This is a genomic window from Enterobacter ludwigii (assembly GCA_023023105.1).
Classification (GTDB): Bacteria; Pseudomonadota; Gammaproteobacteria; order Enterobacterales; family Enterobacteriaceae; genus Enterobacter; species Enterobacter adelaidei.
In genome coordinates this window covers 346029-403699 of the sequence record CP083824.1, presented here as the reverse complement: position 1 = coordinate 403699, position 57671 = coordinate 346029, and the positions used below count along the sequence as shown (strand labels likewise).

The window sequence follows — 57671 nt, the reverse complement described above, 5'->3', positions numbered from 1 at the left end:
CAGCCAGACGCCAAGAACCCTGACCACCAGTGGCAATGCAAAAAGTCCCGTATTGCTGAGAATGCTCCACATGGCATTGTTCATTACCCAGCCAAAGAGAACGAGAAAATATTCCAGAAAACTGTTTGCTGTCATCGTCCTCTCCTTACACAGCGCTTGTCCAGGCCACATATTCTGTGGCTACCAGGAACAACACCCCCATCAGTTCCATACGCACAAGACGTGGACGTCCGTCCGGCCAACGGATTAATGCCTGTGGGCGTACCTTCAGTATCCAGGCGGTAATAAGGCAGCCATAAAGAACCAGTCGCCAGGCAAACAGTCCCCATCGGCTGTCATGCAACCAGCGCCGTGTGATGTGGCCATCAGGGTCGTAAGCCATAAATACCGCTGCGATAGCAAACATGCTGGCCGTCATCAACAGAATGAGCAGCACCATAAGGAGAATGCGGCCAATATGGCCGCTGAGCGGGTTAAGTCTCATATCAGTTTGCTCCGGAAGACTGAGACTGGCCCATCTGGCTGAAGCCCTGGTCCTCGTTTTCTCATGCACGTCGCTGAGGTGCACTGCAACGCAGCTGCGCCGGCCAACCCGGTGAGGATAGACCGACAGCAATACAGGCTGCTCCAGTCTCTTAACGATCTCCCCTTGCAGATGCTTAATCGACTCACTGTCAGCCACACCGACTGAGGCAGAACCCTGTGGCGGAACGGTAAAAATAACAGAGGCAATAAAAGCCTTGTCCGGTACAACGATCGGCGTCGCCATAATCAGTTTTTTCATATTGTCCCCTGAATAGTACCAATGCCACGTTTCTCATCGAGGCGGCGCGCAACGTGAAATGCGGCCTCAAGCTCCGGGCAATTTAATTCATTCATAATGGCCCGTCTTTCGGCTTTTTCCTCTTTTTCAGTCATTCCCAGCGCCAGGTACAAACTGGGGGGGACCGCACGAAACAACGCCTGTACCTTACGGGACAAAATAACTCCCTCTGTGTATTTTCTCGGAAGTTTTGTCGCGGACAACAGCATCGCCTTCTGCTCTTCTGTGAGCGTCTTAAATCGCGCTATTTGTTCAACTTCATCAGGTGGCATAACGAGGCAGATCCACCACTCCGCCATATTGAGCATTTTTTTCGCAGTGTCAGGGAAATCCTCCAGGTTCTGTGTGAACAACCACAGCCATGATCCGAGCTTACGCCACATTTTGACAATTTTGGTTGCATACGGGCCCAACAGCGGGTTAGCAGTTACAATATGCGCTTCGTCGATTGGCACAATGATATCCCGATCGCTGAACTGTTCCCTTTCTGCGATGTTGTTAATCGTATTAAGCAGCGAGATGACAGCAACGGCCATCTGAGCTTCATAGCCTTCACGCGCCAGCGTACCTAAATCAACAATAGTCACGTCTGCCTCTGGCCATTGCGCGCCCGGACGGTTAAACAACTCCCCTTCAAAACCTTCGGTAAACATGCGTAATGCTTCTGCCATCTCTTCAGCTCGCGCACGTCGCGCTGGCGTGCGTTTCTCGCGGCCGTCTTCTCCCATGCTGACATCGCGGGCAATGTTCTCAAGCGAGAACATTAAATCTTCCGGTAGCATCTGGCGGTTTTCGTCAAACGCTTTACGAGCCGCAATGAGTATCGCCTCACGAATCATACCGCGGTCGGCGCGTGTCATTCGCTCCTCTTCTGCTGCTTCACCACCGGTGATCATCAACCGCGCTGCAATCTCCATTTCACCCAGAATGTCACGTTCTTCGTCCTTGTCCTCATCATCTTCATCAATGTCAGGGAGGGCCTCTTCGCTTGTCACTAGCGTCTCAGGTTTCGCCTGCATGAGCAGATGTGAATCGCCAAACGGAGCAAGTGAAATAACCTTACCAGGCTTGATACTGACACGGTGCACTGAGAGCCCCAGCGAATTACAGTAATCTCCAAACAGACCGAAGCTGTTACCCGCTTCCAGCAAAAATATACGGGGGCGGTAGATTGCCACCATCTGAGCCAGTTTATCGAGCGCAGTGGCAGATTTACCGGCACCTGTCGGCCCGAAAAGCAGCAGGTGCGCATTCTGGGTACGGTCATTTTTATTAAGTGGATCTACGGACAGGGGGCCACCACCACGATTCCAGAACGTAAGCCCCGGGTGACCAGTACCGGTGTCACGACCATAAATAGGGGCGAGACATGCAAAATGCTGTACAAACATAAGGCGCGTGTACCAGTTGTGTTTATCCATTTGAGGGTTAAAGCACATGGGTAACGCACGCATATAACTGCTGAGAGGGCCAATATCGTGTTCTGGATTTATCGGTTCCATCCCACAGTTCAGTAATTTACTGCTGAGATCAAGATACCGTTTATCGAGTGTTTCCTTGTCCTGAGCCTTGATAAGCAGTGTGATGGCCGCACGGTAAAGTTTGTGTTTGTTTCCCAGGAAATTACGCGCTGTAGCAGCGTCTTCACGAGCACGCAGGGAATCAACATTCTCCCCCATTGAATTGCGGCTCAGGCTCGCAAAACTTTCTTCAAGTTTGTCCTGAGGCTGAACCACCAGGGTCATGGCCAGAACTGTCCCTTCCGGAAGCAGATCCATAATGGCATTCACATTATCACCACGTTTTACCTCCCCCGTCAGATGACCAGTGGAAGGTGCAGTACGCAGGCGGGCAACCGGAACAGCTTTATGTGCCACATCATCAAACCACCACACACCGCTTTCGGCATCACTTCGCGGGCGGGTAAACCAGAGGCTTTCGCTGAAATCATTCAGAAGAGGCAGATCGCCCGGTGCATGATCGGAGTGTTTTGCGCAACGATACAATGTTTTCTTATCGACCCACGCCGGCGCCGGGTTGAACCAGCGCAACAGCCAACTATGGATTTGCTCGCCGTTCTGCTTTTCGCACCGGATACCGGCACCGCTCAGAGCTGCTGTCAGGCGATCGCAGACCTGTTTCAGCAGCACCTCCGGTGGCATGGGGTCACGATACGGTGTCTCAACCCAACGGTAAACCACCATGCGCGTTCTGCGAATTTGCCCTCTCCAGGCGGCCCCTGTGACAGCCTCGTCTACAAAAAGCCCCTGTTCCACCGCCACATTTTCAAGGTGGCGCTCCTGTTCAGCCAGCCAGGCTTTAGTGAATGCGGTTCCCTGAGCTCTTGGCCTGACATAGCCTCTGATAGTATCCATATAAGTAGAGAGATCAGAGTCATCCTGGCAGAAAAACTGTACCACCCATTGATGATCATCCAGTTCAGGGAGACTGTCCTGTAGGGCGTTCTCAGCGATATTGCAGATCTCGTCCAGACGTGTTTCCGGGCGCCCTTCAGTGCCCACCGGGATAATCTCATATACGGCCCCAACGGATACACCATCGTCAAGCAGAATGCATTCATGCTCTGGCAAATACTCGCCCCATGGAACATGATCGATAATGGAAGGTGCAGTGGAATACAGACGCGCTTCATCTGAATGAGTCAGTTGCCCTTCCCGGGTAAGCGGTTCATACCCACTGACGGAAAACGGACCGTTACCGTACTGATGAGCATCCTGAGACGCTCGACGTCGGCCAAATAGGGGGAAAGCCATCAGAGATCCTCCGTTCGCTCACCAGGCAACGCATACTGTACCTGGCTGTAGAAAGGAAAGACGGTGCTGTAGCCTGGAACCGGCGTGTTCCCGCCAGCCAGATGCGGGAAAACATACATGACCATGTCAGGATTTGGCAGACGCGGGAACGTCTGCTGAATTTCATTTTCCTGGGTGCGGCTGTAGCTGTTACTGACCTGCTGATTGATCTCACGTTCGCTGTCTGTAACTGGCCGGCGAAGTGTTGTTCTGCTCTCGTTGGTAGCATGAGTTGCCGATGCACCATCGTTCCATAATTCAAGCATGGTGCTGTCGCCAGGCGGCAACATTTCCTCTTTTGACGTACTGCAACCCGAGAGGGCAAGCGGTACAACGACCAACATAATGGTGGCCAGATGATTAAAACTGAGCAACATGCACCTCCGCTTCATCCGAATCACTGATGACAGCTGACAGACGAAACACTCGCCCATCAGGCAGTTGCATCTGCATTCCATTACCCTCGCTCAGAAGCTTCTTTCCGACAGCGAGCAGGGCCTGTTCGGTGACTTCATGCCTGCTACCTTCCCATTTGCCATTATCACACCTGACAAAACCGGCAAAGAGACGGCCACCCAGTGGTATATAGTCCACCCGATATTCGAGGTTTTTATTGTTCTGCATCTTTATCCCCATCAGTCCATGCCCGTGCTGCTACCAGCGAGGCTGAAATTGTCATATTTCACCTTGCGGCCTTTTTCTTCATAATCAATCGCCAGCTGACGAGTGATATGTAAAGCCACTTTTTGTCCAGGCGGTACATAGATCGCGTCAAACGTCTGACCATATCGCGCTTTAACCCAGTCAACGGTCTCACGCATACCGCCGGATAACGCCTTACCCAACACTGCCTGACCGGCATCCCCCGTCAGCGTTGACGTCACACCACCATAGCCATTGGTCTGGCTGGTATTCTGGTTTTCGGCCACGGCATCACCAGCTGCGCTGGCAGCTGCAAGTACGGCAATGGTTGGCAGATAAGTAGAAGCGTTTGATTTTCGGGTAGCTGATGACCTTATCCTGCGACACACTGACGTCACGGTTACTTAGATCCGCCTCGCTCACACCCTGGTTAAGCCCACGGCCCTGACGTTCTGCCACTTCACGCCGCCGGTTCAGTTCGCTGAGTGTAACAAACTCAGTTTTTGCATCAGCCCATGTCCGGGTGACATCCATAACCCAGCGCTGTATGTCAGGGTCTTTTCGCCGGTTGCCGTCGATGAGTAGCGTAACCCCTCCAGACGGATGCTGCTCGGCAAAGACAAAATCCATGATTTCTTTATCAGGAGACATCATCACCTCAGAATGAAAGTTCAGAATTGTCGCTGAGGCGTACGATCGTGGACGTAACCTCCGTGACCCGCTTTGAGGTTCCGGGAAGCTGATCGCCTTTTGCTACTTCTGTGACTCCGCCATCAGGCAGAACAATGCGTGCACGCAACTGCGAGCCACGGCCGTAAATCTCCTGAAGGCGCACACCACCGGTCCGCTTTTCACCGACTGCACTGGCAGTCTGTTGTGAAGGAGCTGGCTGCGCCATAAGCGGCATGGCAGGCTGGGCGGCAGTAGACAGATAATTCCTGTCAGTACTCTGTCCGGACTGGCTTTCACGCAGCTGCTGCTCCAGACGCGCCGTCTGCACTTTCTGCTCCAGAATGAGGTTGCGCGCCTGAGCTGCTTCAAGTTCGCCAAGCGTAACGTTCGGCGGAAGCGCATCACTGGTTACGGTTGCCACTGCCTGCCCGCAGAACAGAGCGGACAGCAGCAGGCCCGTTCCCGCGGGATTAATTCTGCGCATAAATGCTCCCCTTCATGGTGTAGTCGAACTGCCCCTGCGGGCTCATGGTGATTGACACGCTGTTCAGGCGGAGCCCGGTCGCATCAAAATCCTGCAGCAGACGTTCAGGCTGCAAACGCGAGCTGACAGTAAAAGTGAATTCGCGCCAGTCCTGTACGGGCATGGTTTTCTCTTGTCCTGGCGCGACCGCTGGCGGTTTCACTTCACTGAACTTGACTTCCAGGTTGCGGCGCTGCAGGTGCGAAATGAAACGCATCAGTTGGGCATCCGCGCCAGGCAAGGCCTCGTCGGTATACTCACTTACGCTGTATTTCCGGAAGGGAATGAATACGTCGCCGTTTTTACCTCCCTCCTGAAGGTTGAAAACAGCAGAATGCCCAAGAAGCACCCTCGCGCGGTGGGAGAAATCCTCCACCGTAGCACCAGGTGTGGCGAGGTAACGCAAGCGCAGGCCTTCAGGGACACATTCACCGTCCGTAAAGCGCCAGCCAGCCACCGAGGCGAAAAGTGGTTCGCGTGTCAGCCAGCAATTACCAAGTAAAAGCGAAACTGGTGGCTGAGAGGCCCATGGATGTGGCGCTCGGGCTGGCGCAGCTGGCTTATCAGCAGACATCGCCATTCGGGCGCGAAACTCTGCCATTGCAGCAGCCTGTTCCGCTTTTTGCTGAACGTCGTCGTACCAGTAAATTCCTGCTGCTGCCACGAGTGTAATAAGCGCAGCAGGCATAATAAGCGACATCGTCGTCAGGCGCTTACCCAGGCGGCAACGCTTCAGTTGCGAACGGTTCAGCCTGTCAGTGAGCGAGGTTGCATCACAATTATCATCTGCGGTTATCGTGCAGCTGTTTAGGTTATATCGCCCTGCAGAAAAACCCCTCTATGCAGCACCAAATCGTCTTCAGTGCCTGGTATTCGTGGACGATAAGCCGATTCAGGACGGGAAATGATATGGGATATGCGCTGCCAGTTTTCGCGCTTTGTCTTGTCATCATCTTGATAGCCGGTGATGCACAGCACCACTCATCAGAGCATGTACGGCTTGCGCTGCAGCAGACTCAGCCTGAACAGCTTGCAGCAGACATGCTTCGGACTGCTGATGTCGTAAATAACTGGCGTCACGGGCGGTCCATAACAGATGGCCCCGTATCAACCGCACTGACTGGAATGGTGCCGTTACCAGACAGTCGTATCAAAAGCATTATTCAGAACGGTCGCCTGTGGATCTGGGTACCTGAAACAGACGGTGTTTATGCCGCGTTGCGCGCCCGCTCAGTGACTTCTGCGCTTGCCCTGACCGTCAGAGGCGGTCGTCTGCGGATGGCGGATGGCACTGATATGAACCTGTCTCTGCCGTCCGGTGTGACGGAAGGCAGCATTGTTTATCTTAACTAACAGAATCAGGGAGCTGCGGATGCCGCGTATACCTTTCTGCCTGACAGTACTTACCGCTGCGTTTGTGCTGTCATCATGTTCGCTGAATGAAATCAGCAAAATAGACAAGGAAGCCGTTGGGCAGGCCGATACGGCTCAGCGAGTGTTGCAGAGTCGTCAGTCCATATCACAACCAACTGTTGTCTGGATGGATAAGCCCTGGGTAAACCTGCAGCCAGTCACGCCGGTGGTCTCCACTCCGGACGAAAAGAATCTGCCTCCCTGTCAGATAACGATTAATCGTCCTGACGGCATTTCACTGCCTGAGCTGGGACAGCGCATCACTGCGCTATGTGGTATCCTGGGCGGTGGCCAGAACGGTACGCGCGGTCGTAACACGCTCGTGATTATGATCACCCCTGTTCTGCTGAGGTAATCCATGTCATCAAAGAAAAAATCTTCACTCCGTAGCGGCATTCGCGTCACCCACAACCGTCGCGACTGGATGGCAGGACTTCATTGGGAGCAGCAGCGGAGCGCACTGTTAACGCGATTCCGGGGAAAAGCCTCACCTGACACGCATGTAGTAGTTGCCGGCAGGCGTAACGCATCAATGATGGGGGTCGTTTCCCCCGGGCGTGTGCGACGTAGCCCTTACTCTCTTGCAGTAGCATTCCTGCTGTCTGAAGGGGGAAATACATGGGGGATATACCGCCTCAGCCGCAACGAAGATCTCTGGGTTTTCTTTGCAGCCAGCGGTGGGCAGCTTTCTGTCATGGGTGATGTGACCGGTTCACGCGCGAAGATAGAATCAGCAGCAGAAAACTTCCTGCGTTTTAACGATGCTGATACACCGGGTCTGCGCTGTGCTGCAAGACGCGTTTGAAACGCGCGCCCATTCCTCATCATCCATCTGGCCATTTTTTAAATGTGTTAGATCTACACTGCCAAGTGAAGCGACCATACGCATGAGGATCTGCTCGGTGGGCTGCTCAAGGCTGTAAAACTGCGCATGTGTATCGGCTTTTTTCAGAAGTGAATTCAAAATCAGGCTGATCAGAAAGGCAGTTTTCCCCATTGAAGGCCTTGCTGCTATAAGTATCAGGTCAGCTGCCTGCAGCCCGCTGGTCATGGCATCAAAATCTTCAAATCCCGTAGGCGTACCAGTAATACCATCAGGCACATTGCAACGACGTTCCAGCTCTGTAAGGAGTTTTTCCATGCCGTCAAGCAGCGTCACGGCCTGCTGTGGTTCTGAACGTTCTGCCAGCCGGGTAATTTTTTGCTCTGCGGTTTCCATCACCGCCCCGATATCAGCACCGGATGCCTTAACAGTTTCGGTTATCTCAGCACCAATGGCGACCAACGGTCGCCCCTGGCTGTACCTGGCAACAATGTCACAGTAAGCGACGATATTGGCCGCACTCGGAGTATTTTTTGAAAGTTCGGCCAGATAGGCGAATCCGCCAAGTTGCTCAAGCGCATCCTTACCACGGTTTTCAATGCTCTCAGCAAGTGTGATCAGGTCAATCGGACGCCCTGCTGCAACCAGACGCGTCATTTCATGAAAGATGACCTGGTGAACCTTGAAATAAAAATCATCGGAATCGAGACGGAGCGCCACTTCATCCCAGCAGTCGTTATCCAGCATCAGGCCACCAATGACGCTCTGCTCAGCATCCTGAGAAAACAGCCCCGAAACATTTCTGCGGTTATTAGAGGTCATTCCTCGCCCCCCGCATTAGCTAACGCATCAAAATTCGTTTTCCACTCTGGGAAAAGTTCACAAGCCAATTGATACATTGACGTAAACGCTGAGTCGCTTTTACGCCGGGTATTTTTTTCAAGACGATGTACCGGTACGCCCTTAACATGCCCAAGGACATAGACAGTCAGGTCATAGATACATGTCTCCAGCAGGTCGATATGAATTTTGTCTGCATGGGCGCTGTAGCGTTTATCTTCAACGATCGCTTTGACTTCAGCGAGGGTCTCAACAGACAGATTGTCGTATTCCATACAGTTGATGAGCAATTTTGTGACTGGAAGCTGAATGCCAAACGCACAATAAGGCAGCAATTCTTCCATCAGCGCGACTGTTCCGCGCATGAACTCCCTGACATCAGGAAGAATCGGTTTGGCAATACCCACCATGGTTCCGGTGGAGGCCAGGATAATTAACTCAGACATCACTGACCGTGAGCCTTGTGAATCGACAATAATCACGCCATATGAATTAAAAAGGGGATGTGAAAGAGCATTTCGGAGGCGAACTCGCCCATCAGGCGCATTCAGCATTGCAGTTGGGAGAAAATTACGAGGATCGTTGGAAACGATAATGTCCAGATTATTGATCGACGTACGGGAGATCAGATTATCGGGATTTGAGAGATCAACTGTCTGCATCAACAGTTCGTACAAACCACCAGGGGCTTCATATTCAAGCGGGAATATACTGCTGGCCGTTGGCTGAGCATGGTCGCCATCAATCAGAAGTGTTTTGATACCTGCATCGGCCAGAAATCCTGCAAGATTAGCTGACTGAGTAGACTTACCCTCGCCACCCTTAGTGGAAACAACAGGTATAATACGAGGCTTAACACCCAACGTTGGATAATCGATTGATTGTAAATGCATTTTAGCACCTGAAAATTAATCAGGATGCGATTCAACAAATACCGATCATTCTTCTATGGAATTTAACATTTTGTCACAGGGATTGAAAATCCCCGTGTCCTTGGTTCGATTCCGAGTCCGGGCACCACTATTTAAAGAACCCAGCCTATGGCTGGGTTTTTGCTTTTCTGCGTTTATCAAACCTCAAATGTTGTTTCCACCGCTTAAATCATCTTTCAAAGAAACCAAGTGGCTGGCCTTACCATGTTCTATGGGCGCTACTGAAGGCAAGGCAAAGTCACTACCTGACATTTTTCACGCACAAAGCAAAAAACCCCGCACCTTACGGTACGGGGTTCTTCCTGATTGATGCCTGGCAGTTCCCTACTCTCACATGGGGAGACCCCACACTACCATCGGCGCTACGGCGTTTCACTTCTGAGTTCGGCATGGGGTCAGGTGGGACCACCGCGCTAAAGCCGCCAGGCAAATTCTGTTAAATCTGTATCAGGCTGAAATTTGATTGTCTGTCTCTTCGCCGAAACACCTTCGGCGTTGTAAGGTTAAGCCTCACGGTTCATTAGTATCGGTTAGCTCAACGCATCGCTGCGCTTACACACCCGACCTATCAACGTCGTAGTCTTCAACGTTCCTTCAGGACTCTCAAGGAGTCAGGGAGAACTCATCTCGGGGCAAGTTTCGTGCTTAGATGCTTTCAGCACTTATCTCTTCCGCATTTAGCTACCGGGCAATGCCATTGGCATGACAACCCGAACACCAGTGATGCGTCCACTCCGGTCCTCTCGTACTAGGAGCAGCCCCCCTCAATTCTCCAGCGCCCACGGCAGATAGGGACCGAACTGTCTCACGACGTTCTAAACCCAGCTCGCGTACCACTTTAAATGGCGAACAGCCATACCCTTGGGACCTACTTCAGCCCCAGGATGTGATGAGCCGACATCGAGGTGCCAAACACCGCCGTCGATATGAACTCTTGGGCGGTATCAGCCTGTTATCCCCGGAGTACCTTTTATCCGTTGAGCGATGGCCCTTCCATTCAGAACCACCGGATCACTATGACCTGCTTTCGCACCTGCTCGAGCCGTCACTCTCGCAGTCAAGCTAGCTTATGCCATTGCACTAACCTCCTGATGTCCGACCAGGATTAGCTAACCTTCGTGCTCCTCCGTTACTCTTTGGGAGGAGACCGCCCCAGTCAAACTACCCACCAGACACTGTCCGCAACCCGGATTACGGGTCTACGTTAGAACACCAGCCATTAAAGGGTGGTATTTCAAGGGCGGCTCCACGCAGACTGGCGTCCACGCTTCAAAGCCTCCCACCTATCCTACACATCAAGGACCAGTGTTCAGTGTCAAGCTATAGTAAAGGTTCACGGGGTCTTTCCGTCTTGCCGCGGGTACACTGCATCTTCACAGCGAGTTCAATTTCACTGAGTCTCGGGTGGAGACAGCCTGGCCATCATTACGCCATTCGTGCAGGTCGGAACTTACCCGACAAGGAATTTCGCTACCTTAGGACCGTTATAGTTACGGCCGCCGTTTACCGGGGCTTCGATCAAGAGCTTCGCGTTACCGCTAACCCCATCAATTAACCTTCCGGCACCGGGCAGGCGTCACACCGTATACGTCCACTTTCGTGTTTGCACAGTGCTGTGTTTTTAATAAACAGTTGCAGCCAGCTGGTATCTTCGACTGATTTCAGCTCCACCCGCAGGGGCTTCACCTACATATCAGCGTGCCTTCTCCCGAAGTTACGGCACCATTTTGCCTAGTTCCTTCACCCGAGTTCTCTCAAGCGCCTTGGTATTCTCTACCTGACCACCTGTGTCGGTTTGGGGTACGATTTGATGTTACCTGATGCTTAGAGGCTTTTCCTGGAAGCAGGGCATTTGTTACTTCAGCACCGTAGTGCCTCGTCATCACACCTCAGCGTTAATAAGGTACCGGATTTACCTGGAACCTCCGCCTACATGCTTAAACCGGGACAACCGTCGCCCGGCTAACATAGCCTTCTCCGTCCCCCCTTCGCAGTAACACCAAGTACAGGAATATTAACCTGTTTCCCATCGACTACGCCTTTCGGCCTCGCCTTAGGGGTCGACTCACCCTGCCCCGATTAACGTTGGACAGGAACCCTTGGTCTTCCGGCGTGCGGGCTTTTCACCCGCATTATCGTTACTTATGTCAGCATTCGCACTTCTGATACCTCCAGCATCCCTCACAGGACACCTTCAACGGCTTACAGAACGCTCCCCTACCCAACAACGCATAAGCGTCGCTGCCGCAGCTTCGGTGCATGGTTTAGCCCCGTTACATCTTCCGCGCAGGCCGACTCGACCAGTGAGCTATTACGCTTTCTTTAAATGATGGCTGCTTCTAAGCCAACATCCTGGCTGTCTGTGCCTTCCCACATCGTTTCCCACTTAACCATGACTTTGGGACCTTAGCTGGCGGTCTGGGTTGTTTCCCTCTTCACGACGGACGTTAGCACCCGCCGTGTGTCTCCCGTGATAACATTCTTCGGTATTCGTAGTTTGCATCGGGTTGGTAAGCCGGGATGGCCCCCTAGCCGAAACAGTGCTCTACCCCCGAAGATGAGTTCACGAGGCGCTACCTAAATAGCTTTCGGGGAGAACCAGCTATCTCCCGGTTTGATTGGCCTTTCACCCCCAGCCACAAGTCATCCGCTAATTTTTCAACATTAGTCGGTTCGGTCCTCCAGTTAGTGTTACCCAACCTTCAACCTGCCCATGGCTAGATCACCGGGTTTCGGGTCTATACCCTGCAACTTAACGCCCAGTTAAGACTCGGTTTCCCTTCGGCTCCCCTATACGGTTAACCTTGCTACAGAATATAAGTCGCTGACCCATTATACAAAAGGTACGCAGTCACACCACGAAGGTGCTCCCACTGCTTGTACGTACACGGTTTCAGGTTCTTTTTCACTCCCCTCGCCGGGGTTCTTTTCGCCTTTCCCTCACGGTACTGGTTCACTATCGGTCAGTCAGGAGTATTTAGCCTTGGAGGATGGTCCCCCCATATTCAGACAGGATACCACGTGTCCCGCCCTACTCTTCGAGTTCACAGCCTGTGCATTTTCGTGTACGGGACTATCACCCTGTACCGTCGGACTTTCCAGACCGTTCCACTAACACACAAGCTGATTCAGACTCTGGGCTGCTCCCCGTTCGCTCGCCGCTACTGGGGGAATCTCGGTTGATTTCTTTTCCTCGGGGTACTTAGATGTTTCAGTTCCCCCGGTTCGCCTCGTTAACCTATGTATTCAGTTAACGATAGTGTGACGAATCACACTGGGTTTCCCCATTCGGACATCGCCGGGTCAAAGGTTCATATCACCTCGCCGGCGCTTTTCGCAGATTAGCACGTCCTTCATCGCCTCTGACTGCCAGGGCATCCACCGTGTACGCTTAGTCGCTTAACCTCACAACCCGAAGATGTTTCTTTCGATTCATCATCGATTTGCGAAAATTTGAGAGACTCGAACACACATTAACTGTGTGTCGTTTCAATTTTCAGCTTGATCCAGATTTTTAAAGAGCAAAATTTCACAATGCACTTCGCAGTACATTTTGAAATTTATCATTCATCAGACAATCTGTGTGAGCACTACAAAGGCAGGTTCTTTAAGGTAAGGAGGTGATCCAACCGCAGGTTCCCCTACGGTTACCTTGTTACGACTTCACCCCAGTCATGAATCACAAAGTGGTAAGCGCCCTCCCGAAGGTTAAGCTACCTACTTCTTTTGCAACCCACTCCCATGGTGTGACGGGCGGTGTGTACAAGGCCCGGGAACGTATTCACCGTAGCATTCTGATCTACGATTACTAGCGATTCCGACTTCATGGAGTCGAGTTGCAGACTCCAATCCGGACTACGACGCACTTTATGAGGTCCGCTTGCTCTCGCGAGGTCGCTTCTCTTTGTATGCGCCATTGTAGCACGTGTGTAGCCCTACTCGTAAGGGCCATGATGACTTGACGTCATCCCCACCTTCCTCCAGTTTATCACTGGCAGTCTCCTTTGAGTTCCCGGCCGGACCGCTGGCAACAAAGGATAAGGGTTGCGCTCGTTGCGGGACTTAACCCAACATTTCACAACACGAGCTGACGACAGCCATGCAGCACCTGTCTCAGAGTTCCCGAAGGCACCAATCCATCTCTGGAAAGTTCTCTGGATGTCAAGAGTAGGTAAGGTTCTTCGCGTTGCATCGAATTAAACCACATGCTCCACCGCTTGTGCGGGCCCCCGTCAATTCATTTGAGTTTTAACCTTGCGGCCGTACTCCCCAGGCGGTCGACTTAACGCGTTAGCTCCGGAAGCCACGCCTCAAGGGCACAACCTCCAAGTCGACATCGTTTACGGCGTGGACTACCAGGGTATCTAATCCTGTTTGCTCCCCACGCTTTCGCACCTGAGCGTCAGTCTTTGTCCAGGGGGCCGCCTTCGCCACCGGTATTCCTCCAGATCTCTACGCATTTCACCGCTACACCTGGAATTCTACCCCCCTCTACAAGACTCTAGCCTGCCAGTTTCGAATGCAGTTCCCAGGTTGAGCCCGGGGATTTCACATCCGACTTGACAGACCGCCTGCGTGCGCTTTACGCCCAGTAATTCCGATTAACGCTTGCACCCTCCGTATTACCGCGGCTGCTGGCACGGAGTTAGCCGGTGCTTCTTCTGCGGGTAACGTCAATTGCTGAGGTTATTAACCTCAGCACCTTCCTCCCCGCTGAAAGTACTTTACAACCCGAAGGCCTTCTTCATACACGCGGCATGGCTGCATCAGGCTTGCGCCCATTGTGCAATATTCCCCACTGCTGCCTCCCGTAGGAGTCTGGACCGTGTCTCAGTTCCAGTGTGGCTGGTCATCCTCTCAGACCAGCTAGGGATCGTCGCCTAGGTGAGCCGTTACCCCACCTACTAGCTAATCCCATCTGGGCACATCTGATGGCAAGAGGCCCGAAGGTCCCCCTCTTTGGTCTTGCGACGTTATGCGGTATTAGCTACCGTTTCCAGTAGTTATCCCCCTCCATCAGGCAGTTTCCCAGACATTACTCACCCGTCCGCCGCTCGTCACCCGAGAGCAAGCCCTCTGTGCTACCGCTCGACTTGCATGTGTTAGGCCTGCCGCCAGCGTTCAATCTGAGCCATGATCAAACTCTTCAATTTAAAAGTTTGATGCTCAATGAATTAAACTTCGTAATGAATTACGTGTTCACTCGTTGAGACTTGGTATTCATTTTTCGTCCGGGGACGTTAAGAATCCATGTCACTTTGAGTGCCCACACAGATTGTCTGATAAATTGTTAAAGAGCAGTTGCAACGCGGCTTTCAGCTCATCGTTGCGAGGTGGCGTATATTACGCTTTCCTCTTTCAGAGTCAACCCGTTATTTCAGGATTTTTTCTCTTCAACCGACCGGGTTGTTTGTGAAGTGATTCACATCCGCCGTGTCGATGGAGGCGCATTATAGGGAGTTCTCCGCAGGCCGCAACCGAAAAGTTGCAAAAAAATGACTGACTGCTGCATTCCCCAGCAAAACCCCGCTTTATACCCATTTACACACAGACTTATCCACATTTGTTCATGGATCCTGGCGTGATCCTGCGAACCGAGGAGGAAGATCAACTATACTAGCGGCAAATATTCTCCTCCGCAGGCCACCTTCATGACCACACAACGCCTCACCCGTGACTGGCGTATCCCCACAGCAGGGCTAATGTTGCTGGCGATCCTCTTTGCCGGTTTTACCCTGCATACGCACTGGAATGCCTTTATCCAGTGGTGCCTGGCCACGCAAATTACGCTGCACCGTTATCTGGTGATGTATTTGCTGCAGCTTAATAACCACCAGTACAGCGGCGGATTATGGCTATTAACGGGGGCTTTCCTTTATGGCGTTCTCCACGCCATTGGCCCCGGGCACGGAAAGTTCATCGTGACGACCTACCTGACTACAAATAAGGAAAGCGAGCTGGCCGCCCGGGTTGTCCCTTTCCTTGGCAGCCTGATGCAAGGCGTCAGCGCCATTCTTTTTGTCTTTATTCTGGCAGTCGGGTTTAACCTCGCATCAGGGGATATCAGTACCAGCCGCTGGTATGTTGAGAAGATAAGCGCAGTACTCATTGGCGCATTTGGTGCATTTATCATTTACCAGTCGCTTAAGAGCCTGCGTCCGCACAGGATGACTATTTCAGCCATCAAGCCCCTCCATCAGCATGACGAACACTGTGGCTGTAGCCACCATGGTGTGGGAGCGAATCTGACACAAGGTGACTGGAAAACCCGCCTGGGTGTGATTCTGGCAATTGGCGCGCGCCCGTGTAGCGGGGCAATCATGATCCTGATGTTCTCGAACGCGCTGGGCATAGTCACCTGGGGGATGGCAGCAGTAATGACCATGTCTCTGGGAACGGCACTTTCTATTATGGGACTTTCACTGGCAGTACGTTACGCCCGTGAGCGTACCGTGGCCTGGTTTGGAGGAAGCTCCTCACTAAGATGGCTGGTACCGGTAGTCAAAATAGCCGGAGGGATAGTTCTTATCCTGTTCGCGACGATCCTGTTCCTGACAGTGATCCCCATCAGCGCCAATGGCGACTACATCGCTGCCGGATGCTAATAAAAGAAAACCCGCCGTTGGCGGGTTTCATTTATTACTCGTTGATGCGTGGATGCTGATCCACGAGTCGGGAGCGTTTTTTCTGCAGTTCTTCAATCTCTGCGTCAATATCCTCAATCTTCTGCTCTACATTATCGTAGTGCTCACGCAGGATCTCTTTCGCTTCCTGAATATCGGATGCGGCAGGCGTCGCCCCTTTCAATGGACGATTTGCCGTCTCCTTCATAGCAATACCGGTAATCAAACCAATCACCGCAATCACCATCAGGTAATAAGCAGGCATCATCAGGTTCTGCGTACTCTCCACCAGCGAGGCGGCAAGGGTCGGGGTCAGACCGGCAATCAGCACCGAAATGTTAAAAGCTGCGGCCAGCGCACTATAACGAATGTGTGTCGGGAACATCGCGGGTAATGTGGAGGCCATCACCCCAATAAAGCAGTTGAGGATCACTGCCAGCATCAGCAGACCCGCGAAAATCAGCCCCAGTACATTACTGTTAATCAGAATAAATGCCGGGATTGCCAGGGCAAACAGACCAACACTCCCCAGGATAATAAACGGTCGACGGCCAAAGCGGTCACTTAACAGACCCATAATCGGTTGCACAAACAGCATACCGACCATAATGGCGATAATAATCAGCACACCGTGATCTTCCGAGTAATGCAAGTTATGCGACAAATAGCTCGGCATGTAAGTCAACAGCATGTAGTAGGTGACGTTGGTAGAAATAACCAGACCAATACAGGTCAGCAGGCTGCGCCAGTGCTTAGTGGCAATCTCTTTGAACGACACCTTCGGACCTTCCTGCAGCCCTTCACGGTCACCCTGTTCCAGTTTTTCGACGTGCTGCTGGAATGCTGGGGTCTCTTCAAGCGCATGACGCAGGTACAGACCAATGATCCCCAGCGGCAAGGCCAGGAAGAACGGGATACGCCAGCCCCAGTCGAGGAAATTATCTTCCCCTACCACAGTTGAAATCAGTACTACTACGCCCGCGCCCATGACAAACCCGGCAATCGAGCCAAAGTCCAGCCAGCTCCCCATAAAGCCACGCTTACGGTCCGGGGAATACTCTGCGACGAAGATCGAAGCACCGGTATACTCCCCACCCACGGAGAAGCCCTGGGCCATCTTACATATCAGCAGCAGAATCGGCGCCCAGATCCCGATCGTGGCATACGACGGGATCAGGCCGATACAAAACGTACTGATCGACATAATGACGATGGTGATGGCAAGGATCTTCTGGCGACCATATTTATCGCCGAGCATACCGAAGAACAGGCCGCCCAGCGGGCGAATCAGGAAGGGAACGGAAAACGTACCCAGTGCGGCAATCATCTGCAGGCTGGGGTCAGCCCCGGGGAAGAACACTTTACCTAACGCATAGGCCACAAAGCCGTAGACACCAAAATCGAACCACTCCATCGCATTACCGAGCGAAGCTGCGGTAATGGCTTTACGCAATTTTGCGTCATCAATGATGGTGACGTCGCGAAGTGTGATGGGTTTAATCTTTTTCCTTCTCAGCATAACTATCCTCGTAGACTCGGCCCTGTCTGTTTCACAGTCCAGTTTGCGTTCTGTGAACCATGGGATCCGCTCCATGCGAATCGCCTTATTCAAGCGTAGCAGGTTTACTTACATTGACGTTTTACGTCGATACAACCGAACCTGTTGACGCCTGTCTGGGCAGTTAATGACCTTTTTACCCTACCAGCGTTTATATTTGTGATCAACTTCACGCTAATTTGCGCATAAGGTCAACTGAGTTAAGTTTTTGTCAATTAGCGCCAATAAGACCTTCCTCATTCCCCCTACAAGAATATCCTCACGTGCGTCATTATTTCTTTTGTAACGGAAAAACAAACCGCATTAATTCACATCAGATTTACATAACTCCGCCCATCAAGAACCCATCCGAAAATTTACATTGAATATGTGACAAAGATAACTAAAACATCGTTTTGTTTTTGTTGAATCAACATTCCATTGATCGCATGATAAATTCAAATACGACGTTACATGTGTTTTCAAACATGGCTAAACGAGAGCACACGTTTATTTTTTGCTGCATGGCTATCGAAATAAATTCACGAAAAAAAATTCAATTGATTGAATTTATTGAATTATTTTTAGCGATTATCACCCGTTTCGCGGGATCAGATGTGAGGGTTATATATGAAGATTAAGGCCACGATAGAACGCATACCTGGCGGCATGATGCTGGTTCCGCTGGTACTGGGTGCCATCCTGAATACCCTGGCTCCTGATACCGGAGCCTATTTTGGTGGTTTCACAAAAGGAATGATAACCGGCACCGTTCCCATTCTGGCAGTCTGGTTCTTTTGTATTGGAGCATCCATTAATTTGCGGGCAACGGGTACCGTATTACGTAAATCCGGTACGCTGGTGATAACCAAAATAGCAGTCGCCTGGGCTGTGGCAATGATATGTGCAATGTTCATTCCGGAGAATGGAATTCAGACCGGGTTCTTCGCTGGTTTATCAGTTCTGGCAATTGTCTCTGCGATGGATATGACCAACGGTGGATTGTATGCCAGCCTGATGAACCAGTATGGAACGAAAGAAGAGTCCGGGGCATTTGTACTGATGTCTCTGGAATCCGGCCCGCTGATGACGATGCTGATTCTGGGGTCTGCTGGCCTGGCATCATTTGAACCCCACCACTTTGTCGGCGCGATCCTGCCATTCCTGATCGGTTTCGCCCTGGGTAACCTGGATCACGACTTGCGTGACTTCTTTAGCAAAGCCACTCCAGTACTGATCCCGTTCTTTGGTTTCGCATTGGGTAACACCATCAATCTGAATGTCATTCTCGATACAGGCCTGCTGGGTATTGTGCTGGGCGTGGCTGTCATCATCATCACCGGTATTCCGCTGATTATTGCCGACCGCGTGATTGGAGGAGGAAACGGAACGGCGGGTGTCGCCGCCTCTTCAGCCGCAGGTGCGGCGGTAGCAAACCCGGTGATCATTGCCCAAATAAATCCGGCCTTCGAACCGGTGGCCGCGTCAGCGACGGCACTGGTTGCTGCCAGCGTGATTGTTACCGCGATCCTGGTGCCCATCATCACGGCGCTGTATGCAAAACGTTACGGAAATAGGCAAGAGTCCCAGCCTGAACCGAAACCAATAGAAATGAATCATTAACACATCACATCTGCCCCCCTTTTCCCTGTGGGGAAAGGGGGGCAGATGTGTAAGGGATTCACCCAAAAATCTCTTCCATCATCCCATCCACCAACCGTTTTGCCGAACAGAGCCTCGGCATACCCAGCGCGACGGTTTGCCAGTTTTGCGTCACTGACCAGCTCACAGGATGCTTATCCGCCTGGCACCAGTCACCCAACCAGCCCAGCATATCTTTATGATCGATCAATCCTGGAGAAGCAGGCGTCGTTAACCACTGGTGATAAAAATGGCGGGTAGAGGGAGACGCATTGATACCTTGCGCCAGATAGTTCGCCGCCATGCTGCGTAAGTTATCCTTGAGCATTGCCGACACATCTTCATTGGCCAGGCGACATGCGTCGCCAAATGCCCCCCAGCGCAGTTCTTCCAGGACGACAAAGCAGCGCCCGGCCAGAGACCAGCCATCATAGAGCCCGGCTCGCCAGCGGGTAAAAATTTGCTCACTGTGCTCACCCGCCTGCACCGTTAATCCGCGTTGGGTCAGCGCCTTTTCTTTATAAGCTGCACGCTGGGTAAAATGAGAGGAGAGTTCAGCGTACTGCTGCATCAGGCCCGGTGATTGCGGAGCCCGCGGGTGAGTCTGCTGACGCAGCGCCATCAGTTTATCGGCCATCAGCGTCAGCGCGAGATGACCGGGGTCAAGCATACCGGCCAGTTTTTCTGCCAGCCCAAGGCGTAACGCCGCATTTTCATTGAGCATTCCAGCCATTGCCCAGGGCCGTAGCCGGGTATGCGTCATGATCTCCTGAGTCAAACGCTCACGAAACTGCAGCTGTTGTGGTCCCTGGTGGGGATGACGCGGCGCATCGACACCCTGCACCAGATCGACCATAAATTTTGGATTAATGCACTCCAGCGTTCTCCCGGGACCGTCCAGTAGTTGTGTTGTCATGGTTGCTCTGCCGCGAATAGAGTTTGAATGTCATCGCGTAACAGTCGGGTATCTTCCTGAATCCACGTCGCAGTAGTAATACTTTGCTTCAACAACTGGCAGAGCGCTCGGGTTGAATGCTCATTTTGTTGACGCACTGCGAGGCTATCACGCAAGCTTTCCTGTAACCCGGTCAGGCATAACGAAAATTCTGCAAAGAACGTTGCCATTCCTGCCGTAACAGAGACATCGACCTGCGCGGATAAAGCTTTACGGATTTGTTCACAAAACTGCTCAATATGTTGCTTAAATTTGTCATGTAGCTGTGCAATATCGATAACAAAACGCGTGCGCGTTTCGACGTAATCATCCCAACCCCAGCCGGGGTTATTGAGCCAGCGAGAGACCGTTTCACGCATGCTACTCCCGCCAGATGATTGGCCTGCCGGAGTGTTATCCTGCGCAATGGCATCGTTAAACAGCGCCCGCGTGTTGAAGTTAAGCTGGTTAGCCTGAAACGCCGGGAAGCTAATCCGTGCGCGAAAACCGGCATGGCTCAGATGTTCTTTAATACGCGTTTCAATAGGCCGCATCGCTTCATTCAGTGAACGCGCAAGCGTAGACTCCAGCTGATCAAAACGTAACGCCAACTCCCGACAGATCTTCGTCTGCGCATCCAGCATGACCAGCTCGCAGGAGGAACGGATTTTACTCAGCACAATCTGCGCCTGTCCCTCATCTTCCAGCGTAAGCTGTTTAAGCGCTTCCGGTTCATCGCGACGAAGATTCAGCGGATCATTCCCGGCCAAATCAAGAATATTGGGACGGCTAAAAACATGACCAATCGCCTGCTGAAGCGCACTTTTCTGCAACGCCATAAAGTCATCCGTTGCATTCAGCGCCTCCTCGACTTCATGTTTCACTTCATCGCTGACCACCTGCTGACGCGTCTGCAGCTGCGCCATATCCTCTTCAATTCGCGTAATGTTAAGTTCGAGTTCCTCAAAGGCCACAGTCAGCCCCTGATAACGAAAATCGAGATACTCCCGGGCATTTTGCGCGTAGTTTAGAAGCTTATGCGACGCCGAACGCAGCGCAAATAACGACGCATTGGCATAGGCGGCGTAAATCAGTTTGCGTATCGGTTGTTCAAATAACGAGTCTTCCCACAACAGATCGGCGGCATGACGAATATGGTCGATATCATCCAAATCCGCTGTACGCCAACGACGCCCAAGGGCAGCTTCGGCAAAATCCTGAACCCAGGGCTGCTCCTGGTGATCCGGCAGTTGTCCGTGGGTAATCATCTCGTAGCGGGCGCGGTTCGCCAGATACGCCCACATTGATGAAACAGGATAGATCTGCCCGGGCGAAATATTGCCTTTCATGAGCGTGCCAGAGATCATCGCCCTGATCTGTTCTTCATCGTCGCTATTACGATCTTTCTGATCGAATTTATTGACCAGGGCATACAACGGCACTGATTTTCCCGCGACCGAAATAGCCTGGCGGACCTCTTCATCAGAAATAGATTTAAGCTGGGTGTAATCCATCACTGCCAGCACTGCCGATGCACGGGACAACTGCTCGCTAAGCATTTTTTGCAGATGCGGTTGCCCGGCCTCATTAGGCCCTGGGGTATCGAGCAGCGTCAGCTGACCGAGGTGGGCATCCAGACCCGCAAGATGTACGAACTCTACTTCGATCACCGGAATGTGTTCGATAGCCGCGTACTCAGAGAAGGGAAATTCGACACCCAGCGCCAGGGAGAGTCTGACGAGGTCATTGAGGCTTTTCAGACAATGAAATATCGGCTGTGCGCCCAGGTGATGCTTCTCAAAAGCTTCCCCTTTTTCAATTCGCTCCAGCAGCATATTCATGTCTTTATCAATTTCCAGACGCTGAGCCAGTTTCCCACGATCGTTATCGCAGAGCTTTTTCTGTAGCAGTCGGATCAAATCATCAATCGGCGAGACATGAGAGAAATGCAGTACAGGCTCCTTCTGACCCGGTGTATGACGGATCAATGTCGGTAGCGCTGTCATCGGACGATTGCGGTTCGGCAACACTTCCGTGCCCACAATCGCATTAATAGTGGTCGATTTCCCCGCTTTCATGGTACCAACAATAGCCAGAACCATTTCCAGACGCGTTATTTTCCGTAATTCATTATTCAACATTGCCTGCTGTGCTTCGACACCGCGCGCACTAAAATGCAAAGGCAAGACGTTGTTCTTTTCACCCGTAATCGCCGCCGTGGTGCTATCCAGCATCGCCGTCGGCACTGATTTCAGCGTATCGAGATTTTGCAGGGCAAGCTGTAACAAACGCTCTGCTTCCTGGCTTAATTCAAAAATGGTCTGTGTGTGCATGATAAAAGCCTTTCCTTAACGCAAATTTATTACTTTTATTAAGCCACTGGTTTTTATTATGTTGTTCAGGCTTATATGATCACGTGTGGAAAACATGTTCGCCGAAATATAACTGATTGATGCTAATCAGAAATAATTCACTATCCTTGCATGGCGTGTGAAGCTCTCCTCCTGGCCTGACGGCCAAAAGAAAAAAGCGTAGCCCATTTTTAAGAAGCTTCAGGATATATCATCGTTATTTACCCACCTAAAAAGAGAGGTAATGCGTCACCACCATAAGATATGAATGGCGGGGAAGTCCGGAGATAAATAACAATGTGTTGCTTCACCTTATCCGAAATGAAGGAGCGTAGCAATTTGCTGCAATAAAATATTCGATATATTTAACGCCATTTCTTCCCACCGTGTTAATGGCATAAGCATCGCTTAACTGACTGACAGGAAATGTCACTCGCTATACACTTTTTGCATTTTTTTAATCAACAATGTCACCGACAACCGTGTGGATTTGCGCTATACTTGCCGCCTTTTTCGGCACACTGCCGTCATTTAGCTGGCACTTTCCAGCGCGTTAACACTTTTTGAGGATACCGATATGCAACTCCCACACTGCCCAAAATGCAATTCTGAATACACCTATGAAGATAATGGCATGTTTATCTGCCCGGAATGCGCCCATGAATGGAATGATGCCGAGCCATCACACGATGCAGATGCACTTGTCGTAAAAGATGCGAACGGCAATCTGCTGGCGGATGGCGACAGCGTCACCGTGATTAAAGATCTGAAAGTGAAAGGCAGCTCTTCCATGCTGAAGATTGGTACCAAAGTGAAAAATATCCGTCTGGTTGAAGGCGATCATAATATCGACTGCAAAATTGACGGCTTTGGTCCGATGAAACTGAAATCTGAATTCGTGAAAAAGAACTGATTGACCTGCCCGGTGGCGCTTCGCATACCGGGCATTCAGGAACTACACTTAACGAGCTTTTCTTACGTGAGGTAAAGATTATGCCGTTAAGTCCCTACATCTCATTCGCCGGTAACTGCGCAGAGGCCACCGCCTTCTATCAGCAAGCCGTCGGTGCCGAGCTCCTCTATAAAATCACCTTCGGCGAAATGCCAAAAAGCGATAACAGCGAAGAAGGCTGTCCGTCCGGTATGCAATTTCCGGATTCGGCGATCGCTCACTCTAACGTCCGCATTGCGGGCAGCGATATCATGATGAGCGACGGGATGCCGCCGGGCAGCAACGCACAGTACGCGGGTTTCACGCTGGTACTCGATACCCAGGACGTCAATGAAGGCAAGCGCTGGTTCGACAACCTCGCCGCGGGCGGGAATATCGAAATGGCCTGGCAGGAAACCTTCTGGGCACACGGTTTCGGTAAAGTCACCGATAAATACGGCGTGCCGTGGATGATTAACGTCGTTAAGCAGCAGCACTAATTTTCGGGCGGTGGGCGGTCTGCCTCCGCCTGTCATCAAACTCCGCTCAACTCTTCAAACTCCCGCAACCCAGACTTAACCCAAATGTCACATTGATGCGCCAGCATGAGGCCACATTTATCGTGAGGCCCAGCATATGCAAACTGTCATCCGCGTCGAGAAACTGAGCAAGACCTTTCATCATAACAAGGCTCTGCATGCCGTTGATCTGACCGTTAAGCAGGGTGAAATGGTGGCACTGCTGGGGCCATCCGGTTCAGGTAAGTCCACCCTTCTGCGCCACCTGAGCGGCCTTATTACCTGCGATAAAGCACCGGAAAGTCACGTCGAACTGCTGGGTAACACCGTCCAGCGCGCGGGCCGTCTGGCGAGTGATATCCGTAAAAGCCGCGCGCAAACAGGCTATATCTTCCAGCAGTTCAACCTGGTGAACCGCCTGACGGTGCTGGAGAACGTCCTGATTGGCGCACTCGGCAGCACGCCGTTCTGGCGCACCTGTCTGCGCTGGTTTTCCCCTTCTCAGAAACAACAGGCGTTGCAGGCGCTGACACGCGTTGGCATGGCGCATTTCGCCCACCAGCGTGTCTCCACCCTGTCCGGTGGTCAGCAGCAGCGCGTGGCGATTGCCCGTGCGCTGATGCAAAAAGCCAAAGTGATCCTGGCCGATGAGCCGATTGCCTCGCTCGACCCGGAATCCGCGCGCATCGTGATGGAAACCCTGAGAGACATTAACCAGAACGACGGCATCACCGTGGTGGTGACGCTGCATCAGGTGGATTACGCCCTGCGCTACTGCGAGCGCATCGTCGCGCTGCGTCAGGGACATGTGTTCTTTGATGGTGCAAGCCATCAGTTTGATAACGAACGTTTTGACCATCTCTACCGCAGCATTAACCGCGTCGACGAGAACGCGCAGGCTGCATAACCCAACCCGATCCGAGGAAAGTACATGAGCTACAAAGCCGTTGCCGCACTGGCCTTTACCAGTATGTTCAGCATCAGCACCCTGTTAAGCCCTGCGTACGCGGAAGAACAGGAAAAAGCGCTGAACTTCGGCATTATTTCGACGGAATCACAGCAGAATCTCAAACCTCAGTGGGAACCGTTCCTGAAAGATATGGAAACCAAACTGGGGATCAAGGTGAACGCCTTCTTCGCGCCGGATTACGCCGGCATCATCCAGGGGATGCGCTTTAACAAAGTGGACATCGCCTGGTACGGCAACCTCTCTGCGATGGAAGCAGTCGATCGCGCGAACGGTCAGGTCTTTGCCCAGACCGTTGCGGCAGATGGCTCCCCGGGTTACTGGAGTGTGCTGATCGTTAATAAAGACAGCCCAATCAATAACCTCAACGACATGCTCGCCAAACGCAAAGATCTGACCTTTGGTAACGGCGACCCGAATTCCACCTCTGGCTTCCTGGTCCCTGGCTACTACGTCTTCGCTAAGAACAACGCGTCTGCCAGCGACTTCAAGCGCACCGTCAACGCCAGCCACGAAACCAACGCGCTGGCCGTGGCCAACAAGCAGGTGGATGTTGCCACCAACAACACCGAAAACCTCGACAAGCTGAAGACCTCCGCACCGGACAAACTCAAAGAGCTGAAGGTCATCTGGAAATCACCGCTGATCCCGGGCGACCCGATTGTATGGCGCAAAAATCTCTCTGAGAGCACCAAGGACAAGGTCTACGACTTCTTTATGAACTACGGCAAAACGCCGGAAGAGAAGGCAGTTCTGGCGAAACTTGGCTGGGCGCCGTTCCGCGCATCCAGCGACCTGCAGCTGGTGCCGATTCGCCAGCTGGCGCTGTTTAAAGAGATGCAGGGCGTGAAGGACAACAAAGGGCTGAAGGACGAAGAGAAGACCAGCAAAGTGTCTGAAATTCAGGCCAAGCTGGAAGACCTGGACCGCCTGACTGCGGCGCTGAGCGCGATGACCAGCGTGAATAAAGCGGTTCAGTAACTCAAGTCCCCTCTCCCTTGAGGGAGAGGGTTAGGGTGAGGGGGAAATGCGCACGCTGATGCCCTCACCCCGGCCCTCTCCCACAGGGAGAGGGAGAACAGATAAAGGAGCCAACATGCAAACCATCACCCTCCCGCCGCCGAAGCGCAGCTGGTTCTCGCTGATAAGCTGGGCCATCCTGCTGGCGGTGCTGGTTATCTCCTGGAAGGGCGCGGAGATGGATCCGCTCCTGCTCTTCAAAGACGCGGGCAACATGGCGACCTTCGCCGCCGACTTCTTCCCGCCGGATTTCAGCCAGTGGCAGGATTATCTCGGCGAAATGGCGATCACCCTGCAAATCGCCGTCTGGGGTACCGCCCTGGCCGTCATTCTCTCCATTCCGTTTGGCCTGATGAGTGCCGAAAACATCGTGCCGTGGTGGGTGTACCAGCCGATGCGTCGCCTGATGGACGCCTGCCGCGCCATCAACGAAATGGTCTTCGCGATGCTGTTCGTGGTCGCCGTGGGACTTGGCCCGTTTGCCGGGGTAATGGCGTTGTTCATTCACACCACCGGCGTGCTTTCCAAACTGCTTTCAGAAGCGGTTGAAGCCATCGAGCCCGGCCCGGTTGAAGGCATCCGCGCGACTGGCGCCAACAAAATCGAAGAGATTCTGTACGGCGTGCTGCCGCAGGTGATGCCGCTGCTGATCTCCTACTCCCTGTACCGCTTCGAGTCCAACGTCCGCTCCGCCACCGTGGTGGGCATGGTGGGCGCAGGCGGCATTGGCGTGACGCTATGGGAAGCCATTCGCGGTTTCCAGTTCCAGCAAACCTGCGCCCTGATGGTGCTCATTATCATCACCGTCAGCCTGCTGGACTTCCTCTCTCAACGTTTGCGTAAGCACTTCATCTGAGAAGCGAGGCTTTGATTTCTATGCACTTATCCAGACGTCCGACCAGTTACCCTACCCGCTGGCAAGAGATTGCGGCAAAGCTTGAAGTGGAACTGCGCACGCACTATCGCTGCGGGGATTACTTGCCTGCCGAGCAACAGCTTGCCGACCGTTATGAAGTGAATCGTCATACCTTGCGCCGCGCCATCGATCAGCTGGTCGAGCGCGGATGGGTTCAGCGCCGTCAGGGCGTGGGCGTGCTGGTGCTGATGCGCCCGTTCGACTACCCGCTCAACGCGCAGGCCCGCTTTAGCCAGAACCTGCTCGATCAGGGCAGCCACCCCACCAGCGAAAAGCTGCTGTCGGTGCTGCGCCCGGCCTCCAGCCACGTGGCTGACGCGCTGGGCATTCAGGAGGGCGACAACGTGGTGCACCTGCGCACGCTGCGCCGGGTTAACGGCGTGGCGGTTTGCCAGATAGATCACTACTTCAGTGACATGAGCCTCTGGCCTGTGCTGCAACATTTCACCAGCGGTTCACTGCATGACTTCCTGCGTGATGCCACCGGTATTGCGCTTAAGCGCACCCAGACGCGCATCAGCGCCCGCCGCGCGCAGGCCAAAGAGAGCAAAGTGCTGGAAATCCCCAACATGGCCCCGCTGCTCTGCGTGCGCACCCTTAACCACCGTGACGGTGAAGTCGACGCGACGGAATACTCCGTCAGTCTGACCCGCGCCGACATGATCGAATTCACCATGGAGCACTGAATGCACTTCGATACCGCCACCCGTCAGCGCTGGATGCGCGTGCTGGCCCACTGTCAGCCTGCTGCGCTGCACAGCCGTATGAACGCGCTCGGCCTGACGCCGGACTACGACACTATTCGCCCGCCGGAAATCAGCCTGGTACAGATCCAGGCGCGCATGGGAGGTACCGGTGAGCGCTTCTTCGCGGGTGATGCCACCCTTACCCGTGCCGTGATCCGCCTGAACAGCGGCACGCTGGGCTACGGCTACGTGCTCGGTCGCGATAAACAGCATGCCGAACATTGCGCAGTGATAGACGCGCTTTTGCAGGAACAACCTTATTTCCAGACGTTAATGGAAACCCTTATCGCCCCTCTGGAAGCCGACCGCGCCGCACGCCTTGCCGCACGTCAGGCCGAAGTGAACACCAGCCGGGTCGACTTCTTTACGCTCGTTCGCGGAGATAACGCATGACGCTTCTACCCGCTTTTATCCTTGCTGTCCAGGATGCCCAACAGAGTTTTCGTCGCCTGCTGAAAGCCATGAGCGAGCCGGGCGTGATTGTCTCGCTGCACCAGCTTTCACAAAGCTGGCTGCCGCTAAACCTGGCGACCACCAGCGTACTGCTGACCCTAGCCGACAACGATACTCCGGTGTGGCTCTCAGGCGCGCTTTCGAATGATATTGCCAGCCAGAACCTGCGTTTTCACACCAACGCTCAGCTGGTTGAACAGCCCCGACAGGCCGTGTTTGCCGTGGCCGATGAGCAAATCAGCCACGAACAGCTCAACGCCCTGAGCGAAGGCAGTGCCGTCGCTCCGGAAACCAGCGCCACGCTGATTTTGCAGGTCTCGAGCCTGAGCGGCGGTCGCATGCTGCGCCTGACCGGTGCTGGCATCGCTGACGAACGGATGGTCGCGCCACAGCTGCCGGATTGCATCATTCATGAGCTGACCGAACGTCCCCACCCGTTCCCGCTGGGTATCGACCTGATCCTGACCTGCGGTGAACGCCTGCTGGCAATACCGCGAACCACTCACGTGGAGGTATGCTGATGTACGTTGCCGTCAAAGGGGGCGAAAAAGCCATCGCCGCCGCCCATGCGCTGCAGGCGCACAGACGACGGGGTGATGAGCAGCTTCCTGAGCTGAGCGTTGCCCAGTTAGAGCAGCAGTTAAACCTCGCCGTCGACCGTGTCATGACCGAAGGCGGCATCGCTGACCGCGAGCTGGCGGCGCTGGCGTTAAAACAGGCCAGCGGTGACAACGTCGAAGCCATCTTTCTGTTACGCGCGTATCGCACCACGCTTGCCAGACTGGCGGTGAGTGAGCCCGTTAACACCGCTGAGATGCGCCTGGAACGCCGCATTTCGGCCGTTTATAAAGACATCCCTGGCGGTCAACTGCTCGGCCCCACCTACGACTACACCCATCGCCTGCTGGATTTCACGCTGCTGGCAAACGGTGAAACGCCTTCCCTGAGCACGGCCGAGCCGCAGCAAGATGCCTCCCCGCACGTCTTTAGCCTGCTGGCGCATCAGGGGCTGGCAAAAGCCGAAGAAGACACCGGCAGCACGCCAGACGACATTACCCGCACACCGCCGGTTTATCCGTGCTCACGCTCGTCGCGCCTTCAGCAGTTGATGCGCGGCGACGAAGGTTATCTGCTGGCGCTGGCCTACTCGACACAGCGCGGTTACGGGCGTAACCACCCGTTTGCAGCAGAAATTCGTAGCGGCTTCATTGACGTTGAAATTGTGCCTGAAGAGCTGGGTTTTGCCGTGAACATCGGGGAACTGCTGCTCACGGAATGCGAAATGGTCAACGGCTTTGTCGCTCCGGAAGACGAAGCGCCACACTTTACCCGGGGTTACGGGCTGGCGTTCGGTATGAGTGAACGTAAAGCGATGGCAATGGCGCTGGTCGACCGCGCGCTGCAGGCCCCGGACTACGGTGAACACATCTCCGGCCCGGCACAGGACGAAGAGTTCGTGCTGGCCCACGCGGATAACGTTGAGGCCGCAGGCTTTGTCTCGCACCTCAAGCTGCCGCACTACGTTGATTTCCAGGCCGAACTGGAACTACTGAAACGCCTGCAACGGGAGCGCGAAAATGGCTAACTTAAGCGGCTACAATTTTGCTTATCTGGATGAGCAAACCAAACGTATGATCCGCCGCGCTATCCTGAAAGCGGTGGCAATCCCGGGCTATCAGGTACCGTTCGGCGGCCGCGAAATGCCGATGCCCTACGGCTGGGGCACCGGCGGTATTCAGCTTACCGCCAGCGTGATTGGGGAAGCGGATGTGCTGAAGGTCATCGACCAGGGGGCGGACGACACCACCAACGCCGTGTCGATTCGTAACTTCTTCAGGCGCGTGACGGGTGTTAACACCACCGAAAAAACCGAAGATGCCACGCTGATCCAGACCCGTCACCGCATTCCAGAAACGCCACTCACCGAAGATCAAATCCTGATTTTTCAGGTCCCTATCCCTGAGCCGCTGCGCTTTATTGAGCCGCGTGAAACCGAAACCCGCACCATGCACGCCCTGGAAGAGTACGGCATCATGCAGGTGAAACTGTATGAAGATATCGCCCGCTTCGGCCATATCGCCACCACCTACGCCTACCCGGTGAAGGTGAACGGTCGCTACGTGATGGACCCGTCGCCAATCCCGAAATTCGATAACCCGAAGATGGACATGATGCCTGCGCTGCAGCTATTCGGTGCCGGGCGTGAAAAGCGCATCTACGCCGTGCCGCCCTACACCCGTGTGGAGAGTCTCGACTTCGATGACCACCCGTTTACGGTGCAAGAGTGGGATGAGCCGTGCGCCATCTGCGGTTCGAAACACAGCTATCTGGATGAAGTGGTGCTGGATGACACGGGCAAACGGATGTTTGTCTGCTCCGACACCGATTACTGCCGCCAACAGAGCGAGGCGAACAGCCTATGAAACCGCTGCTTTCGGTTAACAACCTGACCCACCTTTATGCGCCGGGCAAAGGCTTCAGCGACGTCTCGTTTGAGCTGTGGCCGGGGGAAGTGCTGGGGATCGTCGGGGAGTCCGGCTCAGGCAAAACGACGCTGCTTAAATCCATCTCTGCGCGCCTGACGCCGCAGAATGGCGACATTTTGTATGAAGGAGCATCCCTGTACGGCATGAGTGAAGCCGAGCGCCGCCGCCTGCTGCGCACCGAGTGGGGTGTGGTGCATCAGCACCCGATGGACGGTCTGCGCCGTCAGGTCTCTGCGGGAGGCAACATCGGCGAACGCTTGATGGCCACCGGCGCGCGCCATTACGGCAATATCCGCACCACGGCGCAACACTGGCTGGAAGAAGTTGAAATCCCTGCCTCGCGTATCGACGACCTGCCGACTACTTTCTCGGGCGGCATGCAGCAACGTCTGCAAATCGCCCGCAACCTGGTCACCCATCCGAAGCTGGTGTTTATGGATGAACCCACCGGCGGGCTGGACGTTTCCGTTCAGGCGCGACTGCTCGATCTGCTGCGCGGCCTGGTGGTAGAGCTGAACCTCGCAGTGGTGATTGTCACCCACGATTTGGGCGTGGCGCGCCTGCTGGCAGACCGTTTGCTGGTAATGAAACAAGGTCAGGTGGTGGAAAGTGGGTTAACCGACCGGGTACTCGACGATCCCCATCATCCGTACACCCAGCTGCTGGTGTCGTCGGTATTGCAGAATTAAGAGGCCAACATGATCCGCGTGCAAAACGTAAGTAAAACCTTTGTGCTCCATCAGCAAAACGGCGTGCGCCTGCCGGTGCTGCAAAATGCTTCACTTGAGGTCAGCAAGGGCGAATGTGTGGTCCTGCACGGCCATTCCGGCAGCGGAAAATCCACCCTGCTGCGCTCCCTGTATGCCAACTATCTGCCGGACGAAGGCCATATTCACATCCGCCACGGCGATGAGTGGGTCGATCTGGTTCAGGCACCCGCACGGAAAGTGCTGGAAGTCCGCCGCTCAACGATCGGCTGGGTGAGCCAGTTTCTGCGGGTGATCCCGCGGATCTCCGCCCTGGACGTGGTGATGCAGCCGCTTCTGGATCTTGGCATGCCGCGCGAAACTTGCGCCGCCAAAGCCGCCAGCCTGCTGACGCGCCTGAACGTCCCTGAGCGCTTGTGGCACCTTGCGCCATCGACCTTTTCCGGCGGCGAGCAACAGCGCGTGAACATTGCGCGCGGGTTTATCGTCGATTACCCGATTTTACTGCTCGATGAACCCACCGCCTCGCTCGACAGCAAAAACAGCGCGGCGGTGGTGGAGCTGATCGAACAGGCTAAAGAACGCGGCGCGGCGATCGTCGGGATCTTCCACGACGATACTGTTCGCACCCATGTCGCAGACAGGCTACATCCAATGGGGACCCACGCATGATTATCAATAACGTCAAGCTGGTGTTGGAAAATGAAGTGGTTGGCGGCTCCATTGAGATCCAGGACGGGGTGATCCGCGCGTTCGCCGAAACCCTGAGTCGCTCCCCAGAAGCCATGGACGGCGAAGGCGGCTGGCTGCTGCCAGGGCTGATCGAGCTGCATACCGATAATCTGGATAAGTTCTTCACCCCGCGCCCGAAAGTGGACTGGCCCGCCCATTCGGCGATGAGCAGCCACGACGCGCTGATGGTCGCCAGCGGCATCACCACCGTACTGGATGCGGTAGCGATTGGTGACGTGCGCGACGGAGGCGATCGTCTGGAAAATCTGGAGAAGATGATTAACGCCGTGGAAGAGACGCAAAAACGTGGTCTCAACCGCGCCGAGCACCGCCTGCATCTACGCTGCGAACTGCCGCATCACACCACCCTGCCGCTGTTTGAAAAGCTGGTCGGTCGTGAGCCGGTCTCGCTGGTGTCACTGATGGACCACTCCCCAGGGCAGCGCCAGTTCGCCAATATTGAGAAATATCGCGAATACTACCAGGGCAAGTACTCTCTCACCGATGCTGAGATGGCCCGCTACGAAGATGAGCAGCTGGCGCTGGCAGCACAGTGGTCGCAGCCGAATCGCCTCTCCATTGCTGCGATGTGCCGGGACCGCAACATCGCGCTGGCCAGCCATGATGACGCCACCCATGAACATGTACTCGAATCTCATCAGCTTGGTAGCGTGATCGCCGAATTTCCCACCACATTTGAAGCAGCTGAAGCCTCCCGTAAGCACGGCATGAACGTGCTAATGGGCGCGCCAAACATTGTGCGCGGCGGCTCGCATTCCGGCAACGTGGCGGCAAGCAAGCTCGCCTCACTTGATCTACTCGATATCCTCTCCTCCGATTACTACCCCGCCAGCCTGCTGGATGCGGCATTCCGGGTGGCGGACGACGAGGGCAACAGATTCACGCTGCCGCAGGCCATTCGTCTGGTGACGAAAAACCCGGCATCGGCGCTGAATCTTCAGGATCGTGGAGAGATCGCCGAAGGTAAACGGGCGGATCTGGTGCTGGCCCACCGTAAAGGTGAGCATATCCATATCGACCACGTCTGGCGTCAGGGAAAACGGGTATTCTGATGGGAAGACTAATCTGGCTAATGGGGCCGTCCGGCTCCGGTAAGGACAGCCTGCTGTCCGCGTTAAGACAGCGGGAACACCCGCAACTGCTGGTCGCACACCGCTATATTACCCGCGCGGCGAATGCCGGAAGTGAAAATCATATTGCCCTGAGCGAGCAGGAGTTTTTCACCCGCGCGGGGCAAAACCTGCTGGCGCTCAGCTGGCACGCCAACGGTTATTACTACGGGGTGGGTATCGAGATAGACCTTTGGCTACACGCGGGTTTCGACGTGCTGGTCAACGGTTCGCGTGCACACCTTCAACAAGCGCGCGCCCGATATGAAGCCGCCCTGCTGCCGGTCTGTCTGCAGGTTTCACCCGATGTCCTGCGCAGCCGGTTGCAGAGCCGGGGGCGCGAATCAGCCCGTGAGATAGACCAGCGGCTTGAGCGCGCGGCGCGTTATACCCCGTCTGAATGTCATATCCTCAATAATGACGGAAGTTTGCTACAGTCTGTCGATACCTTTTTATCGCTGATCCGTCAGAAGGAGAAACAGCATGCCTGACTGCCAGCTTCGCCCCGCCACCGCCGACGATGCGGCGATGGTTTACGCTCTCATCTGCGAGTTAAAGCAGGCCGAGTTCGATCATATGGCCTTTCACACCGGTTATCTTGCCAATCTACAGGACCACAATATGCGTTATCAGCTTGCCGAGCTGGACGGGCAGATCGTCGGCATGATTGGCCTACATATGCAGTTTCACCTGCATCACGCACGCTGGATTGGCGAAATCCAGGAGCTGGTGGTGATGCCGCAGGCGCGTGGTCACAAAGTGGGGAGCCAACTCCTGGCGTGGGCAGAAGACGTCGCACGTCAGGCGGGAGCGGAGTTAACCGAGCTTTCCACCAGCGTAAAACGCGTGGATGCCCACCGTTTTTATGTCCGTGAAGGTTACACACAGAGTCATTTTCGATTCACCAAACCGCTGTAGAGGTATGCGATGAGTCTGACGATCACGTTAACCGGCACCGGCGGTGCCCAGCTGGTTCCGGTATTTGGCTGCGACTGTGCGGCGTGTCGCCGGGCGCGTTTGCAGGATAGCTATCGCCGTCGTCCGTGCAGCGCGGTGGTCAAATTCAATGAAGCCATTACCTTGCTGGATGCCGGTATTCCGCATCTGATGGACGACTGGCCGGCAGGCAGCTTCCAGCAGTTTTTGCTCACGCATTACCATATGGATCACGTTCAGGGGTTATTCCCGCTGCGCTGGGGAGTGGGGGCGACCATTCCTGTCTATGGTCCGCCGGACGACGTGGGCTGTGACGACCTGTTCAGGCACCCGGGGCTCCTGGACTTCAGCCATACAGTGGAACCGTTTGTGATGTTTGAGCTACAGGGGCTGCGGGTCACACCGTTGCCGCTCAACCACTCGAAACTGACCTTCGGGTATTTGCTGGAATCGGCCCACAGCCGCGTGGCCTGGCTATCGGATACCGCCGGATTGTCGGAAAAAACGGTGAAGTTCCTGCTTAACAACCGGCCGCAGGCGATGATTATCGACTGCAGCCACGAACCGCGCGATGAAACGCCGCGAAACCATTGCGACTTAAATACCGTAATTGCATTAAACGAGACGATTGGCTGCCCGCAAGTGATCCTGACGCACATCAGCCATCAGTTTGACGTGTGGATGATGAATAATCCGCTTCCGGAAGGGTTTGAAGCGGGGTATGACGGCATGGTGTTGGCGCTGGATTAGTTTTTCACCCTCTCGCGTGGAGAGGGTGAGGGCAACAGGCCGCACTTACCCTCGGTCGTAATCGTCTTCTAACCTGCGCTCATCCTCTTCTAACCGCCGGCGATCGTCATCCAACTGACGCTGACGCTCGTCTAAACGGCGGCGTCTGTCTTCAAGCTGCCGACGACGGTCGTCGTACTGTCGACTGTCGATTTGACGGCTGCGGTCATAACGATCGTCGTCATCGCTGCTTCGGCTACTGCTGGGGTTATAGGCGTCATTGATCGCCTGCTGAATATTGCCAATGGCATCATCAACAATATCGGCGTGAGCCAGTTGGCTGGTGAGTGACAGCAGACCAAATAACAGAGCAGTTGAGTAACGTTTCATAAGGCCAGACTCGCAGGTTAACTGGCTTTACAGTAATAAACGGCAAACGAGAGAGGTAGCGGAGGAATCTCAATTCTTCTCGCGTTCAATCGCTCCTATCGCCTCCACCCGCATCTGGTGCCGTCCCCCTTCAAACGCCGCATCCAGCCACGCATCAACGATCATTTTTGCCAGTTCCAGACCAACCACGCGCGAGCCAAAGGCCAGTACGTTGGTGTCATTGTGCTGACGCGAAAGCTGCGCGGAGTAAGGTTCGCTGCAGACTACCGCGCGAATGCCGGGAAATTTGTTGGCGGTGATGGAGATCCCCACCCCTGTGCCGCAGATCAAAATGCCGCTCTCCGCTTCTCTCGCGATAACAGCCTGCGCCACCGCGCTGGCGAAATGCGGGTAATCGGTTCGCTCTGGCGACCAGGTGCCTTTATCCAACACCTCAATTCCCCGAGCGCGCAGGTGCGCCAGAATGTCCTCTTTCAGGATAAAACCAACGTGGTCGCAACCAAACGCAATCCTTCTCATATATGCCTCTCAGTGGGTTAACTTTACGAACTCGATGATAGTTGTGATTTAAGACCGGTTTGTTGTGCAATAAAACCACAAAACCATCGAGTTCTGTGCGTGTTCTACACCGGTGTTTTTCCCTTTTCAAGCGCATAATAAGTGAAAACGTCCCTCTCCACGCAAAACCACAAAAAGAAGATACGGGTAATTAATTGATTTATAGCGATATTCTCAATCACTTATAACTCAAAACTTCACAATACTAAAAACTTTATGAATTTATAATTATTGTGAAGTTGTCAGCATATTTCCCAGGGTGAATGTGGTGATATAGTGTCGTCTTCATTTTTAAGGACAAAAGAGAGCGATGAGCCAGTCAGAATTTGAAAAAGAGCAGCCTAATGGCATCGGCCTGGCACCGTACCTGCGCATGAAGCAGGAGGGGATGACCGACAACGAAAGCCGTATCGTTGACTGGCTGCTTCAGCCAGGCAATCTGCGCGGCACCCCGGCGATCAAAGATGTGGCCGAGGCGCTGACGGTTTCAGAGGCGATGATTGTCAAAGTTGCGAAACTGCTGGGGTTCAGCGGCTTTCGCAATCTGCGCGCCGCGCTGGTGAACTATTTTTCCCAGTCTGAACAGGTACTGCCTGCCGAACTTGCTTTCGATGAAGCGCCACAGGACGTGGTCAATAAGGTGTTTAACATTACGCTGCGCACCATTATGGAAGGCCAGTCGATTGTGAACGTCGATGAAATTCACCGCGCGGCGCGTTTTTTCGCCCAGGCGAATCAGCGCGACCTGTACGGCGTGGGGGGATCGAACGCCATTTGTGCCGATATCCAGCACAAGTTTTTGCGCATCGGCGTGCGCTGCCAGTCCTACCAGGACGCGCACATTATGATGATGTCTGCATCGCTGCTGAAAGAGGGCGATGTGGTGCTGGTGGTCTCGCACTCCGGGCGCACCAGCGATGTAAAATCGGCCGTTGAGCTGGCAAAAAAGAACGGTGCAAAAATTATCTGTATTACCCACAGCTACCATTCGCCTATTGCCAAATTGGCTGATTATATTATTTGTTCGCCAGCACCAGAGACTCCCTTATTAGGGAGAAACGCCTCCGCGCGTATATTACAATTAACATTATTAGATGCTTTATTTGTTTCCGTGGCCCAACAGAATATTGAACAGGCCACATTAAATATGCAAAAAACCGGCGCTATTGTGGATTTCTTCTCCCCTGGCGCACTAAAGTAAAAATAAAAGGTTGATCCCACATTCGTGGGATCAACAAAAATGTACCCTACATTGAGAACACTGCTATGAATAAATATCTGAAATATTTCAGCGGCGCCGCTATGGGCTTAATGTTATCCACCAGTGCGTTTGCTGCAGCAGAATATGCCGTCGTATTAAAAACGCTCTCGAATCCATTTTGGGTGGATATGAAGAAAGGGATTGAAGATGAAGCGAAAACGCTCGGCGTGAGCGTAGATATTTTTGCCTCGCCTTCCGAAGGGGATTTCCAGTCGCAATTACAGCTTTTCGAAGATTTGAGTAATAAAAAATATAAAGGTATCGCGTTTGCCCCACTTTCTTCCGTCAACCTGGTCATGCCCGTAGCGCGCGCCTGGCATAAGGGGATTTACCTCGTCAACCTCGATGAAAAAATCGATATGGATAACCTGAAAAAAGCGGGCGGCAACGTGGAAGGATTTGTGACTACGGATAACGTCGCCGTGGGCGCTAAAGGGGCGGATTTTATTATCGATAAGCTCGGTGCCGAAGGCGGTGAAGTGGCGATCATCGAAGGTAAAGCCGGGAACGCATCCGGTGAAGCCCGCCGTAACGGTGCGACGGAAGCCTTCAAAAAGGCCAGCCACATAAAGCTGGTTGCCAGCCAGCCGGCTGACTGGGATCGCATTAAGGCGCTGGATGTGGCAACGAACGTATTGCAACGTAACCCGAACCTGAAAGCCTTCTACTGCGCCAACGATACGATGGCGATGGGCGTGGCGCAGGCGGTGGCCAATGCGGGCAAGCTCGGCAAAGTGCTGGTAGTGGGGACCGACGGTATTCCGGAGGCGCGCAAGATGGTCGAAGCCGGGCAGATGACCGCCACGGTAGCGCAGAACCCGGCGGATATTGGCGCTACGGGCCTAAAGCTGATGGTTGATGCGGCGAAAACCGGTAAGGTGATCCCGCTGGAAAAAGCACCGGAATTCAAGCTGGTGGATTCGATTCTGGTGACGAAATAATACCGACTCGGTGCGGCCTGGTGCCCTCACCCCAACCCTCTCCCAAAGGGAGAGGGAGTATTAATAAGGAGTTAACATGGTCACGCCATATATATCAATGGCGGGGATCGGCAAATCCTTTGGTCCGGTTCACGCATTAAAATCGGTTGATTTAACTATATATCCCCACGAGATTCACGCCTTATTAGGGGAGAATGGTGCCGGTAAATCAACCTTAATGAAAGTATTGTCGGGAATACATGAACCGACCAAAGGCACCATTACTATTAAAGAAACAAAATACGACAAACTCGATCATAAACTGGCGGCTCAGCTCGGTATTGGTATTATTTATCAGGAACTCAGCGTAATTGATGAATTAACGGTACTGGAGAATCTCTATATTGGCCGCCACCTGACGAAAAAAGCGTTTGGCGTCAGTATTATCGACTGGAAAGAGATGCGTATTCGCGCAGCGATGATGTTATTGCGCATCGGGCTAAAAGTGGATTTAGATGAAAAAGTGGCAAATTTATCTATCAGCCACAAACAGATGCTGGAAATAGCCAAAACCCTGATGCTCGACGCCAAAGTAATCATCATGGATGAACCCACCTCCTCGCTCACCAATAAAGAGGTGGATTATCTGTTCCTGATCATGAACCAGCTGCGCAAAGAGGGAACGGCGATTGTTTATATCTCTCATAAGCTTGCGGAGATTCGCCGCATCTGCGACCGCTACACGGTCATGAAAGACGGCAGCAGCGTGTGCAGTGGCATGGTGAGTGACGTGTCGAACGACGACATTGTACGCCTGATGGTGGGCCGCGAGCTGCAAAACCGCTTTAACGCCATGAAAGAGAGCACCGGTAACGTTGAGCGCGACACGGTGTTCGAGGTGAAAAACGTCACCAGCCGGGACAAGAAAAAGGTCCGCGATATTTCATTCAGCGTGAACCGAGGTGAAATCCTCGGCTTCGCAGGGCTGGTGGGCTCTGGCCGCACCGAGCTGATGGACTGCCTGTTCGGCGTGGATAAACGCAGCAGTGGTGAAATCCGTCTTAACGGCAAAACCATCTCCCCGCGCTCGCCGCTGGATGCGCTGAAAAAGGGCATGGCCTACATCACCGAGAGCCGCCGGGAAAACGGTTTTTTCCCGAACTTCTCTATCGCCCAGAACATGGCGGTCAGCCATAGCCTGAAAAACGGCGGCTACAAAGGGGCGATGGGGCTGTTCCGGGAAAGCGAGGAGCGCAAAACTGCCGAAGCGCAGCGACAGCTGTTGGCGCTGAAATGCCATAGCATCGAGCAAAACATCACCGAGCTTTCCGGTGGAAATCAGCAAAAGGTGCTGATTTCCAAATGGCTGTGCTGCAACCCGGAAGTCATTATTTTTGATGAGCCCACCCGCGGCATCGACGTCGGTGCGAAAGCCGAAATCTACAAGGTGATGCGCGGTCTTGCCGACGAGGGCAAGGTCATCATGATGGTGTCATCCGAACTTCCTGAAATTATCGCCGTCTGCGACCGCATCGCCGTGTTCTGCGAAGGGCGACTCACGCAAATCCTGACCAATCGCGACAACATGAGCGAAGAGGAGATCATGGTATGGGCATTACCACAAGAGTGAAAGGCGATATGGCCGAGAAGAAGCCGTTTAACTTCGCGCTGTTCTGGGACAAGTACGGCACCTTTTTCATCCTCGCGATCATCGTGGCCATCTTCGGCACGCTGTCGTCGGAGTACTTCCTGACCACCAACAACATCACCCAGATTTTTGTTCAAAGCTCGGTGACGGTATTAATCGGGATGGGCGAGTTTTTTGCCATTCTGGTGGCGGGCATTGACCTCTCCGTCGGCGCAATCCTTGCCCTCTCCGGCATGGTCACCGCCAAGCTGATGCTGGCGGGCGTCGACCCTTTCCTCGCGGCGCTGATTGGCGGCGTGCTGGTCGGCGGTGTGCTCGGGGCCATCAACGGCTGTCTGGTGAACTGGACTGGGCTGCATCCGTTCATTATCACCCTCGGCACCAACGCTATTTTCCGCGGTATTACGCTGGTGATCTCCGACGCCAACTCGGTGTACGGCTTTTCGTTCGAGTTTGTGAACTTCTTTGCCGCCAGCGTGTTAGGCATCCCCGTTCCGGTGATTTTCTCGCTGATTGTGGCGGTGATCCTGTGGTTCCTCACCACCCGGATGCGGCTCGGACGCAATATCTACGCCCTCGGCGGCAACAAGAACTCGGCTTTCTACTCCGGCATCGACGTGAAGTTTCACATTCTGGTCGTGTTTATCATCTCCGGCGTGTGCGCAGGGCTGGCAGGCGTGGTCTCTACCGCGCGTCTGGGGGCGGCGGAGCCGCTGGCCGGAATGGGCTTTGAAACCTACGCTATCGCCAGCGCCATTATCGGCGGCACCAGCTTCTTCGGCGGCAAAGGCCGCATCTTCTCGGTCGTCATTGGCGGGTTAATTATCGGCACCATCAATAACGGACTTAACATTCTCCAGGTTCAGACCTATTACCAGCTGGTGGTGATGGGCGGGTTGATTATCGCCGCTGTCGCCCTCGATAGACTGATCAGTAAGTAAGGAATCCACCATGAAAATCTCTCCCTCTTTGATGTGTATGGATCTGCTGAAATTCAAAGAACAGATCGAATTCATTGATCGGCACGCGGACTACTTCCATATCGACATCATGGATGGTCACTTTGTCCCGAACCTGACACTGTCGCCGTTTTTTGTCGGCCAGGTGAAAAAGCTGGCGACCAAGCCGCTGGACTGCCACTTGATGGTGACCCGCCCGCAGGATTACATCAGCCAGCTGGCGCAGGCAGGGGCCGATTTCATCACCCTGCACCCGGAAACCATCAACGGTCAGGCGTTCCGGCTGATTGAAGAAATCCGCCGCCACGGCATGAAGGTCGGCCTGATCCTCAACCCGGAAACCCCGGTCGAAGCGATGAAATACTATATTCACAAAGCCGAAAAAATTACCGTGATGACCGTTGATCCGGGCTTTGCCGGGCAGCCGTTCATTCCGGAAATGCTGGATAAAATTGCTGAACTGAAGGCCTGGCGTGAGCGCGAAGGGCTGAGTTATGAAATTGAGATCGACGGCTCCTGCAATCAGGCCACCTATCGCAAGCTGATGGCCGCCGGGGCAGACGTGTTTATCGTCGGCACCTCTGGCCTGTTCAATAACGCAGAGAATATCGACGAGGCGTGGCAGCAGATGGCGCGTCAGATCCTGTCGGCCAGAAACGAGGTAATACCCCATGCAAAAACAGCCTGACGTGGTCGCCGGAGTGGATATGGGGGCGACCCATATTCGCTTCTGCCTACAGCGCGAAGACGGCACCGTGCTTCACTGCGAAAAACAGCGTACGGCGGATGTGATTGCGCCCGGCGTGGTGGAGGGCGTGGCGGCACTGATTAACGCCCAGCTTCGACGCTATCAGGTGCGTTGTCGTGGGCTGGTGATGGGCTTTCCGGCCCTGGTGGGTAAAGACAAGCGCACCATTATATCGACGCCCAACCTGCCGCTTCAGGCCAATACGCTGCACGGTCTGGCAGATCATCTGGAGGCCACCCTGTGCTGCCCGGTGGAGTTTTCCCGCGACGTTAACCTGCAGCTCTCGTTTGACGTGGTGCAGCATCATCTTCAGCAGCAGCAGGTGCTGGCGGTCTATCTTGGTACGGGGATGGGCTTTGCCATCTGGCTGAACGGCGCGCCATGGACCGGGGCGCACGGCGTAGCGGGAGAGCTGGGGCATATTCCACAGGGGAAGATGTCCCTTCGCTGCGGGTGCGGCAACGCCGGATGTCTGGAAACCGTCTGCTCCGGCATCGCCCTCAAGCAGTGGTACGAACAGCGGCCGCGGGATTACGCAATGGGCGAAATCTTTACCGCCGCCCGCAACGAACCCTTTGTGCAGCAGTTGCTCGCCCATGCCGCGTGCGCCATTGCCACCAGCGTCAACCTCTTCGATCCGGATGCGGTCATTCTCGGCGGCGGCGTCATGGATATGCCCGATTTTCCGCGCGACGCACTGATTGCACAGATTAAACAGCATCTTCGCCGTCCGCTGCCCTATGACGCGGTGCGTTTTATCGCGGCATCGTCGTCGTCCTTTAACGGGGCGCAGGGCGCAGCGGCGCTGGCCCGCCGGCAGTTTATGCTATCACCTTGCGCAATGCCTGCGCCAACTGTACACGGCTGAACGGCTTGCGCAGGAGCGGGACGTCCGGCAGCTGCGGGTTATGCGCCGGACGTAGATCCTGTCCGCTCACCAGCAGGACCGGAAGCTGCGGGTAGCGGGTGCGTACGTGGTTAATCACCTCCGCGCCGCTTAAGCTGCCGGGAAGCATTAAGTCGCTGATGAACATGCCAATATCCGGTGAGACCTCCAGCATTCTCAACGCCTGCTCACCGTTCTCCGCCTCCAGCGTCAGATAGCCAAGCTGGTGCAGTTGCTCGCACAGGGTCTGACGAACATCCGCCTCATCTTCCAGCACCAGCACCAGCCGCTCGCTATCACCGGCGGCGGTGGCAGAGAGCACTTCATCCTCAGACATAACGGGCAGCATCGAGCGCGGGAGGTGAAGCCGAACGGTCGTCCCCTGCCCCGGCGCGCTTTCAATCTCCACGCGACCACCTGACTGGCGGACAAAGCCGTAGACCATCGACAGACCTAACCCACTCCCGCTTCCGGTCTGCTTAGTGGTGAAGAACGGTTCAAAGACCCTGGATTTCACCTCCTGCGACATACCGCTGCCGCGGTCAATCACCTCCAGCGCCACCATATCCTGCCTGCGCCCGTCGCTACGGGTGACGCGCTGATTCCAGGTACGGATCTTAATCACCCCGCTTTGCCCTTCCATCGCATCGCGGGCATTCATCACCAGATTGATGATGGCGTTCTCCAGCTGGCTGACGTCTATCCATGCGGGCCAGGCGGGGGATTGCGCTTCAATCTCCAGCGTCAGGGTCGCAGGCAAGGAGTGGAGCATGAGTTCCCTGAGATTTTCCAGCAGCGGTTTCATCTCGACCGCGTGCGGCGTCAGGGATTGCTTACGGGAAAACGCCAGCAGACGCTGGGTGAGGAGTGCACCGCGTTCGGCAGCCTTCAGCGCCCGGGTGATACGCGACGCATCTTTTGATTCCGGATCGGTAAGCTCAAGACTGCCGATGATCACCGCCAGCAGGTTATTAAAATCATGCGCCAGCCCACCCGTCAGTTGTCCAACGGCTTTCATCTTCTGGCTGTGCAGCAGTGCCTCTTCCAGCCCCTGACGCTCAATGCGGTCGATCTCCATCTGCGTGGTTTTCTCTTTAAGCAGACGGGTGGTGTGCTCAAGCGAGGCGGTGTTGCGGGCAAAAACGTTAAACGCACGCGCCAGCTCACCCAGCTCATCACGCCGCTGGAGGGCGGGAACGGACACATCCTGTTCGCCGTGAGCAAGACGCGACATCGCCCGGGAAATGGCCGTCAGGTTTGAGGCCAGATTGCGATAGATATACCAGCAGGCGCATCCGGTGATGATCAGCGCCAGCACGGCGAAAATGCTGATAAATACGCTGATAGATTGCAATTCGTGATGGCTCTGGGCCGTGCGAAGCCGGGAGGCTTGCGCCACCTGTTCGACGTACTGATTAATATCACTGTTGAGGATCGCTACCAGCGCCTTGATGTGGAACATATACCAGCTTATCGCCAGATCGCTTTCTTCCAGTTGCTTCGACAGCGGCGCGAGCTTACGCAGTTCGTCGTTAAAATCGGGCAGGACGCCATTAACCACCGGCTGCGCCGCACTCCGCGGCAGCGTTGCCGTCACCGCATCCAGCTGCTGCACCGTGGCGCGCGGCGAGGGGGTGTCGATAGCGGCGATAATCAGCCTGTCCATCTCCATTAGCTGCTGTGCATCCGGGATATTACTGTCGTAACGACGATTGATATCCTGCAAATGCCGTAAGTAGCTCTGACTCTGATACAGCGAGCTCAGCAGCGCATTACGTTCCAGATGGCGTCGCTGCCCGCGTTCAAGCATCTCCGTCACGCTCTGCTGTAATTCATTGCTTCTCTGAATAATTCGCGCCACCAGCGCCGGTTCCTGCTGCGCCAGTGGCGCATCAGCAAGCTGTTCCAGCGAGTGACGCAGTGCCATTTGCGTCTGCTTCAACCGGTCAGCTTCGCCTTTATATTCCAGCGCCCCTACGACTTGCGAAAGCCTCACCGCCGCCGTTGCCACGCTGGCGGTATCCCGTGCGAGATTCATACTGCCGGTCATGTCATCCAGCGTTTGCTGTTGAACCTGCTCCTGGATCTGGCTGGCGTGACGGAAGCCGAGCACCGCCACACCGCTGACCATGAGCGTCACGGCGACCACCAGCAGATTGAAAATCAGCAGGCGACCACGGGCGCTGGCAAAAAACGGGGGGCGGTGTGATGACATGTTAGCTCCGTAACTGTGATCGACATTAGCTATTCATAACTATGACAAATATGAACGGCTTCTGACATTTTGCATTTACGCACCTGTGATGAAGTGCAGATATCGACATTCACAGGAGATCCGCCATGAGCAGAACCCCGGTATTAGAGATGCGTCACATTGCCAAGACGTTTGGCAATTTCCGCGCGCTCAAGGGTGTGGATTTGACGGTCTTCCCCGGTGAGATCCACGCGCTGATGGGTGAAAACGGTGCGGGGAAAAGCACGCTGATGAAGATCCTCGCGGGAGCCTATACCGCCACCAGCGGTGAGATCCTGATCGACGGTCAGCCGTTTCACATCAAGGGGCCAAAAGATGCGCTGGCCGCAGGCATTACCCTGATTTATCAGGAGATGCAGCTAGCGCCCAATCTGACCGTCGCCGAAAACATCTTTCTTGGCAGCGAGTTGTCGCGGGGCGGGCTGGTACAGCGCAAAGAGATGGCTGCTCAGGCGCAGGCTGTGATTGAGCGCCTTGGCGCACATTTTAACGCCACCGACCTGGTGATGAAGCTGACCATTGCCGAGCAGCAGCAGGTGGAAATAGCCCGCGCACTGCACCGCAACAGCCGCATTCTGGTGATGGATGAACCCACCGCGGCCCTCTCCTCACGAGAAACCCATCGCCTGTTTGAGCTGATTTTGCGCCTGCGCGATGAAGGAATGGCCATCATCTATATCAGCCATCGGATGGCGGAAGTGTACGAACTCTCCGACCGCGTCAGCGTTCTGCGTGACGGGCAGTACGTCGGCAGCCTGACCCGCGACAAACTGAACGCCTCTGAGCTGGTGAAGATGATGGTCGGTCGTCCCTTAAGCGATCTGTTTAACAAAGAACGGGATATTCCACTCGGCAGCCCGCGTCTCAACGTTCACCACCTCACCGACGGTAAAAAAGTACAGCCTTGCAGCCTGCAGGTACGTTCAGGGGAGATTGTCGGTCTGGCGGGCCTGGTGGGGGCTGGCCGCTCCGAACTGGCACAACTGATCTTCGGCGCGCGCAAAGCCACAGGCGGCATGATTGAAGTTGATGGCGAGCCGGTAGTGATCCACTCCCCGCGTGCGGCAATTGAAAACGGGATCGGTTTTCTCACTGAAAACCGCAAGGAACAGGGGTTGTTCCTGGAGCTGGCGGCGCAGGAGAACATCACCATGGCCACGCTGGAGCGCGACGCAACCTTCGGCATGCTTAACCGCAAAAAAGCACAGTCCATTTCCGATGACGCCATCGCCCTGCTTAACATCCGCGTGCCCCATTCTCAGGTGCGCGCTGGTGGGCTATCAGGCGGTAACCAGCAAAAACTGCTGATCTCCCGCTGGGTAGCAATCGGCCCGCGCATTCTGATTCTGGACGAACCAACACGCGGCGTGGACGTCGGCGCGAAAAGCGAGATCTACCGCATCATGAACCAGATGGCGCGCAAGGGCGTGGCGATTTTGATGATCTCCAGCGAACTGCCGGAAGTGGTGGGCATGAGTGACCGGGTGTACGTCATGCGTGAAGGCAGCATTGCGGGTGAACTCCACGGGCGCGACATCTCTCAGGAAAACATTATGACGCTGGCAACCGGCGTGAACGACACTCATCATCAGGCGGTGCAATCATGACAACTCCTACCCATCCGCAGCAGGTGGCGAAATCCGCCTCCGCCAAAAAAATGCTGATGAGCGATCTGATGCAAACGGTCGGTATTTTGCCGATTTTAATCCTGATTGTGGCGGTATTTGGTTTTATCGCCCCTAACTTCTTCACCGAGAGCAACCTGCTCAACATTACCCGTCAGGCCTCAATCAACATCGTGCTGGCGGCAGGGATGACATTCATCATCTTAACCGGCGGGATTGACCTCTCCGTGGGCTCGATTCTGGGCACCACGGCGGTAGCGGCGATGGTGGTCTCGCTTATCCCGGAATTTGCCATGCTCTCTATTCCGGCGGCCCTGATGCTCGGCATGGTGCTGGGGCTGTTCAACGGCGCGCTGGTGGCCTTTGCCGGGTTACCGCCCTTTATCGTCACGCTCGGGACCTATACCGCGCTGCGCGGCGCGGCCTATCTGCTGGCCGACGGCACAACGGTCATTAACTCAAACATCAATTTTGAGTGGATCGGTAATAACTATCTCGGCCCCATTCCCTGGCTGGTGGTGATCGCCCTGGCAGTGATTGCGGTGTGCTGGTTTATCCTGCGCCGCACCACGCTTGGGGTTCACATCTACGCGGTCGGCGGCAACATGCAGGCAGCACGACTGACCGGTATTAAGGTCTGGATGGTACTGCTGTTTGTGTACGGCATGAGCGGTCTGCTCTCGGGCCTGGGCGGGGTAATGAGCGCATCGCGACTTTACAGCGCCAACGGCAATCTGGGCATGGGTTATGAGCTGGATGCAATTGCGGCAGTGATCCTCGGTGGTACCAGCTTTGTCGGCGGGATCGGCACGATCACCGGCACGCTGGTAGGTGCGCTGATCATCGCCACCCTCAACAACGGCATGACGCTAATGGGCGTCTCCTACTTCTGGCAACTGGTGATCAAAGGGGCGGTGATCATCATTGCGGTGCTGATCGACAAATACCGTACCCGACACCATCAAAGTGCATAACAACAATACCCTACAAGCGAGGAAGAAAAGATGCGTTTGAAACCGTTAGTGACCGCGCTCTGTGCTGGCGCACTGCTTGCCGCAACGCCGTTTGCGCAGGCGAAAGATTTGAAGTCCATCGGTGTGACGGTGGGTGACCTGGCTAACCCGTTCTTCGTGCAGATCACCAAAGGTGCCGAGCTGGAAGCGCGCAAACTGGCGGGGGATAACGTTAAAGTCACGCTGGTCTCCAGCGGTTACGATCTGGGTCAGCAGGTGGCGCAGATCGACAACTTTATTGCCGCCAAAGTGGACATGATCATCCTTAACGCGGCGGACTCCAAAGGTATCGGCCCGGCGGTAAAACGCGCGAAGGACGCCGGGATCGTGGTGGTCGCGGTTGACGTGGCAGCGGAAGGGGCAGATGCCACCATCACCTCCGATAACACCCAGGCAGGCGAAATGGCCTGTAAGTACATAACCGACCGCCTGAAAGGTAAAGGCAATGTGGTGATCATCAACGGGCCACCGGTGTCAGCGGTACAGAACCGCGTGGAAGGTTGTCAGACAGAATTCAAAAAACATCCGGATATCAAGGTGCTCTCAGATAACCAGAACGCCAAAGGCAGCCGTGAGGGTGGGCTGGAAGTGATGACCTCCTTACTGGCCGCCAATCCGAAGATCGACGGCGTGTTCGCGATTAACGATCCCACCGCGATCGGTGCCGATCTGGCAGCCAAACAGGCACAACGCAGCGAGTTCTTTATCGTTGGCGTGGATGGTAGCCCGGACGGTGAAGAAGCGCTGAAGCGGGAAAACTCCCTGTTTGTGGCGACCCCAGCGCAAGATCCGCAGGTGATGGCGGCAAAAGCGGTGGAGATCGGCTATGACATATTACAGGGCAAGCCTGCACCGAAAGCGCCTGTGCTGATCCCGGTGACGATGATCGATAAAAAGAATGTCGGAACCTATAAGGGATGGACGGTTAAGTAACCCTTTTCCCTCTCCCATTGGGAGAGGGAACTGTTTTCAAGGAGTCCCCATGAAACGCTCCGACATCAACGAAATCCTCGGCCACACGCGGCAGTTTTTCTCCATGCACGATGTGCACCTCCCCCCTTTTGCCAGCTTTCCGCCAACAAAATGGCAGCAGCTTGACCAGACCGCATGGCAGGAAGTGTTCGACCTCAGGCTCGGCTGGGACGTGACGGCATTCGGTGGCAACAATTTTGCCGCCCAGGGCCTGACGCTGTTTACTCTGCGCAATGGCTCCCCCAACGGGGTGCCGTATGAAAAATGCTACGCAGAAAAAATCATGCACGTGCGAGACGGCCAGGTCACGCCGATGCATTTCCACTGGCGCAAGCGGGAAGACATCATCAACCGGGGCGGCGGAAATCTGATCATAGAGTTGTGGAATGCCGGAGGGCATGAAGAGACCGAAAATACCGATGTGACGGTCACCGTCGACGGCTGTCGACAGACCCACGCGCCCGGTAGCCAGTTGCGCCTCACACCAGGGGAAAGCATCTGTCTCACGCCCGGTCTGTACCACAGTTTCTGGGGCGAACGCGGGTTTGGCGACGTTCTGGTGGGCGAAGTGTCATCCGTGAACGATGACGAACACGATAACCATTTTCTGCAGCCCATTGCGCGCTACAACAGTATTGAAGAAGACGAACCGGCGGTACTGGTGTTGTGCAACGAGTACAGCCTGTTTCGAATTTAAGGAGTGAATGATGCCATTGATTTCTCTTGCCGACGGTCTTGAGCACGCCAGAGAGCACCGCTACGCACTGGGTGCGTTTAACGTACTCGACTCCCATTTCCTGCGTGCGTTGTTTGCCGCCGCCAGGCAGGAACGATCGCCGTTTATCATCAACATCGCCGAAGTGCATTTTAAGTATGTGTCGCTGGATTCGCTTGTCGAAGCGGTTAAGTTCGAGGCCGCTCGCCACGATATTCCCGTGGTCCTTAACCTCGACCACGGTCTGCACTTCGAGGCAGTGGTGCGCGCCCTGCGTTTAGGGTTCAGTTCGGTGATGTTCGACGGCTCCGCGTTGAGTTACGAGGAAAACATTCGCCAGACGCGGGAAGTCGTGAAGATGTGCCACGCGGTGGGGGTGTCGGTGGAGGCTGAGTTGGGCGCGGTTGGCGGTGACGAAGGCGGCGCGTTGTATGGGCATGCGGATGAAGCCTTTTTTACTGATCCGCAACTGGCACGCGAATTTGTCGATCTGACGGGTATTGATGCCCTGGCCGTCGCCATTGGTAATGCACATGGCAAATACAAAGGCGAGCCGAAACTCGACTTCCCACGCCTGGATGCGATTCGCCAGCAGACGGGTCTGCCGCTGGTGCTGCATGGAGGTTCCGGGATTAGCGATGCCGATTTTCGTCGCGCCATCGAACTGGGCATTCATAAAATCAATTTCTACACCGGGATGTCGCAAGCGGCTCTGTCCGCCGTTGAGCAGCGTATGGCAAAACGCCAGCCACTTTATGACGAGTTTGCCGAACTGTTGCTGAGTATAGAAGAGGCGATTTCCGATACGGTCGCAGAACAGATGCGCATCTTTGGCAGCGCGGGGCAGGCATAATGGAACGCAAAGGGATTATCGCTGCGGGCAATATGCTGGTGGATCACGTCCATCAGATCGTGCAGTGGCCAGAACGCGGCTGGCTGGCAGAAATTACCCACAGCGAACGTTCCACCGGCGGCGCGCCGCTCAACGTCCTTCTGACACTGGCGAAAATGCACGTTGGCCTGCCGCTGCAGGCCGTGGGACTGATTGGTGAAGATAGCGACGGGGACTACATTCTGGCAATGCTCGACCAGTACCACGTCAACCGTCAGCGCGTACAGCGCACCACCTTTGCACCGACCTCCATGTCGCAGGTCATGACCGATCCCAGCGGACAGCGCACCTTTTTCCACTCGCCAGGGGCAAACCGTCTGCTGGATCTTCCCGCCTTCGATCGTTTAGACGGATCGATGAAGATCTTCCATCTCGGTTATTTGCTGTTGCTCGACAGCCTGGACATGCCGGATGACGAGTTTGGCACCCGTAGCGCGCGGCTGCTGGCGCAAATGCGCGACCAGGGGTATGAAACGTCGCTCGATCTGGTGTCCCGCAAGGGCGACCCGCGCTACCAGCCGCTGGTGCTCCCTGCCCTTCGCCATCTCGATTATCTGGTGATTAACGAGCTGGAAGCCGGAGAGTTTAGCGGGCTGGAGATGCGTGACGAGCATGATGCACTGCACATTACCCATATTGCCCAGGCCGCTTCTCAACTGCTGGCATCTGGCGTTCGTCAGCGCGTGGTGATCCACTGCCCGGAAGGCGCATGGGGTGAAGCGCCGGGTGAGCAAGGCCGCTGGATCCCGTCATGGTTGCTGGAACAGGAACAGATCATCGGCAGCGTTGGCGCGGGAGATGCCTTTTGTGCGGGCTTTTTATACGGCTGCCATGAATCGTTGTCGCTAACGGACAGTATTTATCTGGCACACGCCTGCGCGCGGGCAAGCCTGCTGGCCGCCAATGCGATTGACGGCGCGAAAACGCTGGCCGAGTTGCAGCTGTTTATTAAAGAGAATACCTAGGCCGCTTTTTCGCTGTGAGAGACGTCGGTGGCAAAAACGTAGCCCAGTCCACGGATGGTTTTAATGAGTGCAGGCTGGTGCGGATTGGCCTCGATTTTCCGTCGCAGGCGCATGATTAACACATCAATAGTGCGGTCAAAGACCTCGGCGCTTTCGCTGTGGGTCAACTCAAGCAATTGATCACGGCTCAGTACCCGGCGAGCATTTTGCGTAAGTGCCAGCAGCAAGCCGTACTCGCCCTGCGTTAAGGGCACGGTGTTACGGTTAGGATCGCTCAGTTCACAGCGCGCGGTATCCAGCGTCCAGCCGTTAAAGGTAATCCCCTCTACACTCGGCACGGGAACGTCTGCGGCCAGCACGCCCGTTCGACGCAGCACGGCTTTAACGCGGGCGACCACAACACGCGGGTTAAACGGCTTGCCAATATAATCGTCGGCCCCCATCTCCAGCCCCACCACCACGTCTGACTCACTGCCCAGCCCGGTTAACATGACCACCGGTAGCGCCGGACGCTGCTTTTGCAGCTGCAGCAAAACCTGCAGACCGTTGATATCCGGCAGCATCATATCCAGCAGAACCAGGGCAATATTCGGCTCCTGATGAACACGGTTCAGGGCATCCTGGCCGTTATGGCAGACCAGCACACTAAAGACGTGCTCACTCAGCACATCCTGAAGCAGTTCGCAGACTGCAATATCGTCATCAACCACCAGAATCGCCGGTTTCATCGCATGCTTCCGTCAGGGGATTATTTTAAGTCTGAACCATTCTGCCGTCGGCTCCAGTCAAATAGTTTTTTCAGTCACGAAAATTCAACCCATGTCACATCCGCTGCCCTGTCGACACGTCAATTTTGACGATTGGCTGCTTTTCGTCAGGGTTTTCACTGCAAATGGGCCGTAAAGTCTGGGTATACCCATATAAAAAACATGGCATAGAAGCTGCATAGTGGGTGCGAAAGATTCGATTAACTGGAGCAGACTGATGAAAAAAGTCGTCACGGTTTGCCCTTATTGTGCCTCAGGTTGCAAAATTCACCTGGTGGTCGATAACGGCAAAATCGTCCGGGCGGAGGCCGCGCAGGGGAAAACCAATCAGGGCACGCTGTGCCTGAAAGGTTACTACGGCTGGGATTTTATTAACGATACTCAAATCCTCACCCCGCGCCTGAAAACCCCTATGATCCGCCGCGAGCGCGGTGGCAAGCTGGAATCCGTCTCCTGGAATGAGGCGCTGGATTACGTCGCCTCACGCCTGAGTGCCATTAAGGCCAAATACGGCCCTGATGCCATTCAGACCACCGGTTCCTCACGTGGGACGGGAAATGAAACGAACTATGTAATGCAGAAATTCGCGCGCGCCGTTATTGGTACCAATAACGTCGACTGCTGCGCTCGCGTCTGACACGGCCCATCGGTTGCAGGTCTGCACCAGTCGGTCGGTAACGGCGCAATGAGTAATGCGATCAACGAGATAGATAATACCGATCTCGTGTTTATTTTCGGCTATAACCCGGCGGATTCTCACCCTATCGTCGCGAACCATGTTATTCGCGCCAAACAGAATGGGGCGAAGATCATCGTCTGCGATCCGCGCAAAATTGAAACCGCGCGCATTGCCGATATGCACATTGCATTGAAAAACGGTTCGAACATCGCGCTGTTGAACGCAATGGGGCACGTCATTATTGAGGAGAACCTGTACGACCAGGCGTTTGTCGCCACCCGTACGGAAGGCTTTGACGAGTACCGGAAAATTGTCGAAGTCTATACGCCAGAGTCGGTAGAAGCGATAACCGGCGTCAGCGCGCAGGAGATCCGCCAGGCGGCACGGATGTATGCCGGGGCGAAAACCGCCGCGATCCTGTGGGGCATGGGCGTGACCCAGTTCTACCAGGGGGTGGAAACCGTGCGTTCTCTGACCAGCCTCGCCATGCTGACGGGGAATCTCGGTAAGGCGCACGTTGGCGTCAACCCGGTGCGTGGGCAGAATAACGTGCAGGGCGCGTGTGATATGGGTGCACTGCCGGATACCTATCCGGGCTATCAGTACGTGAAATTCCCGGAGAACCGCGCCAAGTTCGCGAAGGCCTGGGGCGTGGAAAGCCTGCCGGAACACACCGGGTATCGCATCAGCGAGCTGCCGCACCGCGCGGCGCACGGCGAAGTGCGTGCGGCCTACATCATGGGCGAAGATCCGCTCCAGACCGACGCCGAGCTGTCTGCGGTGCGCAAAGGGTTTGAGGACCTGGAGCTGGTGATTGTCCAGGATATCTTTATGACCAAAACCGCGGCAGCGGCGGATGTGATTCTACCGTCAACGTCCTGGGGTGAGCATGAAGGTGTCTATACGGCAGCAGACCGTGGCTTCCAGCGCTTCTTTAAAGCGGTAGAGCCGAAGTGGGATCTGAAAACGGACTGGCAGATCATCAGCGAAATCGCCACCCGCATGGGCTACCCAATGCACTACAACAACACTCAGGAGATCTGGGACGAGCTGCGTCATCTGTGCCCGGATTTCTTTGGTGCCACTTACGAAAAAATGGGTGAACTGGGGTATATCCAGTGGCCATGCCGGGATGAGTCAGAGGCTGATCAGGGCACGTCGTATCTCTTCAAAGAGAAATTCGACACCCCGAACGGACTGGCACAATTCTTCACGTGTGACTGGGTCGCCCCTATCGACAAACTCACCGATGAGTATCCGATGGTGCTTTCCACCGTGCGTGAAGTTGGCCACTACTCCTGTCGTTCCATGACGGGCAACTGTGCCGCGCTGGCGGCACTGGCGGATGAACCAGGCTATGCGCAGATCAACACCGCCGACGCTGACCGTCTCGGTATTGAGGATGAAGCGCTGGTGTGGGTGAACTCTCGTAAAGGCCGAATCATTACTCGTGCGCAGGTCAGCGACCGTCCTAACAAAGGTGCGGTCTATATGACCTACCAGTGGTGGATTGGCGCCTGTAACGAGCTGGTGACGGAGAACTTAAGCCCGATAACTAAAACGCCGGAGTATAAATACTGCGCCGTCAACGTGGAGCCAATTGCGGATCAGCACGCTGCGGAACAGTATGTCATCGACGAATATAACAAGCTGAAAGCCCGACTGCGCGAAAGCGCAATGGGTTGAAGCTGTTAATTCATCAGTGAATAAAGGGAGTGAGATATTCACTCCCTTTTTATTTCCGCTTAAAGCATTCGAAATATCAATTATTATTCTGGAAAGCCGCTCGCAGAAATAATGTAATTTACGCAAACAAGAATTACATCTTTGCATTTTAATTCAGAGGGATAAGATGTGCGGCGGGTGCTTAAGACTTTCTGTCTTGAGCATTGTTGAGGGACAGAAAGTGGAAAGCCCCGGGAAATCGTCATTTACCCGAGGCTACCCCTCAACACCAACAGGTTGAGAGTAGCCTCTTATTCTAGTTTTCACAAGGAGTAAAAGGCATGACGCCATTAAAAACTGCGTTAGGCATTGTCTTTATTATTTGCCTGACGATAGTGATATTTACCTTTATTAATCGCGGTAAGTTATGCGAACTCACAATAAAGAGTGAACATCAGGAGGTGGCGGCGAAATTAGCCTGCAACGCAGGCTAACCTCTTCGGGCGGAGCGACGGTTCCGCCCGGCTTGTCGGATGCTGAGGTCTTAATGCACCCATTTTTTTCTTCTGTCACCGCGATTATACTGCGCGGCATGTACCAAGATGATAAGAATCCATGAAACACATTTTCCTGTTGTTGTTAGTTTTTACGTCGCTTGCCCGTGCCGATGAGATTGGCAGCCAGTATAAAAAGCAAGCTGAAGCGGGTGATGCCCGCGCCCAGTATTATCTTGCCGATACGTACTTCAGCTCTGGCGACAGCAAACAGGCGGCGCTGTGGGCAGAGAAAGCGGCAAAAGGGGGCGACGTTGATGCGATGGCGCTGCTGTCACAAATCCAGTTTACGCAGGGCGATTACGCGCAGGCTAAAGCGCTGGCGCAGCAGGCGAACATCGCAGGCAGTAAACGGGGTGCGATCATGCTGGCACGCGTGCTGGTCAACACCCAGGCAGGCAAAACCGACTATCCACAGGCCATCAAACTGCTGCAAACGGCAACCGAAGATATCGACAATGACTCGGCGGTAGATGCGCAACTGCTGCTGGGTTTGATTTATGCCAACGGTGTAGAAGTGGCTCAGGACGATGTTCAGGCGGCATCATGGTTTAAACGCAGTTCAGCACTTTCACGTACGGGCTACGCCGAGTACTGGGCTGGAATGTTGTTCAGACAGGGTGAGAAAGGCTTTATCATCCCCAATAAACAGAAAGCGCTGTACTGGTTGAACCTGAGTTGTACTGAAGGGTTTGATACGGGATGCGAAGAGTTTGACGCGTTGAGCGGGGAGTAAACATTGCCGGGTGGCGCAGGCCACCCGGCTTTTTACATTATTGGTCAGCCGTCTTATCAAAACGACCCAGCACCTCGCGTTCATACGCCAGCGCTTTTTTACGGTCGAATTTGTGTTCCCACTTGGCAATCACCAGCACCGCCAGGGCGTTACCCACCACATTCAGCGCCGTACGCGCCATGTCGAGGATACGGTCAACACCGGCGATGAATGCCAGGCCTTCCAGCGGGATCCCGACGCTACCCAGCGTTGCCAGCAACACCACGAACGAAACGCCCGGTACGCCTGCGATACCTTTTGAAGTCACCATCAGGGTCAGCACCAGCACGATCTCCTGCCACAGCGACAGGTCAATCCCGTACAGCTGAGCGATGAAGATCGCCGCAATACTCTGGTACAGCGTTGAGCCATCCAGGTTAAAGGAGTAGCCGGTTGGCACCACGAAGCTGGTGATCGACGCTGGCGCGCCGTAGGCTTCCATCTTCTCAATAATACGCGGCAGCACGCTCTCAGAGCTTGCCGTGGAGTAGGCCAGAATCAGCTCATCTTTCAGGATACGAATCAGGATCCAGATGCTCAGCCCGCACAGACGCGCCACGATGCCCAGCACCACCAGCGCAAAGAACAGGATGGCGAAGTGCACCAGAATCACCAGCTTCGCCAGCGGCCACAGGGAGGCGAAACCGAAATTCGCTACGGTCACAGCAATAAGTGCAAACACCCCAACCGGCGCATAGCGCATCACCATGTGAGTCACTTTGAACATGGTTTCAGAGATTGAGCGGAACACCGTCACCAATGGTTCACGGTGTGTCGCAGGCAGGGAAGAGAGACCCAGACCAAACAGCACCGAGAAGAAGATGATAGGCAGCATCTCACCCTTCGCCATAGACGCCACGATGTTGGTCGGAACCAGCGACAGGATTGTGCCCATCAGGCCATGCGCATGGCTCTGCACATCAGCAGTTGTGCTTTGGTATTTCGAAATATCCACCGTCGCGAGTTGCGACATATCAATCCCGGAGCCTGGCTGGAACACATTCGCCATCGTAATGCCCAGGATAATGGCAATCGTCGTGATCACTTCGAAATAGATAATGGTTTTCGCCCCGATACGGCCTAACTGTTTCGCATCGCCGACGCCCGCAATACCGACCACCAGCGTCGAAATCACAATCGGTACCACAATCATCTTGATCAGATGAATAAAGATATCACCTGCTGGCGAGAGCAGGTTCGCAATCAGCCATTCGCGACTGTCACTGTGATAATGGAGGTAACTGCCCAGCAAGATGCCCAGCACAAGGGCTAGCAAAATTTGCCAGGCCAGGCTGACTTTAACGTTTTTCATAGAAACTGACTTCCTCAATGAAGCTCCCTGATCACTCAAACTGCATGAATATGGAGCCATACTGAAAGGGTATGAATTGTGTTGCGTTGGTTTATGGGATTTTTTAACGCGGCGTATGAGTATCATTTGCACGGTATGTTGCGCAAGCCTTAAAGAACGATGCGTTTCACTACAAAAAGTTGCTATGACGCGAGTTTGTGACAATCCCGATAAATAACCTTTTGTTATAAAAACGCTTTTTTATGTTAATTTGTGAATAATCGGCTCGCTAAATTATTTTTCTTCAAAGTTTCATTCGCTCATTTTTCATACTATTCAAACAATGCGTGATCTGCCGCCCAAATAATAAACAAAGCTTGTAAAGCCCCTACAATTAACGTTTTTGCGACATATTATTAACATCTTACAAGGAGAAAAAAAGCCATGAGCCAAATACACAAACATGACATTCCCGCAAACATTGCGGACCGTTGCCTGATCACCCCGGAGCAGTACCACGAGAAATATCAGCAATCTATCAACAGCCCGGACATCTTCTGGGGTGAACAGGGTCATATCCTTGACTGGATCAAACCTTATCAGAAGGTGAAAAACACCTCCTTTGCGCCAGGCAACGTCTCCATAAAATGGTATGAAGATGGCACGCTGAACCTGGCGGCGAACTGCCTTGACCGTCACCTTGCCGAGCGCGGGAACGAGACGGCCATCATCTGGGAAGGCGATGATGCCTCACAGAGCAAACACATTACGTACAAAGAACTGCACCGCGACGTGTGCCGTTTCGCCAACGTCCTGCTGGAAAAGGGCATTAAAAAAGGCGATGTCGTGGCTATTTATATGCCGATGGTACCCGAAGCGGCGGTTGCCATGCTGGCATGCGCGCGCATCGGTGCGATCCACTCCGTCATCTTCGGCGGCTTCTCGCCAGAAGCGGTTGCCGGTCGTATTGTCGATTCAAATTCTAAACTGGTGATCACCGCCGATGAAGGCGTGCGCGCTGGTCGCAGTATTCCGCTGAAGAAAAACGTCGACGAAGCGTTGAAAAACCCGAACGTGAAAAGCGTCAGCAACGTTGTGGTGCTCAAGCGTACCGGCGGTAAGATCGACTGGAAAGAAGGTCGCGACCTGTGGTGGAGCGATTTGATTGAAAAAGCGAGCGACCAGCATCAGCCGCAAGAGATGAATGCGGAAGATCCGCTGTTCATTCTTTACACCTCCGGGTCGACCGGCAAGCCGAAAGGCGTGCTGCACACCACCGGCGGCTATCTGGTCTAT

Annotated in this window: 51 protein-coding genes, 3 rRNA genes and 5 pseudogenes (2 of these 59 cut by a window edge); 37 read left to right on the top strand and 22 right to left on the bottom strand. The window is 54.4% G+C overall.

From position 1 onward, the window contains the following. From LCD46_01880 to pilO2 (LCD46_01840), 9 genes and pseudogenes are all read right to left on the bottom strand, one after another. Positions 1 to 135, bottom strand: partial view of a conjugal transfer protein TraG N-terminal domain-containing protein gene (locus LCD46_01880; GenBank protein ID UOY71118.1) — the beginning only. 1407 nt of this gene lie to the left of the window's left edge; only the first 135 of its 1542 coding nucleotides appear in the window; its start codon is at positions 133 to 135; its stop codon lies beyond the left edge, outside the window. A gap of 403 nt (positions 136 to 538) precedes the next feature. Then, positions 539 to 784, bottom strand: a pseudogene (locus LCD46_01875) (hypothetical protein). Further along, positions 781 to 3597 carry a conjugative transfer ATPase gene (locus tag LCD46_01870; GenBank protein UOY71117.1) on the bottom strand — a complete coding sequence of 939 codons (2817 nt, stop codon included), beginning with the start codon at positions 3595 to 3597 and terminating at the stop codon, positions 781 to 783. The pseudogene LCD46_01875 and the gene LCD46_01870 overlap by 4 nt, the downstream one beginning before the upstream one ends. Next, positions 3597 to 4013, bottom strand: a complete 417-nt coding sequence (locus LCD46_01865) for a TIGR03751 family conjugal transfer lipoprotein (protein ID UOY71116.1) — start codon at positions 4011 to 4013, stop codon at positions 3597 to 3599. Before LCD46_01865 ends, LCD46_01870 begins: the two co-directional genes overlap by 1 nt. Continuing rightward, on the bottom strand, positions 3997 to 4272 hold the full coding sequence (locus LCD46_01860; GenBank protein ID UOY71115.1) for a hypothetical protein: 276 nt from the start codon (positions 4270 to 4272) through the stop codon (positions 3997 to 3999). Before LCD46_01860 ends, LCD46_01865 begins: the two co-directional genes overlap by 17 nt. Further along, positions 4272 to 4640, bottom strand: a pseudogene (locus LCD46_01855) (TIGR03752 family integrating conjugative element protein). The gene LCD46_01860 and the pseudogene LCD46_01855 overlap by 1 nt, the downstream one beginning before the upstream one ends. Then, positions 4630 to 4929 (bottom strand): annotated as a pseudogene (locus LCD46_01850) (pilus assembly protein). Before LCD46_01850 ends, LCD46_01855 begins: the two co-directional pseudogenes overlap by 11 nt. 7 nt (positions 4930 to 4936) lie before the next feature. Continuing rightward, positions 4937 to 5434, bottom strand: a complete 498-nt coding sequence (pilP, locus tag LCD46_01845; GenBank protein ID UOY71114.1) for a type IV pilus biogenesis protein PilP — start codon at positions 5432 to 5434, stop codon at positions 4937 to 4939. Next, positions 5421 to 6266: pseudogene (pilO2, locus tag LCD46_01840) on the bottom strand (type 4b pilus protein PilO2). The gene pilP and the pseudogene pilO2 (LCD46_01840) overlap by 14 nt, the downstream one beginning before the upstream one ends. A gap of 116 nt (positions 6267 to 6382) precedes the next feature. Between pilO2 (LCD46_01840) and pilM the strand changes: the two are divergent. From pilM to pilO2 (LCD46_01825), 3 genes are read left to right on the top strand one after another with little or no spacing between them, the layout of a single operon-like run. Then, positions 6383 to 6826: a type IV pilus biogenesis protein PilM gene (pilM, locus tag LCD46_01835; protein ID UOY71113.1), complete on the top strand. Its 444-nt coding sequence runs from the start codon at positions 6383 to 6385 to the stop codon at positions 6824 to 6826. A gap of 19 nt (positions 6827 to 6845) precedes the next feature. Then, entirely contained in the window at positions 6846 to 7241 is a 396-nt protein-coding gene (locus LCD46_01830) for a hypothetical protein (protein UOY71112.1), read from the top strand. A gap of 3 nt (positions 7242 to 7244) precedes the next feature. Next, on the top strand, positions 7245 to 7691 hold the full coding sequence (gene pilO2 / locus LCD46_01825; GenBank protein UOY71111.1) for a type 4b pilus protein PilO2: 447 nt from the start codon (positions 7245 to 7247) through the stop codon (positions 7689 to 7691). Here pilO2 (LCD46_01825) and LCD46_01820 read toward each other — a convergent pair. The 5 genes and pseudogenes from LCD46_01820 to LCD46_01800 form a co-directional block, all read right to left on the bottom strand. After that, positions 7683 to 8531: pseudogene (locus LCD46_01820) on the bottom strand (replicative DNA helicase). The gene pilO2 (LCD46_01825) and the pseudogene LCD46_01820 overlap by 9 nt on opposite strands. Further along, positions 8528 to 9442, bottom strand: coding sequence for a ParA family protein (locus LCD46_01815; protein ID UOY71110.1), 915 nt, complete (start codon positions 9440 to 9442; stop codon positions 8528 to 8530). The pseudogene LCD46_01820 and the gene LCD46_01815 overlap by 4 nt, the downstream one beginning before the upstream one ends. Positions 9443 to 9792: 350 nt before the next feature. Beyond that, a 5S ribosomal RNA gene (rrf, locus tag LCD46_01810) occupies positions 9793 to 9908 on the bottom strand. A gap of 72 nt (positions 9909 to 9980) precedes the next feature. Continuing rightward, positions 9981 to 12886 (bottom strand): 23S ribosomal RNA (locus LCD46_01805). A gap of 208 nt (positions 12887 to 13094) precedes the next feature. Further along, positions 13095 to 14634 (bottom strand): 16S ribosomal RNA (locus LCD46_01800). The 16S, 23S and 5S rRNA genes sit together here, the layout of an rRNA operon. Before the next feature lie 498 nt (positions 14635 to 15132). Here LCD46_01800 and LCD46_01795 point away from each other — a divergent pair. Then, positions 15133 to 16086 (top strand): nickel/cobalt transporter, encoded by a 954-nt coding sequence (locus LCD46_01795; protein ID UOY71109.1) that lies wholly within the window; start codon positions 15133 to 15135, stop codon positions 16084 to 16086. Positions 16087 to 16120: 34 nt separating this feature from the next. On the opposite strand, the gene proP is transcribed toward LCD46_01795, so the two are convergent. Then, complete coding sequence (gene proP, locus LCD46_01790; protein UOY71108.1) at positions 16121 to 17623, bottom strand: glycine betaine/L-proline transporter ProP; 1503 nt, start codon at positions 17621 to 17623, stop codon at positions 16121 to 16123. Between the two features lie 648 nt (positions 17624 to 18271). On the opposite strand from proP, the gene kdgT reads away from it, so the two are divergent. Continuing rightward, the gene (gene kdgT, locus LCD46_01785) at positions 18272 to 19264 is read left to right on the top strand and encodes a 2-keto-3-deoxygluconate transporter (protein UOY71107.1); all 993 of its coding nucleotides are present in this window, start codon (positions 18272 to 18274) and stop codon (positions 19262 to 19264) included. Between the two features lie 58 nt (positions 19265 to 19322). Here kdgT and LCD46_01780 read toward each other — a convergent pair whose 3' ends face one another. Together LCD46_01780 and crfC are read right to left on the bottom strand one after the other, a co-directional pair. Then, entirely contained in the window at positions 19323 to 20198 is an 876-nt protein-coding gene (locus LCD46_01780; GenBank protein UOY71106.1) for a YjcZ-like family protein, read from the bottom strand. After that, a complete protein-coding gene (gene crfC, locus LCD46_01775) occupies positions 20195 to 22549 on the bottom strand; it encodes a clamp-binding protein CrfC (protein ID UOY71105.1) in 2355 nt (784 codons plus the stop codon). Before crfC ends, LCD46_01780 begins: the two co-directional genes overlap by 4 nt. A gap of 595 nt (positions 22550 to 23144) precedes the next feature. On the opposite strand from crfC, the gene LCD46_01770 reads away from it, so the two are divergent. From LCD46_01770 to phnP, 16 genes are all read left to right on the top strand, one after another. Further along, on the top strand, positions 23145 to 23480 hold the full coding sequence (locus LCD46_01770; GenBank protein UOY71104.1) for a phnA family protein: 336 nt from the start codon (positions 23145 to 23147) through the stop codon (positions 23478 to 23480). Between the two features lie 80 nt (positions 23481 to 23560). Continuing rightward, a complete protein-coding gene (gene yjdN, locus LCD46_01765) occupies positions 23561 to 23998 on the top strand; it encodes a VOC family metalloprotein YjdN (protein ID UOY71103.1) in 438 nt (145 codons plus the stop codon). A 136-nt stretch (positions 23999 to 24134) separates the two neighbouring features. Beyond that, positions 24135 to 24923 (top strand): phosphonate ABC transporter ATP-binding protein, encoded by a 789-nt coding sequence (gene phnC, locus LCD46_01760; GenBank protein UOY71102.1) that lies wholly within the window; start codon positions 24135 to 24137, stop codon positions 24921 to 24923. A 24-nt stretch (positions 24924 to 24947) separates the two neighbouring features. After that, the gene (gene phnD, locus LCD46_01755; GenBank protein UOY71101.1) at positions 24948 to 25964 is read left to right on the top strand and encodes a phosphonate ABC transporter substrate-binding protein; all 1017 of its coding nucleotides are present in this window, start codon (positions 24948 to 24950) and stop codon (positions 25962 to 25964) included. A gap of 115 nt (positions 25965 to 26079) precedes the next feature. Beyond that, a complete protein-coding gene (gene phnE / locus LCD46_01750; protein UOY71100.1) occupies positions 26080 to 26859 on the top strand; it encodes a phosphonate ABC transporter, permease protein PhnE in 780 nt (259 codons plus the stop codon). Between the two features lie 20 nt (positions 26860 to 26879). After that, positions 26880 to 27605: a phosphonate metabolism transcriptional regulator PhnF gene (phnF, locus tag LCD46_01745; GenBank protein UOY71099.1), complete on the top strand. Its 726-nt coding sequence runs from the start codon at positions 26880 to 26882 to the stop codon at positions 27603 to 27605. Next, positions 27606 to 28058: a phosphonate C-P lyase system protein PhnG gene (gene phnG, locus LCD46_01740; GenBank protein UOY71098.1), complete on the top strand. Its 453-nt coding sequence runs from the start codon at positions 27606 to 27608 to the stop codon at positions 28056 to 28058. It begins immediately after the preceding gene. Beyond that, a complete protein-coding gene (gene phnH / locus LCD46_01735; protein ID UOY71097.1) occupies positions 28055 to 28639 on the top strand; it encodes a phosphonate C-P lyase system protein PhnH in 585 nt (194 codons plus the stop codon). The genes phnG and phnH overlap by 4 nt, the downstream gene beginning before the upstream one ends. Further along, positions 28639 to 29703, top strand: coding sequence for a carbon-phosphorus lyase complex subunit PhnI (locus LCD46_01730; GenBank protein ID UOY71096.1), 1065 nt, complete (start codon positions 28639 to 28641; stop codon positions 29701 to 29703). The genes phnH and LCD46_01730 overlap by 1 nt, the downstream gene beginning before the upstream one ends. Then, positions 29696 to 30541, top strand: a complete 846-nt coding sequence (gene phnJ / locus LCD46_01725) for an alpha-D-ribose 1-methylphosphonate 5-phosphate C-P-lyase PhnJ (GenBank protein ID UOY71095.1) — start codon at positions 29696 to 29698, stop codon at positions 30539 to 30541. Before LCD46_01730 ends, phnJ begins: the two co-directional genes overlap by 8 nt. Then, positions 30538 to 31293 carry a phosphonate C-P lyase system protein PhnK gene (phnK, locus tag LCD46_01720; protein ID UOY71094.1) on the top strand — a complete coding sequence of 252 codons (756 nt, stop codon included), beginning with the start codon at positions 30538 to 30540 and terminating at the stop codon, positions 31291 to 31293. Before phnJ ends, phnK begins: the two co-directional genes overlap by 4 nt. Positions 31294 to 31302: 9 nt before the next feature. Continuing rightward, on the top strand, positions 31303 to 31983 hold the full coding sequence (gene phnL / locus LCD46_01715; GenBank protein ID UOY71093.1) for a phosphonate C-P lyase system protein PhnL: 681 nt from the start codon (positions 31303 to 31305) through the stop codon (positions 31981 to 31983). After that, positions 31980 to 33116: an alpha-D-ribose 1-methylphosphonate 5-triphosphate diphosphatase gene (gene phnM / locus LCD46_01710; GenBank protein ID UOY71092.1), complete on the top strand. Its 1137-nt coding sequence runs from the start codon at positions 31980 to 31982 to the stop codon at positions 33114 to 33116. Before phnL ends, phnM begins: the two co-directional genes overlap by 4 nt. Continuing rightward, positions 33113 to 33664: a ribose 1,5-bisphosphokinase gene (gene phnN / locus LCD46_01705; GenBank protein ID UOY72870.1), complete on the top strand. Its 552-nt coding sequence runs from the start codon at positions 33113 to 33115 to the stop codon at positions 33662 to 33664. Before phnM ends, phnN begins: the two co-directional genes overlap by 4 nt. Further along, positions 33657 to 34091: an aminoalkylphosphonate N-acetyltransferase gene (phnO, locus tag LCD46_01700; GenBank protein UOY71091.1), complete on the top strand. Its 435-nt coding sequence runs from the start codon at positions 33657 to 33659 to the stop codon at positions 34089 to 34091. Before phnN ends, phnO begins: the two co-directional genes overlap by 8 nt. Positions 34092 to 34100: 9 nt before the next feature. Next, positions 34101 to 34859, top strand: coding sequence for a phosphonate metabolism protein PhnP (gene phnP / locus LCD46_01695; protein UOY71090.1), 759 nt, complete (start codon positions 34101 to 34103; stop codon positions 34857 to 34859). Between the two features lie 45 nt (positions 34860 to 34904). On the opposite strand, the gene LCD46_01690 is transcribed toward phnP, so the two are convergent. Beyond that, on the bottom strand, positions 34905 to 35228 hold the full coding sequence (locus LCD46_01690) for a hypothetical protein (GenBank protein ID UOY71089.1): 324 nt from the start codon (positions 35226 to 35228) through the stop codon (positions 34905 to 34907). A gap of 69 nt (positions 35229 to 35297) precedes the next feature. Then, positions 35298 to 35747 (bottom strand): ribose 5-phosphate isomerase B, encoded by a 450-nt coding sequence (rpiB, locus tag LCD46_01685; protein UOY71088.1) that lies wholly within the window; start codon positions 35745 to 35747, stop codon positions 35298 to 35300. Between the two features lie 349 nt (positions 35748 to 36096). On the opposite strand from rpiB, the gene LCD46_01680 reads away from it, so the two are divergent. The 6 genes from LCD46_01680 to alsK all read left to right on the top strand — a co-directional run bounded on the left by LCD46_01680 (position 36097) and on the right by alsK (position 42190). Further along, on the top strand, positions 36097 to 36987 hold the full coding sequence (locus tag LCD46_01680) for a MurR/RpiR family transcriptional regulator (GenBank protein ID UOY71087.1): 891 nt from the start codon (positions 36097 to 36099) through the stop codon (positions 36985 to 36987). Between the two features lie 65 nt (positions 36988 to 37052). Further along, positions 37053 to 37988: a D-allose transporter substrate-binding protein gene (gene alsB / locus LCD46_01675; protein ID UOY71086.1), complete on the top strand. Its 936-nt coding sequence runs from the start codon at positions 37053 to 37055 to the stop codon at positions 37986 to 37988. Between the two features lie 76 nt (positions 37989 to 38064). Then, the gene (gene alsA / locus LCD46_01670) at positions 38065 to 39597 is read left to right on the top strand and encodes a D-allose ABC transporter ATP-binding protein AlsA (protein UOY71085.1); all 1533 of its coding nucleotides are present in this window, start codon (positions 38065 to 38067) and stop codon (positions 39595 to 39597) included. Beyond that, positions 39576 to 40556, top strand: coding sequence for a D-allose ABC transporter permease (gene alsC, locus LCD46_01665; protein UOY71084.1), 981 nt, complete (start codon positions 39576 to 39578; stop codon positions 40554 to 40556). The genes alsA and alsC overlap by 22 nt, the downstream gene beginning before the upstream one ends. 10 nt (positions 40557 to 40566) lie before the next feature. Next, the gene (rpe, locus tag LCD46_01660) at positions 40567 to 41262 is read left to right on the top strand and encodes a ribulose-phosphate 3-epimerase (GenBank protein ID UOY71083.1); all 696 of its coding nucleotides are present in this window, start codon (positions 40567 to 40569) and stop codon (positions 41260 to 41262) included. Further along, on the top strand, positions 41246 to 42190 hold the full coding sequence (alsK, locus tag LCD46_01655; protein UOY71082.1) for an allose kinase: 945 nt from the start codon (positions 41246 to 41248) through the stop codon (positions 42188 to 42190). Before rpe ends, alsK begins: the two co-directional genes overlap by 17 nt. On the opposite strand, the gene LCD46_01650 is transcribed toward alsK, so the two are convergent. After that, positions 42144 to 44423, bottom strand: coding sequence for a response regulator (locus LCD46_01650; GenBank protein ID UOY71081.1), 2280 nt, complete (start codon positions 44421 to 44423; stop codon positions 42144 to 42146). The two genes, alsK and LCD46_01650, sit on opposite strands and share 47 nt — an antisense overlap. Positions 44424 to 44548: 125 nt before the next feature. Between LCD46_01650 and LCD46_01645 the strand changes: the two genes are divergently transcribed. The 6 genes from LCD46_01645 to LCD46_01620 are packed head-to-tail and all read left to right on the top strand — an operon-like array spanning position 44549 to position 50644. After that, positions 44549 to 46069: a sugar ABC transporter ATP-binding protein gene (locus LCD46_01645; protein UOY71080.1), complete on the top strand. Its 1521-nt coding sequence runs from the start codon at positions 44549 to 44551 to the stop codon at positions 46067 to 46069. Next, positions 46066 to 47061: a ribose ABC transporter permease gene (locus tag LCD46_01640; GenBank protein UOY71079.1), complete on the top strand. Its 996-nt coding sequence runs from the start codon at positions 46066 to 46068 to the stop codon at positions 47059 to 47061. The genes LCD46_01645 and LCD46_01640 overlap by 4 nt, the downstream gene beginning before the upstream one ends. 30 nt (positions 47062 to 47091) lie before the next feature. Then, positions 47092 to 48033, top strand: coding sequence for an ABC transporter substrate-binding protein (locus tag LCD46_01635; GenBank protein UOY71078.1), 942 nt, complete (start codon positions 47092 to 47094; stop codon positions 48031 to 48033). A 49-nt stretch (positions 48034 to 48082) separates the two neighbouring features. Further along, complete coding sequence (locus LCD46_01630) at positions 48083 to 48769, top strand: D-lyxose/D-mannose family sugar isomerase (protein UOY71077.1); 687 nt, start codon at positions 48083 to 48085, stop codon at positions 48767 to 48769. Positions 48770 to 48779: 10 nt separating this feature from the next. Next, the gene (locus LCD46_01625; GenBank protein ID UOY72869.1) at positions 48780 to 49640 is read left to right on the top strand and encodes a ketose 1,6-bisphosphate aldolase; all 861 of its coding nucleotides are present in this window, start codon (positions 48780 to 48782) and stop codon (positions 49638 to 49640) included. Further along, the gene (locus LCD46_01620) at positions 49640 to 50644 is read left to right on the top strand and encodes a carbohydrate kinase family protein (GenBank protein ID UOY71076.1); all 1005 of its coding nucleotides are present in this window, start codon (positions 49640 to 49642) and stop codon (positions 50642 to 50644) included. Before LCD46_01625 ends, LCD46_01620 begins: the two co-directional genes overlap by 1 nt. Here the strand turns inward: LCD46_01620 and LCD46_01615 are convergent. Then, positions 50641 to 51372: a response regulator transcription factor gene (locus tag LCD46_01615; protein ID UOY71075.1), complete on the bottom strand. Its 732-nt coding sequence runs from the start codon at positions 51370 to 51372 to the stop codon at positions 50641 to 50643. The genes LCD46_01620 and LCD46_01615 overlap by 4 nt on opposite strands. A gap of 256 nt (positions 51373 to 51628) precedes the next feature. On the opposite strand from LCD46_01615, the gene fdhF reads away from it, so the two are divergent. The 3 genes from fdhF (at position 51629) to LCD46_01600 (ending at position 55045) form a co-directional block, all read left to right on the top strand. Then, positions 51629 to 53776, top strand: coding sequence for a formate dehydrogenase subunit alpha (gene fdhF, locus LCD46_01610; protein ID UOY71074.1), 2148 nt, complete (start codon positions 51629 to 51631; stop codon positions 53774 to 53776). 320 nt (positions 53777 to 54096) lie between these two features. Beyond that, the gene (locus LCD46_01605; GenBank protein ID UOY71073.1) at positions 54097 to 54249 is read left to right on the top strand and encodes a Hok/Gef family protein; all 153 of its coding nucleotides are present in this window, start codon (positions 54097 to 54099) and stop codon (positions 54247 to 54249) included. A 121-nt stretch (positions 54250 to 54370) separates the two neighbouring features. After that, positions 54371 to 55045, top strand: coding sequence for a sel1 repeat family protein (locus LCD46_01600; GenBank protein ID UOY71072.1), 675 nt, complete (start codon positions 54371 to 54373; stop codon positions 55043 to 55045). A 37-nt stretch (positions 55046 to 55082) separates the two neighbouring features. Here the strand turns inward: LCD46_01600 and gltP are convergent, their stop codons facing one another. Continuing rightward, on the bottom strand, positions 55083 to 56396 hold the full coding sequence (gene gltP / locus LCD46_01595) for a glutamate/aspartate:proton symporter GltP (GenBank protein UOY71071.1): 1314 nt from the start codon (positions 56394 to 56396) through the stop codon (positions 55083 to 55085). A gap of 423 nt (positions 56397 to 56819) precedes the next feature. Here gltP and acs point away from each other — a divergent pair, with 423 nt between their 5' ends. Next, a protein-coding gene (gene acs, locus LCD46_01590) for an acetate--CoA ligase (GenBank protein ID UOY71070.1) crosses the window boundary here: on the top strand, positions 56820 to 57671 show its 5' portion. The gene runs 1107 nt beyond the window's last position; the window shows 852 of its 1959 coding nt (coding positions 1-852); it begins with the start codon at positions 56820 to 56822; its stop codon lies beyond the right edge, outside the window.

Coding starts and splice junctions, on each gene's coding strand:
- LCD46_01870 (UOY71117.1), bottom strand. CDS start 3,597: ATGGCTTTCCCCCTATTTGGCCGACGTCGAGCGTCTCAGGATGCTCAT.
- LCD46_01865 (UOY71116.1), bottom strand. CDS start 4,013: ATGTTGCTCAGTTTTAATCATCTGGCCACCATTATGTTGGTCGTTGTA.
- LCD46_01860 (UOY71115.1), bottom strand. CDS start 4,272: ATGGGGATAAAGATGCAGAACAATAAAAACCTCGAATATCGGGTGGAC.
- pilP (UOY71114.1), bottom strand. CDS start 5,434: ATGCGCAGAATTAATCCCGCGGGAACGGGCCTGCTGCTGTCCGCTCTG.
- pilM (UOY71113.1), top strand. CDS start 6,383: ATGGGATATGCGCTGCCAGTTTTCGCGCTTTGTCTTGTCATCATCTTG.
- LCD46_01830 (UOY71112.1), top strand. CDS start 6,846: ATGCCGCGTATACCTTTCTGCCTGACAGTACTTACCGCTGCGTTTGTG.
- pilO2 (UOY71111.1), top strand. CDS start 7,245: ATGTCATCAAAGAAAAAATCTTCACTCCGTAGCGGCATTCGCGTCACC.
- LCD46_01815 (UOY71110.1), bottom strand. CDS start 9,442: ATGCATTTACAATCAATCGATTATCCAACGTTGGGTGTTAAGCCTCGT.
- LCD46_01795 (UOY71109.1), top strand. CDS start 15,133: ATGACCACACAACGCCTCACCCGTGACTGGCGTATCCCCACAGCAGGG.
- proP (UOY71108.1), bottom strand. CDS start 17,623: ATGCTGAGAAGGAAAAAGATTAAACCCATCACACTTCGCGACGTCACC.
- kdgT (UOY71107.1), top strand. CDS start 18,272: ATGAAGATTAAGGCCACGATAGAACGCATACCTGGCGGCATGATGCTG.
- LCD46_01780 (UOY71106.1), bottom strand. CDS start 20,198: ATGACAACACAACTACTGGACGGTCCCGGGAGAACGCTGGAGTGCATT.
- crfC (UOY71105.1), bottom strand. CDS start 22,549: ATGCACACACAGACCATTTTTGAATTAAGCCAGGAAGCAGAGCGTTTG.
- LCD46_01770 (UOY71104.1), top strand. CDS start 23,145: ATGCAACTCCCACACTGCCCAAAATGCAATTCTGAATACACCTATGAA.
- yjdN (UOY71103.1), top strand. CDS start 23,561: ATGCCGTTAAGTCCCTACATCTCATTCGCCGGTAACTGCGCAGAGGCC.
- phnC (UOY71102.1), top strand. CDS start 24,135: ATGCAAACTGTCATCCGCGTCGAGAAACTGAGCAAGACCTTTCATCAT.
- phnD (UOY71101.1), top strand. CDS start 24,948: ATGAGCTACAAAGCCGTTGCCGCACTGGCCTTTACCAGTATGTTCAGC.
- phnE (UOY71100.1), top strand. CDS start 26,080: ATGCAAACCATCACCCTCCCGCCGCCGAAGCGCAGCTGGTTCTCGCTG.
- phnF (UOY71099.1), top strand. CDS start 26,880: ATGCACTTATCCAGACGTCCGACCAGTTACCCTACCCGCTGGCAAGAG.
- phnG (UOY71098.1), top strand. CDS start 27,606: ATGCACTTCGATACCGCCACCCGTCAGCGCTGGATGCGCGTGCTGGCC.
- phnH (UOY71097.1), top strand. CDS start 28,055: ATGACGCTTCTACCCGCTTTTATCCTTGCTGTCCAGGATGCCCAACAG.
- LCD46_01730 (UOY71096.1), top strand. CDS start 28,639: ATGTACGTTGCCGTCAAAGGGGGCGAAAAAGCCATCGCCGCCGCCCAT.
- phnJ (UOY71095.1), top strand. CDS start 29,696: ATGGCTAACTTAAGCGGCTACAATTTTGCTTATCTGGATGAGCAAACC.
- phnK (UOY71094.1), top strand. CDS start 30,538: ATGAAACCGCTGCTTTCGGTTAACAACCTGACCCACCTTTATGCGCCG.
- phnL (UOY71093.1), top strand. CDS start 31,303: ATGATCCGCGTGCAAAACGTAAGTAAAACCTTTGTGCTCCATCAGCAA.
- phnM (UOY71092.1), top strand. CDS start 31,980: ATGATTATCAATAACGTCAAGCTGGTGTTGGAAAATGAAGTGGTTGGC.
- phnO (UOY71091.1), top strand. CDS start 33,657: ATGCCTGACTGCCAGCTTCGCCCCGCCACCGCCGACGATGCGGCGATG.
- phnP (UOY71090.1), top strand. CDS start 34,101: ATGAGTCTGACGATCACGTTAACCGGCACCGGCGGTGCCCAGCTGGTT.
- LCD46_01690 (UOY71089.1), bottom strand. CDS start 35,228: ATGAAACGTTACTCAACTGCTCTGTTATTTGGTCTGCTGTCACTCACC.
- rpiB (UOY71088.1), bottom strand. CDS start 35,747: ATGAGAAGGATTGCGTTTGGTTGCGACCACGTTGGTTTTATCCTGAAA.
- LCD46_01680 (UOY71087.1), top strand. CDS start 36,097: ATGAGCCAGTCAGAATTTGAAAAAGAGCAGCCTAATGGCATCGGCCTG.
- alsB (UOY71086.1), top strand. CDS start 37,053: ATGAATAAATATCTGAAATATTTCAGCGGCGCCGCTATGGGCTTAATG.
- alsA (UOY71085.1), top strand. CDS start 38,065: ATGGTCACGCCATATATATCAATGGCGGGGATCGGCAAATCCTTTGGT.
- alsC (UOY71084.1), top strand. CDS start 39,576: ATGGGCATTACCACAAGAGTGAAAGGCGATATGGCCGAGAAGAAGCCG.
- rpe (UOY71083.1), top strand. CDS start 40,567: ATGAAAATCTCTCCCTCTTTGATGTGTATGGATCTGCTGAAATTCAAA.
- alsK (UOY71082.1), top strand. CDS start 41,246: ATGCAAAAACAGCCTGACGTGGTCGCCGGAGTGGATATGGGGGCGACC.
- LCD46_01650 (UOY71081.1), bottom strand. CDS start 44,423: ATGTCATCACACCGCCCCCCGTTTTTTGCCAGCGCCCGTGGTCGCCTG.
- LCD46_01645 (UOY71080.1), top strand. CDS start 44,549: ATGAGCAGAACCCCGGTATTAGAGATGCGTCACATTGCCAAGACGTTT.
- LCD46_01640 (UOY71079.1), top strand. CDS start 46,066: ATGACAACTCCTACCCATCCGCAGCAGGTGGCGAAATCCGCCTCCGCC.
- LCD46_01635 (UOY71078.1), top strand. CDS start 47,092: ATGCGTTTGAAACCGTTAGTGACCGCGCTCTGTGCTGGCGCACTGCTT.
- LCD46_01630 (UOY71077.1), top strand. CDS start 48,083: ATGAAACGCTCCGACATCAACGAAATCCTCGGCCACACGCGGCAGTTT.
- LCD46_01625 (UOY72869.1), top strand. CDS start 48,780: ATGCCATTGATTTCTCTTGCCGACGGTCTTGAGCACGCCAGAGAGCAC.
- LCD46_01620 (UOY71076.1), top strand. CDS start 49,640: ATGGAACGCAAAGGGATTATCGCTGCGGGCAATATGCTGGTGGATCAC.
- LCD46_01615 (UOY71075.1), bottom strand. CDS start 51,372: ATGAAACCGGCGATTCTGGTGGTTGATGACGATATTGCAGTCTGCGAA.
- LCD46_01605 (UOY71073.1), top strand. CDS start 54,097: ATGACGCCATTAAAAACTGCGTTAGGCATTGTCTTTATTATTTGCCTG.
- LCD46_01600 (UOY71072.1), top strand. CDS start 54,371: ATGAAACACATTTTCCTGTTGTTGTTAGTTTTTACGTCGCTTGCCCGT.
- gltP (UOY71071.1), bottom strand. CDS start 56,396: ATGAAAAACGTTAAAGTCAGCCTGGCCTGGCAAATTTTGCTAGCCCTT.